Source organism: Ruegeria sp. Alg231-54 (assembly GCF_900143525.1).
In the GTDB taxonomy this organism is placed as follows: Bacteria; Pseudomonadota; Alphaproteobacteria; order Rhodobacterales; family Rhodobacteraceae; genus Ruegeria.
This window is the reverse complement of the sequence record NZ_FREZ01000008.1, coordinates 115,144-172,576: the sequence shown is the minus strand read 5'-3', so window position 1 is coordinate 172,576 and position 57,433 is coordinate 115,144. Positions and strand designations below refer to the sequence as shown.

The window sequence follows — 57,433 nt, the reverse complement described above, 5'->3', positions numbered from 1 at the left end:
CGGGGTGCTGGAACATGTTTGTCATCGTGATTTTCGCGCTTGAGCCCAATTTCTGGGTGATCCTGCTGCTGGTTTCACTGTTGTCGCTGGCGATGTTTCTACCGTTGAAGTTCATTCACCCGGTGCGGACGGAACGCTGGCGTAACGTGTCACTGCCGGTCGCGTTTGCCTGGACGTTCTTCGCCGGTTGGGCAGCTTGGGTCGATTTCCATCCTGAAAGCTGGGCGCATTGGGGTTTGGTAATTACAAGCCTCTATCTAGTTTCAGCAGGTATTGCGCAGCAACTTATCCCGCTGCGCAACAACTGAACGTTACAGGATTTCCTCAACCTCGAACTCGGTGCCGTTATGGGTGAACACATCACCCTCTTTCAGACCGGTCATGGTCAGGTAGATCGGGCTTTGGGTTGAGATGCCCATATATGTCTTACCGTCGACCTCAAAGCGGGTCGTTGAGACACAGACCACGAAACGGCGGTTGTTGAACTTGACAACAGCGCCCGGCTGAACCCGGTCCGTCAGGCTGAAATCCGTGTTCTCGATCACATCAATCTTGGCGTGATGCGCATGAACGGGTGCATCGAACGCCGCCGCCAGATCCGCATTCTCGCGCGAGGCGGCGATGTCATCCTTGTCATGCCCTTCGCGGTCGTCCAGCTGCGAGTCCTTGAGAAATGCGTCGTAATGCGCCTGCGCAGTTGCCAGTTCCTGTTCTTCCAGCGACATCAGGCGGTCTATGATGGCCTTTTTGCGAGCGGCCGGGTCTGTCTGGGCGGTCATGCAATACGGTCCTTCAAATTCAGTAACTGATATAGGTTGGGCCGCGAACTCTGGGATTGCAACTGGTTTTCGCAACTCAGATCAGCAGGCTCGCCGCGCGTTCATGGCGCAGCAGGGCCACTTTGGTCTCGACCCCACCATCGCCCGAGAACCCGCCCAGACCATTGGCAGACAGTACCCGGTGGCAAGGTATGATCACCGGAATGGGGTTCGCGCCGCAGGCCTGACCCACCGGTTGCGGTGGTTGCCCAAGCTCTTTCGCGATGTCACCGTACGTTCGGGTCTCGCCCAACGGAATGGCATACATCAGATCGCAGACCTTACGCTGAAAGTCTGAACCGGCAACACGATACGGCAGATCGAACCGTTCGAGACGCCCTTCGTTATACGCGGCCAACTGTGCGGCGGCTTCCTGCAACAGGGGTGTGTCCGACCCGTCGTCCTGCCCATCCCACACAAGGCGTGTGATGGCGCCATCTGTTTCTTCAATGCCAAGGCGGCCAAACTGCGTATCAACGGAAATCATCGGCATGAATACAGCGTTTCAGATCGCCGGGGCCAGCGCAAGCGCGGAAAGAAAAACCCCCGACGGGTGACGCCGGGGGTTCGAGTGTTTAGCCCAGGGCTTCGTCGCAGCGCCCACAAACGCCTGCATGGGAATGACGACCGACGTCAGGCAGAATTTTCCAGCAGCGCTGGCATTTCTCGCCATCTGCTTTTTCGAAGACGACACCTACCCCTTCGATTTCAGGCACGCGGAATGCCTCGGCTGGGGCCGGGTCGCCCGAAACGGTCAGGCCAGACGTGATGCACATGTCGTCCACGTCAAAGGTTGCCAGCAGGTCGCGGGTGTTACTGTCTTCGACATGCACGATCGGCGCGGCCTCAAGGCTGGAACCGATGACCTTGTCCTGACGCTGGATTTCCAACGCAGCGGTCACGGCACGACGCACGCGACGGATATTGGACATACCGGTTTCTAGTTCGGCGTTGCGCCAATCCGCAGGTGTATCCGGGAAATCCACCAAATGGACCGAGCTGTCATCGCCTGGGAAACGCTCCAGCCAGACCTCTTCCATGGTGAAGACCAAAACAGGAGCCAGCCAGGTGGTCAGGCGGTGGAACAGGATATCCAGCACGGTACGGGCCGAGCGACGGCGCAAGTTGTCGCCATCGCAGTACAGCGCGTCCTTACGGACGTCGAAATAGAACGACGACAGGTCAACCGTGGCAAAGGTGAAAACGGCACTGAACACGCCCTGGAAGTCGAAGGAGGCATAACCCTTGCGGACCTGCTCATCCAGATCTGCCAGACGGCTGAGAACCCAGCGTTCCAGACGCGGCATATCCTCAGGCGCGACACGGTCGGCTTCGGTGAAATCGCCCAGCGAGCCCAACATGAACCGCATGGTGTTGCGCAGGCGGCGATAGCTGTCGGCGGTGCCTTTCAGAATCTCCGGCCCGATCCGCTGGTCGGCGGTGTAGTCGGTCTGAGCCACCCACAGGCGCAGGATATCGGCACCATATTGCTCGATCACCTTCTCCGGCACGATAGTGTTGCCAAGCGACTTGGACATTTTGTTGCCCTTGGCATCCAGTGTGAAGCCATGGGTCACCACGTTGCGATACGGCGCACGACCCTTTGTACCGCAAGCCTGCAGCATGGACGAATGGAACCATCCGCGGTGCTGGTCGGTGCCCTCCATATAGACATCGGCGATGCCGTCCTCGGTCCCGTCTTCCCGGTCGCGCAGAACGAAGGCATGGGTCGAGCCCGAGTCGAACCACACATCCAACACGTCGAACACCTGATCGTAGTCATCTGGGTTGGCGATGCCGTCGAGGATCTTCTCTTTGAAGCCGTCAGTGTACCAGACATCCGCGCCGTCTTTCTCGAACGCCGCCTTGACGCGGGCGTTGAGCTCTTCGTTGCGCAGCAGGTAATCCGCGTCGGTGGGCAAGGCCCCTTTCTTGGTGAAGCAGGTCAGCGGCACACCCCAGGCGCGCTGGCGCGACAGAACCCAGTCCGGGCGCGCTTCGATCATCGAATACAGACGGTTGCGACCGGTCTGCGGTGTCCATTTCACCAGCTCGTCGATTGAGCGCAAGGCGCGTTCGCGGATGGAATCGCCCATCTGACCCATGCCATCGTCCAGCTTACGGTCAACGGATGCAAACCACTGCGGCGTGTTGCGATAGATGATCGGCGCTTTCGAGCGCCACGAATGGGGATAGCTGTGCTTGATCTTGCCACGCGCCAGTAGCCCGCCAACCTCGACCAGCTTGTCGATGACGGCCTTGTTCGCGTCACCCTCGCCACCCTTGCGGGACAGGATGTACTTGCCGCCAAAGAACGGCAGATCAGCGCGGAACGAGCCGTCGTCCATCACGTTATAGGTGATGACCTGCTCCAGCATGCCCAGATCGCGGTAGAGCTCAAATTCTTCCATACCGTGCGACGGCGCACAATGGACGAAGCCGGTTCCTTCGGTGTCGGTTACAAACTCAGCTGCGCGGAAGTCGCGGATGTCATCCCATTCGCCATTGCCACCTTCGGCACCAGCCAATGGGTGAGTCAGTTGAACACCTTCCAACTCGTCCGTGGTTACGTCACGCACGCGAGCCCACTGGTCGTCGTTCAGGCGTGCACGGCCCAGCACGTCAGCGGCCAGATTGTCGGCCAGCAGGAACTTGTCTCCGGCACTAGCCCAGCATTCTTCTGGTGCTCCGGTGACTTCGTAGAGGCCGTAAGAGATGTCCTTACCGTACACGACCGCCTTGTTCGACGGCATCGTCCATGGCGTCGTGGTCCAGATTACGACGTAGGCATCTTTCAGTTGTCCTCTACTCGTAAAATCCGCGGGCAATCCATCGCTAGCAAAATCAGTAACTTTGAACTTCACCCAGATAGTGAAGCTTTCCTTGTCGTGATACTCGACCTCAGCCTCGGCCAGCGCTGTTTTCTCAATGGGCGACCACATCACGGGTTTTGAGCCCTGATAGAGCGTGCCGTTCATCAGGAACTTCATGAACTCATCGGCGATCACAGCCTCGGCGTGATAGTCCATGGTGATGTAGGGATCGGGCCAGTTGCCGGTGATGCCAAGACGTTTGAACTCTTCGCGCTGGACGTCGATCCAGCCTTCGGCGAACTTGCGGCATTCCTGACGGAAGTCGACAATATTTACCTCGTCCTTGTTCTTGCCCTTCTTGCGGTACTGTTCCTCGATCTTCCATTCGATCGGCAGGCCGTGGCAGTCCCAGCCGGGAACATAGCGGGCGTCATGACCCATCATCTGATGGGACCGCACGATCATGTCCTTGATGGTCTTGTTCAGTGCGTGGCCGATATGCAAGTGACCATTGGCGTAGGGGGGGCCGTCATGCAGGGTAAAGGGCGTGCGGCCCTCTTTCTCGCGCAGGCGGTCATACACGCCGATCTCTTCCCATCGATCCAGCCATGCGGGTTCGCGCTTGGGCAGACCAGCGCGCATGGGGAAATCGGTTTTTGGCAGGTTCAGCGTGTCTTTGTAGTCAGGTGTTTGGGTCGTGTCGGCGCACATTGGGGGCGTCCTCAGGATGATCTTGACGTGTGTGGATCGAAGCGGTCAGTGCGAATTCTCAAGCACCTTTGCCCGGCGTCTCGCGATATCAGAGCGCCGGGGATATAATTCGAATAATGATGGCCATCCGGTCATACATGCCGGGCTTATAGGACGCCCACGCCTAATGGTCCAGAGGTTCCGCCCCATGCGGCGAATGGCGCAGCGTGGCCCACCTGTTCAGCCAAGCCAAACCGGCCAGCGCGAGGCCCAGCGCCAGCAGTGAGAACACCCGGATAAGGCCACCCAAACCAGCGATATCGACCAGGAACACCTTGGCCACGGCAAGCCCAATGACGGCCAACCCCGCCTTGCGCATCATGTCCGACCGGCGGGCGAGTGACTGATAAAACAGCCCCGCACCGATCAGCAGTAGGGCCATAGTGTAAGTATAAAGCTCGGGCTGGGTGACACCGTTGCCTTCATACATACCGCTGGCCCCCTGCCAGACATGGCGAATGGTCAGGCCCAGCCAAATCGCACCCAATGCCGCCGCCAGACCGAAGCACCCCTGTTTCCATCGCGGATGCAGTGCGGGAAGCCAAGCAGCCGACAGGGCCAAAACAATGGCGGGCAACAGGTAAGCCACGGCGAGGGTATTCAATATTGGCACCCCAAGAACCGGATCAGCTTGGGCATTCAGCAATGGGTTCGCCTCGGTCAGCGCCTGCGCCAGGCGAACAACACCATGTCCCGCAAAGAACAACGCCAGCGCGTAGCGCGCATAATTCAGTTTTCCGCCCAGTTCGAACCGCCGCACCTGCGCGCAGGCCAACAGCAGCCAGATCAAGGACAAAAGCCCCTGCCCCCAGTGGCTGTCATGGGCGCCGCCGTTGCCAAACCCTTCGAGCCAGCGCAGCAACAGCAAGGACAACAAGATGCCCGCCGTCGCCCAGGTCGCACTTTCCAGAAGCAGCGCAATGACCGGACGCTTCAATGGGCGCAGGATGGCCCAGGCCGCCAGAAATCCGACGGCAGCTGTGGCATAGACAAGCGCCATTTCCGCGATAGGTGCCGAATTTGCCCAATCCAGACCGGGGTTCAGTACAAGTCTGAGCGTGACAGTGAACACGCCAGCCCAGATGAACCAACCCATAGGTGGAAGATCAAAGCGCCGATCCAGCACCGCCGCGGCTACGATCAGGGCCACAAAAGCAATTGTCAGGGCAGCCGAACTTAGGACAATCACGCAGGCAAAGGTCAGGCAGGATAAAGCGGACAAGGTCACCAAAGCCGCCCGCAGTCGGTTTTCGCCATCAATCCGTGCGAAGCGCCCGGCCAGAACGACCATCATCACCGCCAATGCAACCGCATGCAGCGCCCACGGATAGGCTCCGATGACCTCAGCGGGATGCCATCCAAGCTCCAGCGCGATTGCCAATACCGGTGCAAATACTGCAGCACCGCCCGCCCAAACGGCCCGGTACTCGGTTGCGCGAAACGATCGCCAGGCTGCAAGGCCTGAGATCAATGCACCCAGTGCCACCAACAGGGTGAACGCCCACGGGAAATCCGCCTCGGCGGTTTCGGTATAGGTTTCGGCGAACCAGCGCGCGACAGAGCCGTTGTCCCACCCATGGATCAGTACGAACCAAGTTAGACCAGCGGCTGGCAGTATGGTCAGGTCTTGCAGGGCCCGCGCCTGGCTTGCCCAAGTCAGCAAACCCAGTGTCAGGCCAGCCAACAGCATGACACCCAGCCAGAATTCTGCCGCCGAGTCCGGCCAGTGTATCGCCAAGATTACCGTGGTGACTGTCACCGAACCAAAAGCAAGGCGGGTGGGAAACTCTGGCCACTGGAAGCCTTTTTGGATCGCAATGATTTCGCTGATCATGCGCCCCTCATGATCCGGCCAGATCCGCCGCACGGGGATCGCGATCGCGATGACCGCCAATGCAATTACGCCGACAAGATACCCCGACTCGGTCGCGGGTGCCGAAAGCACCAGCAGCAGGCACGCGGAATAAGCCCCGACTAGCGTCAGAACGGATATCCACGCCCAGCGTCGTACGGTGTCGATCCCCAACCCAAGGACGGCAATCACAAAGAAGTAACCGTACAACCAGCCGGGATCGGTCGAGGTCCCGCCCACCACGAAGGGTGACGTAAACGCACCAATCAAACCGACGGCCGCCAGCAAGGGGCCGTGGAACCAGCCTAAAACAAGCCCCACAAGCGCAACAGCGATCATGGCAACTAAGGCCGCTTCGGGACCAATCAGATCGTATAGCTGCCTTGCAGCCAGCAAGCCGCCGAACAGCGTCACCAGCCCGGCTCCGGAAAAGACCGATGGCAGGTAAGCCGTGGCTGAAGCCTCGTCATCGCCATACTTCCGGCGGATCACCTCGCCCGCGCCGATCAGCGTTGCGCCGAATATCAGGGCCGCGATGACGCGCATCGTTGGCGACAACAGCCCGCTTTCGACCCCGTATTGGACCAGAAAAACACCCGCCAGCGCCAAAGACAGGGCGGAAACCGCGTAGAACCAGTTCTCGCGCAGCCAGGCGCTCAGTGCAGCGATACGATCATCCTTCGCCGTTTCGGGGAGGGGTATCTTCTGTGGCTCAGGTGCTGAGGTCCCCTCTTTCGTTTCGGCCTCGGGTGGTTCTGTTTTGATTGCCGGCCACGGAGAGCCCTTTTTGTCCCTCGCTTGCGTCGATTCAGGTACTGTTTCTGGCGCTGGCAGGTCGCCACCAAGTGTGCGAATCTGCTGTTCAAGCTGCTCCACCCGGCGGCGCAGTCGAACCTGGGATACCAACAGAACAAGGATGGCCACCGGGACGGCCAGAACGATCAATCCAACGAGTACGAGCAGCGATTCCAACTGAGGCCTCCGGGCATATGTGCCGACAACCTAGCCGGGTGTCGATCTACGCAACAGTCCGAAAAACCGTGTTTTTGCGGGCTACGTCGTTCAGAGCGCCTTATCCCCAGCCAAGGCACAGTCTGGCCATCATCAACCAGATGATGGCCAACACAGCGGCAATCGAACCAAATGCGAAACAGGCGTCGACAATATGTAACCGTCGCCGGATCAGATCAGGGTCCATCATCGACTTTGAAATACTGACAATCTACACCGCGCGCCCAGCGGTACTTCTTATCACTAGGGATGGAACAACGAGCCAACAAAATACGCCATCAGTGCGGCCGCGCCGCCGATCGCAAAAGTCTCTAGACCCGACCGCCACCACGGAGCCAGTGACCATCTGCTTTTCAAAGCTCCGATGACAAAGAAGACCGCCATGGTCATGATAACCGAGAGCTGAAAGGCCCGATCGAACGACAGTAGAAACGGCAGCAGCGGGACCATGCCGGCCACAAGAAACGCCAAAAACGTTGCCATCGCGGCCTTGAACGGGTTCGGATCGACGCTGCCCAATCCGTATTCACCCTCGATCATCAGATTTATCCAATTGTCGCGGTTGGCTGTGATGGCATCCGTCGCCTCATCCAAAACGCGCCCCGACAAACCCTTTTGCGACAAGATCGCATGTACTTCATCTCGCTCGCCTTCCGGGTACAGCCTGATGTGACGTTCTTCGATGGACCGGATGCGGCGGATATTGTCCAGCTCGGCCTTGGTGCCCGAGTAATTACCCGCCGCCATGGAAAACCCGTCCGCCAGTACATTGGCTAGTCCCAGCGCAACGATAATAAAGGGTGACAGGCCCGCCCCGGCTACACCCGCCACAATGGCAAAGGTGGTTACCGACCCATCGATCCCACCATAGACCACATCCCGCAAAACACCGCGCCCCGGTGGCGCGTTGATGCGTTCTGCAATCTCTTGCTGGCTGTGTCCGTGATCGGTCATGGCTGGCTCTGACACCCTTATGCACGACAGCCAACCACTGTACCTTGCGTCAGGTCAAGTTTTGGAAAACAAGCCAGCCAGAGCACGTTTGATGATGCCGCGGGTCGATGGCTTGTGCCGATCCGAAAAAGGCAGCGGACGGCAGACCTCCATCGCGGCGACCCCGACCCGCGCACTTAGCGCGCCGTTGACCAGCCCTTCGCCAAACCGGCGCGACAGCTTGCTAAGGATAGATCCCCCAAGCACAGGTTCCAGCAGGTCGTCCCCGACGGCCACGGCCCCGGTGGCCACAAGGTGCACGAACACAGCCCGCGTCAATCGCCAACTGCCCAAAAAACCTGCGCGCCCGCCATAGATTTCAGCGATGCGCCGGATCATCCGCAACGAAGCGGCCAGCGCGGTTGCAACATCCGCAAGCGCTAAGGGCACCAACGCCGTCACCGTTGCAACCTGCCGCGCTGCAGCCTCGACTTCGCGACTGGCAGCGACATCCAGCGGGGCCAGCAGCTCGTCCTCGGTCAGGGTCAGCAGACCAGACGCGTCAAATTGTTCGTCGATCCGTTCGGACAGCCGATCGCGCCCCCAACGGGTTTCGTCTCGGCCTTTGTAAAACGAGATCAATCGGTTCGTGACTGCGCGTGCCTGCGCCAGATTATCTTCGGCCAAGGCAGTATCGGCGGCGCGCCGCATCCCGTCCACACGGGACAACCGCCCGATTGCGGCCAGCTCGCGCACAGCGATGATCAACGCGACCAGCACCAGTGCTGCAAACAAACCCGTAATCACCCATCCCATGATCGGCGCGCGGAGAATCAGGGAATTCACAAAGTCCCAAGCCGCCACGGAAACAACAGCCCCAAGGGCGGCAAGCGCCAAACCCCAGAACCACCGCGACAGGGCCGAAGGTTTGCGCGCCGCCAAACGCGCCGCACCTTGCATCGCCTGACCCTGAGGTTGTGCGATATCCGGGACCGGAGGTGCTTGCGACACATCAGCCGCGGGTTCATCACCCTCCAGATCAATCAGAACCGGCCCCTTAGGCATTGGCTGCTCCTTCACTGTTCCAGACGTACTTTATGTCCGGAAGGTTCTCGTCATTGTCAGCGCCGCTGCTGCGTGCAACCTCGGTAAAGCCGTTGCGCTCATAGAACTGGCGCGCTGGATGGTTGGCCTGAAACGCAAACAATGACAATTCGGACCGGCACGATTTGGCATGTTCAAGCAATTGCTGACCGATCCCCTGCCTCCGCACCCCAGGTGCCAGGTACAGTGAGTGGATTTCGGCACCGTTGAGCGCCAAAAACCCGATCACACCGTCACCGGTTTCGGCCACGGTCACCCAATCCAATTCAATCATACGGCCACAAAACGCGATGGTTTCCGCCTGCGAGTGCAGTTCCGGCATCCAATCGTTTTCACGGGCGAAGCCATGCAAAATCTCTCCGGTGGCACCGGCATCCGTGCTGCGGGCGGGGCGAAGAATGACATTCATAGCCGGTCTCCGACCAGGAACTGGGCTGCGCGGTCCAGCCGTATGTGTGGCGGGCCATCCCCTGGCCGCAGTGTCAGGTGTGCCGGCGCGAATGCCATGAACTCATAATCCTCGCCCAGCCAGCCTTCGGACCCGTTGCGCGCCGGGCCAAGCAAATGCGTCGGATCTTCGGGCAGATCACCGGGATAGAAAGCGGCCTGCTTGCCGCTGTTCAGCAAGGTACCACGCACGCAGGGCAGCTCGGCCCCGTTATGGGTGCGGATTTCCTCGGTCGTTGCCCTTAACGAGGCCAGCGACAGCGCCGCCGTCTCGGCCCCGGCGAAGCTGGCGCGATCGCGCGCCTCGCGGGTCAGGGCCTCCATGATATTGGTCAGGCGGTGGTGTTGAAGATGGTGCAAATGGTCCGCCTTGGTGGCCGCAAACAGGATGCGCTCGACCCGTTTGCCGAGCAACAGCTGGCTAAGCCACGCATTTCGTCCGGGCCGAAACGCCGACAGGATATCGGCCATCGCGCGACGCATATCCTCGACCGCCTGTGGCCCGTTATGGATCGCCCCCAGTGCGTCCACCAAAACCACCTGACGGTCGATCCGGGAAAAATGATCGCGGAAAAACGGTTTCACGACCTGAGATTTATAGGCCTCGTATCGCCGGGCCATCTCGCGGTGCAGACTGCGTCGCGGGCCGTGACCCTCGACCGGCAAGGGTGCAAATGTTAGCACCGGCGAGCCTGCCAGATCGCCCGGCAGCAAGAACCGCCCTGGCGTGCAGTCGTAAAACCCGGCATCGCGGGCTGCGTTCAGATAAGAGGCGAATTCTTTGGCCAGTGATTGGGCCTTTGGTTCGTCGTGGCTGTCAGAAGAGTCAACCGCCTTTGCCTGCGCCAGAAAGGTCGTCGCCTCATTGCGATTGGCGATGCGCTCCAGTGTTTCCTGCGACCAGACCTCATAGGTTTTGTCCAGCAACGCAAGATCCAGCAGCCATTCGCCGGGGTAATCCACGATATCCAGATGGATAGTGCGTGGTCCCTGCAACCCTGACAAAAGCCCCGCGGGACGGGCTTTGAATGATAAACGCAGTTCTGACACTGCGCGCGTACTTTCGGGCCAGTGCGGCTGAAGCCCGGTCAGCGCGGCCAGGTGATTTTCGTAGTCGAACCGGGGCACGGTGTCGTCTGGTTGCGGCTGCAGGTAAGCCGCGTTGATCCGCCCTTCTTGCTGTGCCACGAGGCCCGGCATCCGCCCCCGGTCCAGCAAGTTCGCGACCAGAGACGTGATGAATACTGTCTTTCCTGAACGCGCCAGCCCGGTGACACCCAGTCGGATCACCGGCTCAAACAATGCCTCAGACACGCGGTCACCCACGGATTCGACGCCGCGCGTCAGACTGTCTGCCAGAGATGAGATGACCAAACCGTCGCCCCGCTTTTTTCGTTTTTCCCAAGATAGGTAGCGGCTGTCGGACATACCAGCGCTTTCCCACTCTTGCCCGTTGCGGCGCGGCGCGTTACCAGCAGCCCATGCCTAGATACGCGCTGAAAGTCGAATACCAGGGGGAACCGTTTGCCGGATGGCAGCGGCAAAAGGAATTGCCGTCTGTTCAAGGGGCAATCGAACAGGCCTTGTCATGTATTCAACCCGGCGATCACACAATTGCCGCGGCCGGGCGTACAGACGCGGGTGTGCACGCACTAGGACAGGTTGCGCATTGTGATCTGATCAAGGACTGGGATCCGTTCCGCCTGTCTGAGGCGCTGAACTATCACCTTAAACCGCAGCCTGTTGCCATCGTTAAAGCAGCACGGGTAGACGATGACTGGCATGCGCGGTTTTCAGCTCTCGAACGGCAATACCTGTTCCGTATCCTGATGCGCCGCGCACCTGCTACGCATGACGCTGGGCAGGTCTGGCGGATCAACCATCAACTGGATGTGGACGCAATGCAGGCAGGCGCGGATATGCTGATCGGGCGGCATGATTTCACCACGTTCCGGTCTTCGATTTGTCAGGCTGCAAGCCCGGTCAAAACCTTGGATGAGCTGCGGGTCGAACAGGTTGAAGGCTTTTCCGGACCAGAGGTTCATTTTCACGTTCGCGCCCGGTCTTTCCTGCACAACCAAGTGCGCAGCTTTGTTGGAACGCTTGAACGTGTCGGTGCCGGAACATGGTCGCCCGAAGATGTACGGGATGCTTTGGAGGCCACAGACCGCGCCGCTTGCGGGCCGGTATGTCCACCGCAAGGGCTGTATCTGGCGCGGGTTGGGTACCCGGAGCCCGTGTTCGATTAAATCGCGCGCAACAGCAGACCGCTTGCAATCACGGCGATCAGCAGCCCCGCCACCAGTTCAATCGTCGGAGCCAGGACCGAAGCAAATCGCGTCGCCGAGGCTGAGGCCAGCAGCCCTCCGCGCAAACCAAATGAGGTCCAACCGACAAGCGTTGTAACGGTCGCTGTCCCCAACGCCATGGCGAAAGCACCGGCAATGCCAACCATTGCGATGCCCATCTGCCAGGTCAGGATCAGCACAAACAGCGCTCCGGTACAGGGACGTGCGGCAATCCCAGCGATCAGTACCGCGGCTTCGCGCAGGCTGCCAACTTGGGCCACTTCGTCGGCGGTGGGACCGTGGCGATGCCCGCAATCTGCGCAGACGCCATGGTCATGGTCGTGATGTTTGTGGTCCTCGTCGTGCGGGTGATGATGGTCGTGCTTGTGCTCATGATGATGGGCTTTTTCGCTGCGATGACGTCGCGCGAAACTGCGAATGGATCGAAAGATCAGCCACAATCCAATCGCCGCGATAGCACCATAGCTGATCGGAGCCATGACCCGTTCGGTGGTATCGACAAGGCTTGCCCGGGACATCTGGAACACCAGTACCCCGGCATAGACAAGAACAACCGCAGTGACTGCCTGCCCCAGGCTGGACAACAAGCTGATTGCAGACAAACGCAGGAACGCCACGTTGCGTCCCAACCCATAGCCACCAATCAAAACTTTGCCGTGGCCGGGGCCGATGGCGTGAAAAAAGCCGTAGGCAAAACAGACCGTCAGCAGCGTCGCTACAGCCTCGGGCTGTTCCGCGCGGGCTGCGCGTAGGGAACGCGCGATCTGATTTTGGAACTCGCGCTGCTCACCCGCAGCCCATGCGGCCAAGTGGTCAAAGCCACCACTGCCCCAGAACCACAGCAGCAAACCAATGGAGATGGCGACAGGAATAATCAGGTACTTGGACATGAAAGGCGGATCTCGGACGCAAAGTTTTCCCCAACCAGCGGGATATCGTTTTCTTCAAGGTCATAGTCGGCATCCAGGGTCTGCAGGAACGCCTGCATCTGCGCCAGTTGCCCGTCAATATCCGCGTCAATCCGGCTGATCTGACAAGCGGCGGGCCCGGACACCGTCACCGGGCGGGTCACTTCATAAGCCGTGTAATAGGATTCATCATATGCTTTGGCGACGACGGCGGTTGCCGGCACTCCGCCGCCTTCCACCGCGCGCAGGTGGGTTGTCACGATACGGCCATCTTCGGTGGTGGCTTTGGCCTCCATCGGCCCCGACAAGACGACAGGCGCGCCATCGGCCAACACCACAAGATCGCCGTTATATCCTTCGACCCACTGGGCATCAAAGCCGGACAGAAACTTTTCTTCGCTCTCGGTCAGAATGCCATCGGAATCCTGATCCAGCTTCATATCTTCAAGCTGAAACAAAGAGAAAAGCTCATCATACACCCAAGTCACCCTGACATGAGTCAACTGGCCGCTGTCGTCCACAATGAATTCCAACCCGGTGTCGATAAAGACATGCGGGTGGGCCAATGCCGGAACCGGCAAGCAACAGGAGAAAAGGGTTATTAGCCATCGCATAGGCGAAAGATAGGGGCTTGGCCCGTGCCCGGCAACGTGTTTCGGCGGGCCTGTGCAGGATCCGCCCAAACCAGTCACTTCGGCGGGAACAAAACCAGTGTCTGCAACGCTGTTCCAACCGGGCCTTCGGTGTCGAATAGAACCGATTGCGACATCCCTATTCCTGACGGTTGCCAATGGGATACGGACTGCGAGGCCAACCAGTCCGATTTGGGTTCACGATGAATCTGGACCGTCAGGTCGGTGTTCATGAACCCCATCTCGGACGTCGGTGCATTCCATGAAATCCCGTTGCCACAATCCGCCAGCGGACATAGCGCCTGAATCGGCGATTGCACCTCGTCTTCCAACAGCGTCGGGGTGCGCATCCAGATTGTCTTTGGACCGGCTTTCTGGTTGCCACCCTTGGGGTAGAGAATCTCCGAATGGTTTGCGAACCCCGGCAGGTCATGACGGATTTCGCCAATCGGAAACGGCCCGGTCACCGCATCGTCGAGTTCGGGCGTCGGCAACGTGATGTTCGGAACCGACCCCAAATCGCGGCGCACCATATGCATCGTGGTGGCCGTGGCACACAGCGTATCGTCCAGATCGTGCACCGTGACACGGGTTGTAGCCAGCGTTTTGGTGTGGCGCGTGGTTTCCGCCGCCACCCGCAGACCTGTCAGCGGCAGAGGGCGCAGCAAGTCCACGGTCAGCCGTGTCAGCATCTTTTCCGGCCCAACCTCTGTTTCGGCCGCGCGGACGATCAGCCCCGCGACCGGGCCCGCATGGCAATGACCCGCAGACCACGGCCCGCGTGCGGGATCATTGCCGACAAAAACGCCGTCAGCCCGAGCGTGGAAATAGGCTTGTTCCTTCAGATCTGGTTTCAGCACCATCTAGAACCTCAGACTTTTTCCTGGGTATGCTTCTTCAACTCGGCCCGCGCCACCTGACGGCGGTGTACAGCATCAGGCCCATCCGCCAGCCGCAATGTACGCACATGGGTCCAGGCCGTCGCCAGCGGCGTGTCCTGACTAACCCCCTGCCCGCCGAACATCTGAACGGCCTCATCGATGACTTTGAGTGCGACACGCGGGGCGACGACCTTGATCTGGCTGATCCAGGGAGCCGCCGCGCGGGCATCGCCCTGATCCATGTACCAGGCAGCTTTCAGGCACAGCAGGCGCGCCATTTCAATCTCCATCCGGCATTCGGCGATGATATCGAAATTCGCCCCGAGTTGCGCCAATTTCTTGCCGAAGGCTTCGCGCAGCAGCGACCGTTTGCACATCTGCTCCAGCGCCGTTTCAGCCTGACCAATTGCGCGCATGCAGTGGTGGATACGGCCGGGCCCAAGACGGCCTTGCGCGATCTCGAACCCGCGGCCTTCGCCCAACAGGATGCTCTCTGCTGGCACGCGAACGTTGGTAAAGCGAATATGCATGTGGCCGTGCGGGGCATCATCGTGGCCGTAAACCTGCATCGGTCGCAGAATCTCAATCCCCGGCGCATCAGCAGGCACAACAATCATCGACTGCCGCTTGTGTTTGGGTTGCTCGTCGCCCGCCGTCTTGACCATGACGATATAGACCTTGCACCGTGGATCACCCGCCCCCGATGACCACCATTTTTCCCCTTTCAGAACAAAGTCATCCCCGTCTCGCACACAGGACATCGACACGTTCGTGGCATCCGATGACGCCACATCCGGTTCCGTCATCAAATACGCGGACCGGATATCGCCGTTCAGCAGGGGCTTCAGCCACTGCTCTTTCATCTCGTCCGTGCCATAACGCTCGAACACTTCCATATTACCGGTATCGGGGGCTGAGCAGTTGAATACTTCGGCCCCAAGGGGCGTCTTGCCCATCTCTTCGGCGAAATAAGCATACTCGACCGTCGTCAAACCAAAGCCCTTGTCGCTGTCGGTCAGCCAGAAGTTCCATAATCCGGCAGCCTTGGCCTTGGCTTTCAGCCCTTCCAGGATTTCCGCCTGACGTTCGGTGTATTGCCAGCGGTCGCCCTTATCGATTTCGGCCTGGTATTCTTCTTCCAGCGGCATGATCTCATCCCGGATCATATCTGCCACACGTTGCAGCAGCGCGCGATTTTCTTCGCGCAGACCGAATGACATGTTCATGAGCTTTCCTCCTCAGGCCCAAAGAGCGGGCTTTACCTTTGAACAGAGAATGACTTAGCTGCCGATAGAATGTCTAGCTGTGTGACGGAACGTCAACTCAATCAAAATGAAATTGCGAGGGTGATTCATGGCGCTATTGATCGAAACCGGGCTGACCGACTGGATAAGCGATGATGACATCGCCAAAACGATCCGAAACATACACCCCGGCACGGATGTGCGCACCCGGGAAACGATTGGAGATGCAAGCGAAATCACCATGGTCGCTGTTGTCGGCCTGAACAACGACCACCCCAAACGGCTGCCGAACCTGCAACTGGTCCAGAAACTGGGCGCGGGCGTCGAAACGATTGTTGGCAACCCGAGCCTGCCCGAACACGTCCGTATCGCGCGACTCAAACCCGATGCGCCGGCGCAGGGCATTGCCGAGTGGTTCGTCGCCTATGTCCTTCACCACCAACGGAACATGGCTTTTCACGAAGCTGCCCAGCGCAAAGCAGAATGGGTGCCCAAAGCGCCGGTATTCACGCCGGACACCGTAGTGGGCGTTCTGGGCCTGGGCCATATCGGCGCCCGCAGCGCCAGGATGCTGCGCGCCATCGGATTTCAGGTCATGGGATGGAGCAGATCCCGGAAAGAGATTGAGGGTGTCACCTGCCTGCACGGCGAGGATGCGCTGCCGACGTTGCTAGGCCAATGCGACCACGTTTGCGCAATTCTGCCGTCCACGCCGCAAACCGTTGGCTTGTTCGATGCGCAGATGCTGGCCGCCATGAAACCCGGCAGTCAACTGTTGAACGCAGGGCGTGGTGATCTGATTGACGAAAATGCGCTGATCAAGGCCTTGGACCGGGGAACGCCCGGCCACGCCGTTCTGGACGTAACCAGTACAGAACCCTTACCGTCAGACAGTCCGCTCTGGGCACACCCGGGCGTCACAATCACTCCGCATGTTTCTGGCTGGCACTTAGGTGAAGCACTGGCGGACGTTGCCGAGAATTTCCAACGGTTGTCCGCAGGAATGCCCTTACTGCACGAGGTCGACCGCACACGCGGCTACTGAGTCGAAATCAAGGTGTCAGAACCCAGTTCCCGCCGGCGTCCCGGCAATTGCGGGTTCTGACCTCGCGTGATTGTTCGGCCCCGGCGGGCACGATGAAATGCTGGAGATGCACGCAATTTTCCCGGACCTCGCGCACTCGGACAGTGCCTTTTGATCCGGTGTCGTCGTTCGACCAAGTGCGTTCGGTTCCGACCTGAGGCATTCCATCTGTCAACATCGCGTTAGTCGTGGCGTTGACGACACTATAGTCCTCAGGGCTCAATCCCATTTCTGCGATGATTCTCGAAAGTGGCTTGGCCTGTGCCAGTGAAACCGCGCCGATCACAATGGCTGCTGCAAAAAAAGGTGGAATCCAAGCTTTCATGATCTTCTCGCCTCATTGAAATAAGTTTGGTCACAAGACTATACCGCTGGGGAACGGGGGCCAAGCCCCGCTGGCCGACCTTCAAATAATACCGAAATAACCTATCGCGACTCGGGTGCTAGGACCATCGGCCCAATCCCCGCATAGTGCCCCAAACACGAACCAGAGGCATGAAATGGCACAGCCCACCTATTATGCGCCCACAGGCGGACACCCCGGACAAGACCAGCTGTTGACCGACCGCGCCATGTTTACCGAAGCCTATGCGGTTATCCCCAAAGGCACCATGCGCGACATCGTCACCAGCAACCTGCCGTTCTGGGAAGGCACACGGCTTTGGGTCCTGTCCCGCCCCCTAAGCGGATTCGCCGAGACGTTTTCGCAATACATCATGGAAGTTCAGCCCGACGGCGGCAGCGACCACCCTGAAACAGACGCCAAGGCGCAGGGTGTTCTCTTTGTGGTCGAGGGTAAAGTGACCCTGACATTGGGTGGCACTGAGCATGTCCTCGATACCGGCGGATACGCCTATATCCCGTCGGGATCGGACTGGACCCTGCACAACCGCGCCGAAAAAACCGCCCGATTCCACTGGGTTCGCAAAGCGTATGAAGCCGTTCCCGGCCTGCCTGCTCCAGATCCGATCATCACAAATGAGCGCGATGTATCGCCCGTTGAGATGCCCGGCACTGAGGGGAGCTGGTCCACGACCCGCTTCACCGATCCGCAGGATTTGCGTCATGACATGCACGTCAACATCGTAAATTTCGAACCCGGCGGCGTGATTCCCTTTGCCGAAACCCATGTCATGGAACACGGTTTGTACGTTCTGGAAGGCAAGGCGGTCTATCGGCTTAACCAGGATTGGGTCGAGGTAGAGGCCGGCGATTACATGTGGTTGCGCGCCTTCTGCCCGCAGGCCTGCTACGCGGGCGGACCTGGTCGCTTTCGCTATCTGCTTTACAAGGATGTGAACCGGCACATGCCGCTGATGTTGTCCAAACGCTAGGCTTTTAAACGCTTTTTTCGGTCAGGGGTTCACAGAAGCGCGTGAATCTGGTGAAATGACAGCGAATTTTAGCACTGGAGATTGTTCAATGGTACTGCGTGTAACGATGCTGGCACTGGCTGCTGCGATTGGTTTGACGGCATTTGATGCAACGCCTGTCGCCGCAAAGGAAGAAACCAAGCAGGTTTTTGTCATGAGCCGCACCTGGGCGGTGACACAGGTCTCGGACGCTCCGGTCGTATACCGTGCGACGCGCGACAACAACAACCTGAACCCCTTTGGCCCACCGCCGCGCTTGCGCACCATTCAGGCCATAGCCGCCTTTCAGCAAGCGACCGGGTGCAGACCGATCGTGGCCAGCATGTACCAGAACATTTCGGGTCAGTTCTTTTCGCAGGTCAGCTGCAACTGACCATAGGTCACAACGGGCATTGAGCTATCGGCAGAGCACTGCCATAGCTTGCGCATGAAACTTGCAATCAACGGATTCGGCCGTATCGGCCGCACAATCCTGCGGCAGCTGCTGGCTTTGCCGCAGGACACGGATATTGAGCCGGTTCTGATCAACGACATCGCCCCGCTTGAGACCTGCGCCTACCTGTTCAAATATGACAGCACCTTTGGCCCCTACGCTGGAGCAGTAGAACAGGGCGACGCGGCGATCGTCGTCGATGGGCGCACAATCCCAATGACGCACAGTCCCAATCTGATGCATGTCGACCTGTCTGATGTTGACGTTCTTATGGATTGCACCGGTGTTGCCCGCACCTCGGATGTGGCCAGTCAGGGCCTGACCGCCGGGGCCCGCAAGGTGCTGATCTCTGGCCCCTCGCCCGCGACCGAAATCACCATCGTTCTGGGGGCCAACGAAGATCAGTTGGGCAATGCTCGCATTGTGTCCAACGCGTCATGCACAACTAACGGGCTTGCGCCCTTGGTCAAAGTGCTGGACCAAATTGGCGGGATCGCGTCAGCCCATATGACAACGATACACTGCTATACGAACAGCCAACCTATGGTGGACGCACCACGCGGCGATCTCGCCCGTTCGCGCGCGGGCGCGCTGTCGATGGTGCCAACCACGTCAAGCGCCACTCATCTGATCGACGAAGTCATGCCGCATTTGGCTGGCCGCATCTCGGGCGCTGCTGTTCGGGTCCCGACGGCCAGTGTATCCGCCATTGATCTGGTGGTGACGCTGGACCGCGGAATGTCACCCGAGATGTTCGAAGCCGAACTGCGCGCGGCCGTCCAGACATCGCCCGTGCTGGGTTGGACAGATCACCCTCTGGTCTCGTCAGACCTGCGTACACGCCCAGAGTCACTGGTTATCGCGGGACCCGAAACACGCATGGTCGGCGAACATCAGGTCCGTGTTTTCGGCTGGTATGACAATGAGTGGGGATTTTCAGCTCGCATGATGGATGTTGCCCGTCTTATGACAGATAGCTGAATTTGCGGGGGCGCAGCGGGCGGGCTTGCCCGCGCGCTGCTTGGCCCAACAGGTCACAAGCATCTGTGATGCGCATTGACCGGGCGGGAGAACCCTATCCGCTTATGACCTCAAACGGGGTGTCAAACCAAAACTCCTCCAGATTTGAACCCCCACCAATCCGATCAATCACAGCGAATAAGCCGGGCCCGTGCAATGGGGTCAGCACCCCATGCCAAGTGCCGCGAAAATAGTTCACACCCTGTCCGGGCTTGGTCACAAATGCCTGCGGATGTCCGGGCCGCCCGCCCTCATCCGGGGCCACGACAACCAGAAAAGGCTGATGTGTCATTGGGATGAACGCCTGACTGCCCTCGGGGTGACGTTCAACCATATCCAGTTGATAGGGCAAGGATCGCGGGTTGGCGTTGAACAGGCTGATCCCGGCGCGTCCGTCTGTGAAATCCAGTCGTGCCAGATCATGGAACCGGCCACATTGCCCCTGATTGATGATCTTGTCCGGATCACCGGTCACTTCGATGACATCACCAAACGGGGCAAATGCCTTGGCCGTCAATGGCGCAGTCCTGACTTGCGCACTCATGAGGGTAAAACGTCCCGCAACCGGAATTCGGCGATCCGCTCGACCTGACGGCAAGCCTCGGCGAATTCGATGTCCTTATCCTGATCGATCCGCCGTTGAAACGCCTGAAGGATAGACGTTTTGTCGTGATCACGTACGGCGATGATAAACGGAAAGCCGAATTTCTCAGTGTATTTCTGGTTCAACTCGGTGAACGTCGCACGCTCTTCATCTGTCAGGGCATCCAATCCGGCCGAAGCCTGCTCGGACGTGCTTTCGTGAGTCAGCCGTTTGGCCTGCGCCAGCTTTCCGGCCAGATCCGGGTGCGCGGTCAGGACACCCATCCTTTCGTCCGCAGAGGCGGAACGGAACGTGCGTGTCAATGCGCTGTGCAGCCCTCCGGCTGTGTCATGCGCCGGTCCCAATTCCAGCTCATACGCCCGTTCAGCGATCCAGGCGGAATGCTCGAAGATGCCGCCATATGTGGAGACAAACACGTCCCGATCCATCTGAGTAGGTTTCGGATACGGCACCGCCGGATGGTTTTCCGCCCAGTGTTCGGCGATCTGCAACCGTGTTGCAAACCAGACATCAGAAAAGCCGCGCGCGTATTCCAGAAACCGTTTCAACGCCATCACCCGGCCAGGTCGTCCGATCAGGCGGCAATGCAAACCGATCGACAGCATCTTGGGCGCTCCGGCCTCGCCCTCGGCGTAGAGCGCATCAAAGCTGTCCTTGAGGTAGGAATAGAACTGGTCGCCCGAGTTGAAGCCCTGCGGCGTGGCAAAGCGCATGTCGTTGCAATCCAGTGTATAGGGCACGATCAACTGATCCCGCCCACCAGTCTGCATCCAGTACGGCAAGTCGTCCGCATATGTGTCGGCCACATAGGCAAAGCCACCTTCTTCTGCCACCAGACGAGCGGTGTTTTCCGAACATCGCCCCGTGTACCAACCACGTGGTCGTTCACCGACGACTTCGGTGTGAAGGCGGATCGCTTCGGCGATCTGTGCGCGCTCTTCATCTTCGGGCATGTCTTTGTGCTCGACCCATTTCAAGCCATGGCTGGCAATCTCCCACCCCGCTGCCTTCATCGCGGCCATCTGATCCGGCGAGCGAGCCAAAGCTGTTGCAACGCCATAGACTGTTATTGGCAAGTCCTGCATCAACCGGTGCAGTCGCCAGAACCCAGCGCGAGAGCCGTACTCATAGATCGACTCCATGTTCCAATGGCGCTGGTCCGGCCATTGGGCGGCCCCCACGATTTCGGACAGAAACGCCTCGGACGCCGCATCGCCGTGCAGCACGCAATTCTCGCCGCCCTCTTCGTAGTTCAACACGATCTGAACGGCCAGCTTTGCACCGCCTGGCCATTGGGCGTTCGGCGTGTTGGCACCGTAGCCAATCATGTCACGAGGATAGCGAGGGGGCTGCATGGCATCTTCCATTCTTAATCTTTTGAATAGCCTTACCCCAGAAACACGCCGATGATTATCAAATCAATCCAAACGCTGTTTCCGGTTCTTTCGGCATTTCCACTGTTTCAAACTTTGCGTCAGACTGTAACAAAGCAAAAGACAAATCAAAGGAGAGACCCGTGGCTGGCTATCTGACGACCCATGTTCTGGACACTGCACGCGGCTGCCCGGCTGAAGGATTGAAAATCGCACTCTACCGGGTGTCGGGGAACTCCCATCGCAAAATCGCCGAGATGGAGACCAATTCGGACGGTCGCACTGACAGCCCAATCTTGCCACAAGACTCTTTCAAAACTGGTACTTACGAGCTGGTTTTCTTCGCAGGAGACTATCTGCGCGCATCGGGCCAGGCTGCTGATGACCCGCTGTTTCTGGATCAGGTGCCGCTCCGGTTTGGCATGTCTGATGCCGAGGCACATTATCACGTGCCTCTGTTGCTGTCCCCTTACGGCTATTCGACCTACCGAGGCAGTTGAACTGCGAGATGGGGCTGCCGCTAAGCGGCAGCTTTATTTGTCAGCAGATTCCGACCCACGCACGACCTTACCGATCCGTGCAATCATGAAATCCATAAACAAACGCGCCTTGGGGTCCTGATGGCGGCGATGCGTGTAAAGGCAAGCCATTTGCACCGAAACCGGTGGTGTTTCGACCGCAACAGGCACCAAATGCCCAGCGCTGAGGTGCTCAGCCACCTCAAAAACCGGTTTCATCGCGATCCCCTGCCCTGACAGCGCCCAGTCTGTCAGCACATCCCCATCGTCACATTCAAACCGGCCAGAGACTGCGAACCGTTTGGGACCGTCAGGTGTCTCTAGCTGCCACTGAAACTCGGTCGCGCCGGGAAACCTCAGGTTCAGGCATTCATGGCGCTGCAACACCAGGTCCGCGCCCGTTGCTGGCATGCCCCTGCGTTCAACATAGGCCGGAGCGGCACACAGCACGCGCTGACAGTCGGCGATCTTGCGAATGCGCAAAGTACTGTCTTCAGGTTGGCCGATGAAAAAGGCTAAATCCAAACCTTCGGTCGTCAGATCAACGGATCTGTCCGTCAACCGCAGGCGCACATCGATCTCGGGATATTCCGCAAGGAAATCAGGTACGTGTGGCGCCAAGACCCTGCGCCCGACCCCTAGTGGAGCAGCCACAAACAGCGATCCGCGCGGTGCCTCAGTCAGGTGGACAACCTGCGCTTCGGCATCGTCTACCGCATCCAGAACAGCCACAGCACCGGGATAGAATGCCCGCCCCTGCTCTGTCGGGCTCAGGTTGCGCGTCGTTCTTTGAAACAGGCGCACGCCCAGATGATCTTCAAGCTGAGATATCCGCGCCGACGTCACCGCAGGCGAGATTCGCAGGTCTCGCCCTGCAGCGGACATGCTGCCAAGGTCATAAACCCTGACAAAGGTACGGATGTTGTCGAGATAAGACATTTTTTCGTTTTTTTTGATACAGTTTGACAATATCAGGGAATACCGAAGAAAGTGCCCTTTGCCTAGTGTGTCGGCAACCAATCGGAGAGCTTTCTCATGTACGACTTCGCCGTGTTCTGGGACTGGATGGCTTTTGCCGTGCGCTGGCTGCACGTTATTACCGCCATTGCCTGGATCGGATCCTCATTTTATTTCATCGCACTGGACCTTGGTCTGAACCGCGACATCCCCGGCCCGGCGGATGGCGAGGAATGGCAGGTTCATGGCGGCGGTTTCTACCACATCCAGAAATACCTGGTCGCGCCCGAACGGATGCCGGAACACCTAGTTTGGTTCAAATGGGAAAGCTACGCGACCTGGCTCAGCGGGGCTGGGTTGCTGATGATCGTGTATTGGGTTGGCGGAGAACTGTATCTGATCGACGCACAAAAAGCCGATCTGGCCCTGTGGCAAGGCATTCTGATCTCGGCCGCCTCGCTGACAGTTGGTTGGCTGATCTATGACTTCTTGTGCAAATCAGGTCTGGGTGAACGTCCGACCCTTCTGATGGTGCTTCTGTTTGTGCTGCTGGTTGTTATGGGCTGGGGGTACAATCAGGTTTTCACCGGTCGCGCGATGATGCTGCATCTGGGTGCATTCACGGCTACGATCATGACAGCCAACGTGTTTTTCATCATCATGCCGAACCAACGCATCGTGGTAGACGATCTGAAGAACGGGCGTACACCTGACCCAAAGTATGGCAAGATCGCCAAGCTGCGCTCGACGCATAATAACTACCTGACGTTGCCGGTGGTGTTCCTGATGTTGTCGAACCACTACCCACTGGCCTTTGCGACAGAATACAACTGGATCATCGCGGCTCTGGTCTTCCTGATGGGTGTGACCATCCGACACTACTTCAACACGCGCCACGCAAGGGCAGGCGATCCGACCTGGACATGGCTGGTCACCGCGTTGCTGTTCATCGCCATCATGTGGCTGTCTACCGCCCCTATGTACAAACCCCTGGAAGAGGCCGAAGCACAGCCGCTGACCCCTTTTGAACAGAAATACGCTGCTGCCGATGGCTTTGAAGAGGCCCATGACGTCGTTTTGGGACGCTGCTCGATGTGCCACGCACGCGAACCGGTGTGGGAAGGCATTTTGTGGGCGCCAAAAGGCGTATTGCTGGAAACCGAGGGCGACATTGCCCGCAACGCCCAGCAAATCTATCTGCAGGCAGGGGTCAGCCATGCGATGCCCCCCGCAAACGTCACTTACATGGAGCCCGCGGACCGCGAGGCAATTATCCGCTGGTTCCGCAACGCAGGTTCCTGATCCCGAGACCGATCAATCACACAGGTTGCAAAATTCAGGCGACGCTGGATTTAGTCTTTTCCTGCAAGGACTCTGATGCTCTAACATGAATGCAATCAGCCGTTGCTTTGCACAAAACGGCAAATGTGATTTCGAGTTGGGGCAGTTGGAGCTATCAGATGCCGGGGAGCAGGCCGCGCGGCTTTTTCAAGAGATGCCTTCTCGGCGCTATCATAGTGACCCTGCCGACCTCATTGGCTGCTTTGGAAACCACCCTGACGGCCCCGGGTGCCTCGAAAGAGCTTGTAGAGCGGATGGAGGAAACCTCCTCTGTTACGACGGCCGAATCCCGCGGGCTGGACACGCCGCTTGAGATCTTGTCGGCCGCGCTTTCGGATTATCGCACACTCGTCCAGATTCTTTATGACGAAGGGTATTTCAGCCCAGTCGTAAGCATCAAACTGGACGGAAAAGAAGCAGCTGAGATCAGCTCGCTCAGCGTACCGGCGCAGATCAATAGCGCGGTAATCACGGTCAACACCGGCCCCAAGTTCACCTTTGGCGAAGCCATCGTACAACCGATTACGCCCGAAACAGTTCTGCCCGAGGAGTTTGCGGTCGGCAAACTCGCGACCACCGGCGCGATCCAACAAGCCGCGTCCGCCGGGGTGCAGGGTTGGCGCAACGCGGGTCATGCCAAGGCCGAAGTTGAAGGCCAGAAAGTCATTGCCCGCCACGCCGAGGCCAAGTTGGATGCCGAGATCGACCTTACCCCCGGCCCGCGCCTGAGATTTGGCAAAATGATCATCAAGGGCGACACCGATGTGCGACACCGGTCAATCGAAAAGATCGCCGGATTTCCGGCAGGCGAGGTATACTCGCCCGAGAAAATCCAGAAGGTCGGCACACGGTTGCGGCGGACCGGGACCTTCAACGTTGTTTCGATTGAAGAGAGGGACACTCCGAACCCGGACGGCACATTGGATTTCGACGCGACGTTTGAAGATCTGCCAAAACGCCAGCTAACCTTTGGCGCCGAGATCGCGTCGCGCGACGGGGTAGACGTGACCGCGACCTGGACGCATCGCAACGTATTCCGGCGTGCCGAACGCCTGCGGTTCGAGGCGGCAGTCCGTAATATCGGCGGTGCCGAGGACATCGACGGCCGGATCGGCTTGCGTCTGGACCAGCCCGACCGGCTTGGTCCCGATGACAACACTTTCTGGAACGCGCTTCTCGAACGGCGCAACACAGAAAACTACAATGTCACCGTTGCGTCGCTGGCCTACGGTGCCCGGCGCACGTTCTCTGATCGGCTATATGCCGAAGCCTCAGCCGGGTTTCAGTGGTCCAGCGCGGACGACGCCTATGGCGATGACCGCAGGTTCCGATATTTCATCCTTCCCTTGCGTTCGGAATGGGACGAGCGCGACAGTAAGGTCAGCGCAACGCGCGGCTTTTATCTGGACGCGCAGATCACGCCCTTTGCTGGTCTGTCCGAAACCGAAAGCGGCATACGCATGTTTTTTGACGGGCGTGGCTATACCAGCCTCGGAACCGGTGGACGGCTGGTTTTGGCCGGTCGCGTACAACTGGGATCAGTGCTCGGGCCGTCGCCGGACGGTGTAACACCAGACTTCCTGTTCTTCTCGGGCGGCGCCGGAACGGTTCGGGGCCAACCTTACGAGAGTCTTGGCATCCCTGTCGGCACTGGTATTGCAGGCGGCAAATCGTTCCTTGGTCTTTCTGCCGAGGTGCGCGGGAAAGTCACCGAAGCCATATCTCTGGTCGGGTTTTATGACTACGGTACGGTGGACACGTCCTCATTCATCGGCAGCGGCGCAGAATATCACGCAGGTGCCGGGCTTGGGGTTCGGTATGATCTGGGCGGATTTGGTCCGTTGCGGCTGGATCTGGCCGTTCCAGTGCAGGGTGACACCGGCGACGGGCTGCAATTCTACATCGGGATCGGACAGGCATTTTGATTGGACGTCGCGCATATCCGTTATTGATCTCGGGGCTGATGCTGTCTGCCCCTTTGCCACTTGCCGCGCAGGATGAAGGCGGCAGCATGCTGGAAAACTTCCTGCAAGATACGCTTTCTGGCGACGACCAAAACGTGACCGTTAAGGGCCTGCAAGGCGCGTTGAGCGCCCGCGCGACAATTGAAGAGATCACAGTTGCCGATGATGAAGGTGTTTGGCTGACCATCAAGGACGCCGAACTTGATTGGAACCGTCTGGCGCTGATCCGCGGTCGATTTTCGGTCAACTCTCTGACCGCGCAGGAAATCGATATTGCCCGTGCACCGGGCACAACGACCAAGGAAGAACCACCTGCTTCGGCGGAAACGCAACCGTTTCAACTGCCCGAACTGCCGGTTTCCATCGAAATCGGTGAAATTCGAGTGGATGAGCTATCTCTTGGTGAGCCGCTGATCGGTGTCGCCGCTGATCTGAGCGTGACAGGCAATCTGACGCTGGCGGATGGGGCGCTGGACACCAATCTGGACGTGATCCGACTGGACCGCGCAGGTGATGAGATCAAGCTGGCCGCTGGTTTCCAGAACTCAACAAGTGAGATCAATCTGGATTTGCAAGTGAACGAGGCCTCTGGCGGTCTGATTTCAACCGCGCTGAAGATCCCTGACAGCCCACCGATCGGCCTGACAGCCAAGGGCGCGGGCCCGCTGTCGGATTTCACCGCTGATATTGGGCTGAGCAGCGACAACCAGATGCGCGTCACTGGGCAGGTTCAGCTGCAGGCGGCCGAGGGCGGCGCAGCGAAAGGCATTGCGTTCACCGCGGATCTGAATGGCGATCTGACCCCCTTCCTGGGGGAGGACGTCGATCCGTTCTTCGGCCCAAAATCACGGCTTTATGTCGATGGCCAGACCAAGCCCGATGGCGCGCTGGACATCTCGGATCTGGAACTCACCACGCAGGCGCTGGATCTGAAGGGTGAATTGCAACTGGCTGAAGGCGGCACTTTGCAACTGGCCGCGCTGCAAGGGCGCATTGCCCCGCCGGATGGGGAAGTCGTCGTGCTGCCGGTGGCAGGAGGCGACACATCGCTCAAGGCGGCACAGATTTCGGCGCTGTTTGACCGCCAGAACGGCAACCTTTGGGATCTGAGCCTGACGGCCAACGAATTTGCATCCCCGCAGGCCAAGCTGGGTGATACCCGGATCACAGCACAAGGCACCCTGGATCAGGGCGAGGTTCTGACCGTCGATGGCGACGTTCAAATCGCGGTCGGCGGAATAGAGATGGCCGATGACGCGCTTACCACGGCTTTGGGCGATCGCATCACGCTTGATGGCCAGTTCGACTATAGCAGCGACCAGTCACTGAACCTGTCTGGTTTCGAGCTTGTGGGCTCTGACTACACGCTGGCGCTGGACGCGCTGATTGCCGGGCTGACCAGCGGCTTGACGGTCGACGGAACGGCCAAGCTGGACGCAACAGACCTGTCGCGCTTTTCGGAACTCGCCAAGCTGGATCTTGGCGGGCAGGTCTCGGCCAGTGTGACCGGAAAAGGTTCACCGCTGGAACGCAGCTTTGACGGCAAAGTCATGGTTCAGGGCCGCGACTTGTCTACTGGCCGTGATGATATCGACCCCGTGATTGCCGGAGAGACCACAATCACTCTGGACGCCAGCCGCGACACAGACGGCATAACTATCCGTGAGTTCGATCTGGACAGCGAGGCCGCCAAAGCTGTGGCCAGCGGTGTTGTGACCACCCCGGACGGCAACCTGACAATTGATGGGCAAGCGCGGGTCAACGCATCGGATTTGTCGGTCTTCTCTGGCTTGGCAAAACGCGACCTTGGCGGTTCACTACAGGCGACCGTGAACGGCACAGGCACGGTACAAACGCTGGAATTTGACGGCACGGCCAGCGTGACAGGTCAGAACGTCAAGACCGGCATGGCCGATATTGACCCGCTACTGACCGGCAGAACCGAGATCGAATGGGACGGTGCCAGAACCGCAGACAGTATCGACATCCGCAGCGCCTCGGTGAATGGCCGCGCCCTTAGCGCACAGGTTCAGGCGACCGTAGACGACCCCACCGGAGATCTGTCGGCAGATGGCCAAGCGAAATTGAATGTGCCGAACCTGTCCCTGTTTTCCGGTTTGGCCGGGCGTGATCTGGCCGGTTCAATCGCGGCAAACGTGCAAGGCAACGGTACCTTGTCTACCCGAGCCTTCGATGTTCAAGGTAACCTCGATGCCAACGACATTCAGACCGGCATCGAGGCCGTGGACAAACTGATTCAGGGCCAGACGACCCTGTCCGTAGATGCACAGAATGGGGAAGAAGGCCTTAGCATTCAAAACTTCCGCCTGAACGGAACGGCCATAACCGCGACGGCTTCGGGCAAGCTGGACCGTCAAGCGGGCGGGCTGGATTTCTCGGTCAAATTGGACGATCTGGCGCGGGTGTTGAACACGATGTCCGGTCCACTGACGTTGGATGGAAACATTGCCCCGACATCCAAGGGCGTGGAAGGCACGGTCAACCTGAATGGCCCCGACAGCTCATACGCCAATCTTGCCGGGACGGTAGACAGCGATGGGTCAGCAGATCTGGACTTTGACGCCAAATTCAACCGGATCGAGCGTTTTGTACCTGAGTTTCCGGGTACAGTGGCCGCCAAAGGCAGCGCCAAACGCAACAAGGGTGTCTGGACAATCGACGCCCAGGCCGACGGCCCTGCGGAGATTAGCGGCAAAGTCTCTGGTACCTTCGACGAAAGCACCGGAGAAGCGGACATGAAGGCCGTTGGCGGCGTCAATCTTGGCATTGCCAATATCTTTATCACGCCCAACAAGATCGACGGCAGCGCTCGCTATGACCTTACCCTGTCGGGCAAACCCGCACTGGAATCCCTATCCGGTTCGATCACCACTTCCGGTACGTCGCTGGCAATTCCCGGCGCGGGACAGACGATCACAGGCATCAGCGGATCGGTCCAACTTGCAAATAGCCGCGCCACGATTTCCCTGAGCGGCGGCCCACGGGCCGGCGGTAATTTTACCGTCAGCGGGCCTGTAGACCTTTCACCACCATTCAATGCCAATATCACGACTGCCCTTAACAGCCTCATATTGACCGATCAGTTGCTGTATGAAACCACGCTGAACGGGCAAATTGCGATGACCGGGGCGCTGGCGGGTAACAGCTCGATCTCTGGACAGATCACGTTTGGCGAAACCAATATCAACCTAGCGGCCGCATCAGGTGCCGTGGGGACGGCTCCTATCCCAGACATCGTGCATGTGAATGAAAGCGGGTCAGGCTATGTGACCCGTGAACGCGCGGGCCTCGTCCAGAAGGAAGACGGCAATAAAAGCAATTCTCGTATCGCCCTGGATGTCAGTCTTTTGGCACCCAAGGCCGTGTTTGTCCGCGGGCGTGGCGTCAACGCAGAGCTGGGGGGAAGAATAAACATCGGCGGCACCACGTCCTCGGTCATCCCATCGGGTCAGATCGAACTGATCCGTGGTAACTTTGACATTCTGGGGCGCAGGCTGGCCCTGACCAAGGGCATTGTGACGCTGCAAGGGGACCTGACGCCCTATATCGAGTTCGAATCCTCGACCAGCACCTCTGACGGCACCGCAACGATCGAGATCGCCGGGCCACTGGACTCTCCTGAGGTTAACGTCTTTTCCGACCCTGAGCGTCCGGCCGAGGAAGCGCTGGCAATGCTGTTGTTCGGCAATCGCTTCTCAGAGTTGTCACCGTTCGTTATCGCTCAGATGGCGGCCTCGCTGGCACAACTCAGCGGCGCTGGCGGAGACGCGACCAAAGGCCTGCGCGAGTCTACGGGCGTCGACACCGTGGACATCGGCGTGTCCGACGGTGGCGCGGGTCGGCTCGGCGCCGGGGCGTATCTGAGCGACAACCTCTACACCGATTTCACCGTCAACACCGAAGGCGACACCGAGGTTAACCTGAACCTGGACGTTACCGACAGTTTCACCGTGAAAGGCACTGTAGATGGACGGGGTGAGACCGGTGTTGGGGTCTTTTTTTCGCGCGACTACTAAGCAGGCCTCAGTTCACTTTCTGCGGATGCCGATCGGGTGTCCGACCTCTGGGGCCGGGTCGATCGCCGCATGATCCCTCACCATGCTCTGAAGACGCGCGACGGCCCAGTCCGGATAGGGAGCTGACCGGCCGGTCGTATGGTTGACATTCATGAACAACGCTTCCTGCGTGGCGCAGACAGCACCGTCTTTTTCAGACACCATCTGTGCGAAATAGTGGCCGCGTTTGTGATCTGCGTCCAGCATCCGAAACCGGATGCTGAAGGCCTCACCTTCCAGTACTTCGCGTAGGAAATTCATGTGGGATTGCAAAATGTAAGGTCCCTGCCCCATCGCATTTACCTGCGCCTCACCCAGCCCAAGATGATCCACCATCAACAGCTCCAGCGCATTGTCGAAAGCAACGCCGTAGTAGCCCACGTTCATGTGACCGTTATAGTCAATCCACTCGGGGCGCGCCTTGAACCCGCGGAATACAAGCGGGGCATCATAGGGTCCGTCATGTCCGGCCAGCGCTTCAGGCGTCAGTTGCATCAAGTGCTCCTTCTTGGGTCTCAAAGATCGCGACCGCGCGGATGAATCCAGCTGAGGCCCCTTTGATCTTGAACGGGAAACAGGAAATCTCGAACCCGGTGGGCGGCAAGGTTTCAAGGTTCGTCAGTTTTTCCATGTGACAATAGCCGACCTCCATCGAGGCCCGGTGCCCTTCCCATATAATTGATGCGTCTTGCGTTTCAGCATATTCCTGCGCGGTCAATGGAAACGGTGCGTCCCAACTCCAGGCGTCGGTTCCTGTCACGCGCACCCCGCGTTTGGTCAGGTACAGCGTTGCCTCGCGCCCTATGCCGCATCCTTTGGCCAGATAGTCCGGATGCCCATAACGCGTGCCAGCCGAGGTATTCACGACCACGATATCCAGTGGCTGCAATTCGTGGCCAATCCGTTTCAACTCGGCTTCGACGTCGGCGGCGGTCGCCACATAGCCATCGTCGAAATGGCGAAAATCCAGTTTCACTCCGGGGTTCATGCACCATTCCAGCGGTACTTCGTCGATGGTGATCGCCCTCTCACCATTGTTCATGGTCGAATGGTGATGGTAAGGCGCGTCCAGATGGGTGCCATTGTGCGTCGCGATCTGAAGGCGTTCGATGGCCCAGCCCTCGCCGCCGGGCAGGTCATCTTTCTGCAGGCCCGGAAAAAAGGACATGACTTGTTCGGCGGTCTGGTCATGGGCCAAATATTCGATTTCGGGTAACATGATCGGCGGGTCCGACACGATGCCGATTTCCAACGGAACTGACAGATCGACGAAGCGGCGTGCCATGTAAAACTCCTCCACCAAGAACGGTGATAGGGTTGGCCACAGGTAAGCTGCTGTCAAGGAAAGAAAAAGGCGACCCAATGGGCCGCCTTTTTAATGGTGCACGTGGCGGATTTACTCCGCCGCGATGGCGTCTTCGATCTTTTCGACGCGAATGGCCGAGAACTTGAACTCGGGGATCTTACCGTACGGGTCGATGGCCGAGTTGGTCAGAATGTTCGCCGCCGCCTCGACATAGGCGAACGGAATGAACACCATATCTTCGGCGATCGCCCGGTCGGCTCGAACCATAATTTCGATCGAACCGCGCCGCGTGGTGAGACGGATCATTTCGCCTGGCTCGATCCCCATCAGTTTCAGCTGGCGCGGGTTCATCGAACAGTTTGCTTCCGGTTCCACAGCATCCAGAACGTTGGACCGGCGAGTCATCGACCCGGTGTGCCAGTGTTCCAGCTGACGGCCGGTTGTGGCAATCATCGGGTATTCCTCATCCGGCGCTTCATCCGGCGGGATGACACTGGCCGGGGTGAACTTGGCTCGTCCGTCTGTCCGCGGGAAGCCATCACCGAACACGATCGCTTGTCCCGGATCGGTTTCACTGAGCGACGGATAGGTGATCGTCTCGGTCTCAAGCCGCTCCCAGGTGATGTTGTCGAGTGACGCCATGGTCAGCTTCATCTCATCAAACACCTGGCTTACATCGGTGTAATCCCAGTTCAGCCCGATGCGCTGCGCAAGCTCGACGGTGATTTTCCAGTCCTCACGCGCCTCACCCGGAGGTGCCACAGCCGGACGCACACGCTGAACCTGACGGTTGGTGTTCGACACGGTGCCGTTCTTTTCATACAGCGCCGAGGCAGGCAGGATGATGTCGGCATAGTTGGCCGTTTCGGTCAGGAAGATATCCTGCACGATCATCAGCTCCAACCTGGCCAAAGCTTCCCGTGCGTGACCAACATCAGGGTCGGACATGGCCGGGTTTTCGCCCTGAATATACATGCCCTTGATGTTGCCCGCATACGCCTGATCGATGATCTCGGTCACAGTCAGGCCCTTCTCGGAAGAGAAGTCGTCCGAGTTCCAGACGTTGTTGAACTTGGCTCGAATGCCGTCATCCGTAACCGACTGATAATCCGGCAGGAACATCGGGATCAGACCCGCGTCAGACGCGCCCTGCACGTTGTTCTGGCCACGCAGCGGGTGCAGACCCGCGCCGGGTTTACCAACATTGCCGGTCATCAATGCCAGCGAGATCAGGCATCGCGAGTTATCCGTGCCGTGGATGTGCTGACTGACGCCCATACCCCAGAAGATCAGACCAGCCTTGGCCTGCGCGAAGGTACGCGCGACACGGCGCAGCTGATCTGGCTCAATGCCGCAGATCGGTGCCATCGCCTCGGGTGTGAAGGCGCGCAGATGCTCTTTTTCGGCTTCCCAGTTCTCGGTCCAGCGGTGGATGTACTGGCTGTCGTACAGCTCTTCCTCGACGATCACGTTCATGATCGCGTTGAGCATCGAGACATCAGCACCCGGACGGAATTGCAGCATTTCATCCGCAAACTTGCGCATACCAACGCCACGCGGATCCATAACGATCAGCTTGCCACCGCGCTTGGTGAACTGCTTGAAGTAGGTCGCCGCCACGGGGTGGTTTTCAATCGGGTTGGCGCCGATGATGATAACCACATCCGAGTTCTCGACCTCGTTAAAGGTGGCTGTCACCGCGCCCGAGCCCACGTTCTCGATCAGCGCCGCCACGGATGAGGCATGGCACAGACGGGTGCAGTGGTCGACATTGTTGTGCTTGAAGCCCTGGCGAATGAACTTCTGGAACAGATAGGCTTCTTCGTTGGTACATTTGGCCGAACCAAAGCCAGCGACGTTGCGCGGATCTTCATCACGCAGCGCCTTCAGCTTGGTGGCCGCCAGATCCATGGCCTCTTCCCAAGTCGCCTCGCGGAAATGAGTGCCCAGATTGCCCGGATCGACATTCAGCCCCTTCGCAGGCGCATCCTCACGCCGGATCAACGGCTTGGTCAGGCGGTGCGGGTGATGGATATAGTCAAAGCCAAAGCGGCCTTTGACACACAAGCGGCCTTCGTTTGCCGGGCCGTTAATACCTTCGACATACTTGACCTTGCCGTCCTTGACCTTCAGCGAGACTTTGCAGCCGACGCCGCAGAACGGGCAGACACTTTCGGTTTCGCTATCGTAATCCTTGCTGTCGCCCTGCTGCTTTTCGTCCAACACAGTAGCTGGCATCAATGCACCGGTCGGGCAGGCTTGAACACATTCACCACAGGCGACACAGGTCGAATCCCCCATCGGGTCGTTCTGGTCAAACACCACCTGTGCGGTGTGTCCGCGACCGGCCATGCCGATCACGTCATTCACCTGCACGTCGCGACAAGCACGGACACAGAGGTTGCAGTTGATGCAAGCGTCCAGATTGACGCGCATCGCAACGTGGCTGTCATCCAGCAGCGGGATCTTCTCGGCCTCCTTCGCCGGGAAGCGACTGTCGCTGACATCGTTCAGCTTGGCCATATCCCAGAAGTGGCTGGCTTTATCGTGCGCCTCTTCGGGTTGGTCGGCGACCAGCAATTCCATGACCATGGCGCGCGATTTCTCGGCCCGGTCGCTATCGGTTATTACCACCATTCCGTCCGCAGCCGGACGGACGCATGAGGCGACCAGAGTGCGCTCGCCTTCCACTTCGACCATACAGGCGCGGCAGTTACCGTCGGGTTTATAGCCCGGCTGCGGCTTGTGGCAGAGGTGCGGAATGGTAAATCCCTGCCCCTTGGCGGCTTCCCAGATGGTCCAGCCCTCGGGCACGGTGACATCATCGCCGTTCAGGTTGAAGGTGACGGTCTTGGTTGGGCTTGCATCAAGCATGGCTCTGTCTCCCTCAGATTTCGTCAGCGAAGTGTTTCATGACCAGACGGATCGGGTTCGGGGCCGCCTGCCCCAGACCGCAGATCGAGGCATCGCCCATGACCTGGCACAGATCTTCCAGAAGATCCTGATCCCACTTGTCAGCCTGCATCAGCTTCACAGCCTTTTCGCAGCCCGCCCGGCAAGGCGTGCACTGGCCACAGCTTTCATCTTCGAAGAAGCGCAGCATGTTCAGCGCGGCATCGCGTGCGGTGTCCTGATCGGACAGAACCACCACAGCGGCGGATCCGATAAAGGTGCCATGTGGCTGCAGCGTGTCAAAATCCAATGGGATATCGTCCATCGACGCAGGCAGCAGACCCGAGGACGGACCGCCCGGCTGATACGCTTTGAAGGTCTGACCTTCGATCATGCCGCCAGCGGCCTCAATCACGTCCAATATGGTCGAACCCGCAGGCAGCAGGTAAACACCCGGCTTGGCCAACCGCCCCGAGATTGAGTAGCTGCGCAGACCCTTGCGACCATTTTTTTCGACAGAGTTCAGAATCTGCGGCCCTTCGCGGCAGATCTTTGAGACCCAATACAGCGTCTCGACATTGTGCACCAAGGTCGGACGATTAAAGACCCCAACCTGCGCCACAAACGGAGGACGGTGGCGCGGTAGGCCCTTCTTACCCTCGATCGACTCGATCATCGCGGATTCTTCACCGCAGATGTAAGCACCAGCGCCTCGGCGCAGGTCAATGTAACCCTTTTCGACGATCCCGGCCTCTTCCAACGCGGCAATCTCGCGGGCGAGGATTTCAAGCACCGCAGGGTATTCATCACGCATGTAGATGAAGCACGTCTCTGCCTCGACCGCCCATGCAGCGATCAGCATACCCTCAAGGAAAACATGAGGCGCACGCTCCAGATAATAGCGGTCTTTGAAGGTACCGGGCTCGCCCTCGTCACCGTTCACGGCCAGATAGCGGGTGCCTTCGTTCATGCGAACAAAGCCCCATTTCTTGCCGGACGGGAAACCAGCACCACCCAGACCGCGCAGGCCTGAGGACAGAACGTCTTCTTGTACTTTCTCCCAGTCACCTCTCTCGCGCAGCTCTTTCAGCTTGGCGTAGCCACCGTTTGCCTCATAGGCGGCAAAGGTTTCGTAATCGGGCAGATGGGCGTGAGTATCACCGGCGGCAATTGCGGCCTGCACCTTTTCAGGAGTCGCATGGTCGATGTGGTTGTGACCAATCTCTAGCACCGGGGCGGTATCGCAACGCCCCATGCAGGGCGCGCGCACCACACGCACTTCGGATGCGTCCAACCCGTCTTCCAGAGCTTTTTGCAACTGCTGGGCACCGGCCATTTCGCAGGACAGAGAGTCACAGACTCGGATCGTCAGCGCGGGCGGAGGCACCTCGCCTTCTTTCAACACGTCGAAATGGGCGTAAAACGTCGCGGTCTCATAGATCTCGGCCTGACCGATCCGCATCTCAACCGCCAACGCGGCGATATGGTCGGCGCTGATATGGCCGTGTTCATCCTGGATCAAATGCAGAAATTCGATCAGCAGATCGCGGCGGCGCGGGCGGTCGCCCAGCAGGCGCGCAATCTCGGCCTGCGCCTCATCCGTGAACTGACGGCCTTTGGGCGAATGCCGCCCTTTGCCTTTACCTGACTTCCAGACGCCCTTGGGTGCGCCTGATGGCTTGGTATCTAATGGTGCCATGATGCCCTCCGATTAAGGCTCCGTGTCTCATCAGAATAGCATATCGTCAAATCGCTTATCGCTATCGCACGATAACGACACCTTATCACCGCAAAGACGTCACCACAGCGCGCAAAGCCCCAACCGTTGGCAATTCCGGGTCTCGGCTTAAGGTGGCCAGACAAATCGGTTTACTTACAACAGGATCGACCAGAGGCAGCACTTTCGTACCCTTAAGATCACCCAGCGCCCGAACCAGAACGCGGGGCACAACGGTGGCTGCCAGCCCTTCACGCGCCATGACCATTGAGGCGGTAAAGCCACTGGTTTCGGCGACCACTTGGGGATGGAGCCCCTGCTCAGCGAAGATGCGGTCCAGAATGCGACGGTTCTGCATCTGCGGCTCAAGCAGGCTGAGTGGAAACTCGGCGACTTGTGTCCATGGGATCGGTCCGGTTTCATCGGTCATATGTGACGGGATCAACAGCACGTAAGTCTCTTCGTACAACGGCTGCACCTGCCGCAGATCGGTGCCAATGCTGTCGCCATAGGTAATCCCCGCATCCAGACTACCCTCGTCCAACCGGTGCTGAATGGACGAGGCCGACATGGTTTCGATCCGTGTGACAACGCGCGGATGCGCCTGATGCAGCCGCTTGATCAGCCGTCCGGTAAAGGCAATCGCGGTTGGGATCACACCCAGTTTGAGTGTTCCGGTAATCTCACCCTTCGAGGCCAGAACCTGCTGTTCCAACGCCTTTGTCTCATCCAGAATGCGTCGCGCACGTTGGACGATCATCTCGCCTTCTTCGGTCAAGCCCTGAAACCTGTTGGCGCGGCGCACGATGGAGACACCCAGCCGGTCCTCGAGATTCCGAATGCGCATGGAAAACGCTGGCTGAGAAATACCGCATTCTTCGGCCGCTTTGGCAAAATGACGATGCCGCGCCAGAGCGTTGAGCAGTTGGAGGTCACGGATTTCGATCATTTGGAGTTTTCTCGGATGGCATGTTGCAAATTACACTATCGAGGTTTGGGCCAAAGAGAAAAGCGTGAGTATGTGGAGGGCGCACGGTCAGCGTACACTTAGTCAACCGGAGTTCAGAGCCTGCTGTTCAGGGAAAAGGCTACCCGCCTTGCAAGCATTTCAACCGGCTTGAGACTTGATCCTCTTTCGAAAGCGCCATCCTTTTGCGCCCAAATATCAGACCCACACAGATGAAGTACCATCGAAAGAACCATGGGGCGACAATCGCCAGTCCACCAACCCCCAGAACCGTTGAGGTTATTGCGCCAATCACGCCAGCGTTCTCAAGTAGCCAGACGCAGAAAATACCAATAGGGATCATGGGTAAAAAGAACCAAACCCATAACGTTCCAAATGTAAAAAAGCCCATAACAGGCACTTTCTTCGCAACTTTCAGTGCCCAAGCTTCATGGCGTGTGAAACGCAACTTCAGAGAGTGGGCCATCCTTCCAACAATAGTGGAACAGTGAAGCGCAGTCTCATCAATCTCTGTCATGAAGTCGAGGTGTCCTCAGGTGTTGAACAAGAAGTGCATCACATCGCCGTCTTTGACGATATAGCCCTTACCTTCGGCCCGCATCTTACCCGCCTCTTTCGCGCCCTGTTCGCCATTCGCGGCGATGTAGTCGTCATAGGCGATGGTCTCAGCGCGGATGAAGCCTTTTTCGAAATCTCCATGGATCACACCAGCGGCCTGGGGCGCAGCGGTGCCGGTGCGGATGGTCCAGGCGCGGGCCTCTTTCGGGCCAACGGTGAAATAGGTTTCCAATTTCAGCAGGTCGTAACCCGCGCGGATCAGACGGTCGAGGCCGGGTTCTTCCAGACCCATTTCTTCCAGGAACATCTGGGCTTCGTCTTCTTCCAGCAGGCTGATCTCTTCTTCGATCTTGGCGCTGATGATGACGTGGGAATTGCCCTGAGCCGCAGCCATTTCAGCCACGCGGGCGGAATATTCGTTACCCTCGGCGGCTTCTTCCTCGGATACGTTGCAGACATAGAGAACCGGTTTTGTGGTCAGCAGCTGCAGCATCGTCCATGCCTTGGCGTCTTCGTCGGAGACTTCGACCAGACGCGCGGGTTTGCCGTCTTCCAGCATCGCCTGCGCTTCAGCCAGTAAACGTTCCTGCTGCTGCGCCTCTTTGTCATTGCCTTTCAGCTTTCGCACCAGATTGGCGCGGCGCTTTTCGATGCTTTCCAGATCGGCCAGCATCAGTTCGGTCTCGATGGTATCAGCATCGGCCACAGGATCGACGCGGCCGTCCACGTGGGTCACATCGCCATCTTCGAAACAGCGCAGCACATGTGCAATCGCATCAGTCTCGCGGATGTTGGCCAGAAACTGGTTGCCCAGCCCCTCGCCCTTCGAGGCGCCCTTCACCAGACCAGCGATATCAACAAAGGTCATCCGCGTGGGAATGATCTGTTTCGAGCTTGCGATCGCCGCCAACTTGTCGAGCCGATCATCGGGCACGGCAACATCACCCACATTGGGTTCGATTGTGCAAAACGGGAAATTCGCCGCCTGAGCAGCTGCGGTCTTGGTCAGCGCGTTGAAGAGGGTCGACTTACCCACATTCGGCAGACCCACGATTCCCATTTTAAAGCCCATGACGGCCTCCTGCATACCATTCGAGCGCTGCTTCTATGCAGGTCCGAGGCAATGCGCAAGCCGGACTGCAAAAGGCGCCGCTGATCCGAATTACAACATCACGACCCAGTTGCGCATTCGTGATCTTGCCCGGATTGAAACCAACACACTAAGCTCACCATGTAAGACTTTGTGAACAAACAAATAGTGAATATGAGATATGAAGTATTTAACTGCTACCGTTGCGCTGTTTTTAGCTGCCCAAGCGGCGCACGCTCAATCCGTTGTCTTTGGCGCCGGGTTCTCGGATTTTTCTGACAGCCTTTCTGACGATGAAGCCGTAATCTCGCTCGAATACCATCACCGTCCCTTTCACGAGGCCACGCGTTTTTCCGCCACATGGGGTGGTGCCCTGACCATAGATACCGCCGCCGACGTTCATATCGGGATTGGCCTGATCGGGACATACACCTTTGCCGACCGTTGGTTCGTCGAAGGAAGCGTTATGCCCGGGTATTTTTCAGAAGGTGACGCACTCAACGATCTGGGTGGTGAATTCCAGATTCGTAGCTTGCTGGGCCTCGGTTACACATTGAACAACGGCAACAGCGTGTCCCTGGCAATTACTCACAAATCGAACGCAAGCACACAGGACGATAACCCGGGCGTCAACTCCGTTTTGCTGCGGTATCATTACGCGTTCTGAAGCAATCTGCCCCGGCGGGATTGATTTCCCCTCAAAGTTTCTGCACATCAGGCCTGAACCTGATTGCAAGGACAGCTTATGACCCGTATCGACGCCAAGTTCGCCGCTCTGAAAGAACAGGGAAAGAAGGCGTTCGTCGCCTACATCATGGCCGGTGACCCGGATTTCGAAACCTCGCTTGAAATCGTAAAGGGCCTGCCCGGCGCAGGTGTCGATGTCATCGAACTGGGTCTGCCCTTTACCGATCCGATGGCAGACGGCCCGACGATCCAAGCCGCCGGTCAACGCGCACTGGACAGCGGCATGACTTTGCAGCGGACTTTGGATCTGGCCCGCGCGTTCCGCGAGACCGACGACACCACTCCGATTGTGCTGATGGGCTACTACAATCCGATCTACAGCCGCGGCGTCGATAAGTTCCTTGCAGATGCCAAAGAGGTCGGAATTGACGGTCTGATCGTCGTCGACCTGCCGCCCGAGGAAGACGAAGAACTGTGCTTGCCTGCGCAGGCTGCTGGATTGAACTTCATTCGTCTGGCCACGCCAACCACCGATGACAAACGCCTGCCCCGCGTTCTGCAGAACACGTCGGGTTTTGTGTATTACGTGTCAATCACCGGCATTACCGGTGCGGCCGAAGCCCAAGCTACAAATGTTGGCCCCGAGGTCGCCCGCATCAAATCCGCAACCGATTTACCAGTGATCGTCGGGTTCGGGATCAATACACCTGAAAAATCACAGGCAATCGCAACTGTTGCTGATGGTGCAGTGGTCGGCTCCGCTATCGTCAGCCAGATCGCTGCGGGCAAGCCCACCGGTGAAGTTTTGGATTTCGTGAAATCTCTGGCTGACGGCGCCCACTCGGCCTGAGCGAGGCCTGATCAAATTTCAACGTGGTCGGCCCTGTCCGGCCGCGTTTTTTTTCTTGCCCGGAATTCGTGGCGTCGCATCGCAAAGTCCCGACGTTGCGAGGGCCTCAAATGGTTGGTAACAAAAAGAACCAATTCCGCGAAGGCCGAAACAAATGCCCGTTATTACCAATATCGACGACCTGAAACGCATCTACGAACGCCGCGTGCCGCGCATGTTTTTCGACTATGCCGAAAGCGGCAGTTGGACCGAACAAACCTTCCGCGAGAACAGCTCGGATTTCGAAGATATCAGGCTGCGCCAGCGGGTCGCCGTGGACATGGACGGACGCTCGACTGCAACGCAGATGATCGGGCAGGATGTTGCGATGCCGGTGGCTCTGGCCCCAGTTGGCTTGACAGGCATGCAGCACGCGGACGGTGAGATGAAGGCCGCAAAGGCTGCCGAGGAGTTCGGCGTGCCCTTCACCCTGTCGACCATGTCGATCAACTCGATCGAGGATGTCGCAGGGCATACAAGCAAACCCTTTTGGTTCCAGCTTTATGCAATGAAGGATCAGGATTACGTCGGTCGCCTGATCCAGCGCGCCAAGGATGCTAAATGTTCCGCATTGGTGATCACCCTGGACCTGCAAATTCTGGGGCAGCGCCACAAAGATCTGAAAAATGGCTTGTCCGCGCCTCCGAAACTGACAGCCAAGACAATCGCAAACCTCATGACCAAATGGGCTTGGGGGATAGAAATGCTGGGCGCACATCGGCGCGAATTTGGCAATATCGTTGGTCATGCCGAAGGCGTTTCTGATGCCTCATCGCTGGGCGCGTGGACGGCCGAGCAATTCGACCCCAGCCTCGATTGGAAAAAGGTCGAAAAGCTGATGGAACAATGGGGCGGCAAGGTGATCCTGAAAGGCATTCTGGATGCCGAAGACGCGAAGATGGCGGCTAAGCTGGGCGCAGATGCCATCGTTGTTTCAAACCACGGCGGGCGACAGTTGGACGGGGCGCTCACTTCGATCCGCGTTTTGCCTGAAATCATGGACGCAGTTGGTGATGACGTCGAAGTCCATCTGGACAGCGGCATCCGGTCCGGGCAGGACGTTCTCAAAGCGCTGGCACTTGGGGCCAAGGGTACTTACATCGGTCGCGCTTTTGTCTATGGACTGGGTGCGATGGGCCAACAAGGTGTCACCACCGCTCTGGATATCATCCACAAAGAGCTGGATACCACGATGGCCCTGTGCGGCGAGCGGGATGTGAGCGGCCTGGGTCGCCACAACCTGCTGATCCCCGAGGATTTCGGCGGCCGATGGCAAGCCTGATCTCGCAAAACCTTTCAGCAAGCCATGTTAAATGGGGCTCTACACCTACCGCAGCAAGCTGCGAATCCCCCGGGATATTTTCTGCCAGATGAAGCAGGGGATCCGCTCTTCATCTGGCCCCAAATATCCCGGAGCACGAGGCAGATCCTCGCAAAATATGAAGACCGCTAAAAACCCCTTTCCAAACCTGACAATTCAAGCTAAGGACGCGGCTTCACGCGGGCATACAGCCTTGGAGGATGCCCGCCCTAACATTGGAGAATTATCATGGCTGGAGAGATTCCTGATCTCGTAGCTCTGGAACGGACGGGGACAGGCAAGGGCGCCGCTCGTCAGGCACGCCGCGACGGCATGGTTCCGGGCATTGTATTTGGTGGCGACAAAGAACCGCTGCCGATTCAGATCCCGTTCAACGAACTGTTCAAGCGCCTGAAAGCTGGCCGGTTCAAGTCGACCCTGTGGAACCTGAAGGTTGAAGGCCAGGAAGACGTCCGCGTCATCTGCCGCGACGTTCAGCGTGACGTCGTCAAAGACCTGCCGACCCACCTGGATCTGATGCGCCTGCGTCGCACCACCAAGATCGCGCTGTTCATCCCGGTTGAGTTCATCAACGAGGAAGAAGCACCCGGCATCAAAAAGGGCGGCGTTTTGACGGTTGTCCGTCCGGAAGTCGAACTGCTGTGCACCGCAGGTGATATTCCTGAGAAGATCACTGTTGACGTGACCGGAATGAACATCAACGACGTTGCCACCATTTCATCGGTCGAACTGCCCGAAGGCACCAAGCCGACCATCGATCGTGACTTCGTGATCGCGAACATCTCGGCACCGACCGGTCTGGTAACGGATGATGACGAAGAGGGTGAAGAGGGCGAAGTGGCCGTAGACGAAGTTGAAGTCGTCGGTCAGGAAGCCGAAGAATAAGTTCAGGTTTCAGTACCTTGAAATTGAAACGGGGTTCCTTTGGAGCCCCGTTTTTTTGTCGAATGCGGATCTTCGCACTTGCTTGCCGCCGGCACCGTCATTCGCTCAGGCAGGTTGAAATCACGGCCCTACTGGCCAGGCGCGCCTCACTTGCTGCTGTTAGCGACAGGCAATGGCAGACGAAGTCTCACTGGAATTCCGATCCAATTCGGGGCATGAGGAAGCAAGTCGTACAATGACGCGCGGAGCAGAACCATGAAACTTTTTGTCGGGCTGGGCAATCCGGGGCAGAAATATGCCCGGAACCGGCACAATATCGGCTTTATGGCACTGGACAGGATTGCCGACGATCACGGTTTCGGCCCGTGGAAATCAAAGTTTCAGGCAGAAATCGCCGAAGGGCGACTAGGTTCGGAAAAGGTGCTGCTGATCAAGCCACAAACCTTCATGAACCGCTCGGGTCAATCCGTGGGTGAGGCGATGCGCTTTTATAAGCTGGACTCAACCGATGTGACCGTTTTTCACGACGAGCTGGATCTTGCGCCCGGTAAGGTGCGTGCGAAAGCAGGTGGAGGTCACGCCGGGCATAACGGTCTGCGGTCGATCCATGACCATATCAGCCCGGCCTATGATCGAGTTCGTCTGGGCATTGGGCATCCGGGCCGTAAGGAACTGGTCTCACCATATGTCCTGGGTGACTTTGCCAAGGCAGATTCGGATTGGCTGGAAGACGTCTTGCGGGGGGTTTCCGACGGTGCCGGTCATTTGGCAGATGGCGATGGTGGCAAATTCATGAACGCGGTCGCATTGCGCACCGCGCCTCCACGGTCATCGAAAACCGCTGCGGCCTCCTCGAAATCGGTCCCTGCAGCGGCGCCTGAACCCGAGGCGGACACCAGGTCCGCCATGCAAAAACTGATGGACAAGTTCAAGTAAGGCCAACGATGTTGCCGCTACGTCTCAATTGCGAACTGCGCCAGTCCGCGCTCCAATGCACACCAAAAGCGGGAGGTAACATATGCGAACCCTGATGAAATGGGTGCTGCGCATCGTTTTGATGTTGGTGCTGGCAGCGGTAGTCGTTGGCGTTTGGAAGCGCGAAGAGATTCAGCGCCTGATGGCCGTGAACTCTTTGTTTTCCGAAGAAAAGATCATTCACAACTTCTCTCACATGGATGACGCCTTTCTGACTGTCGACATGCCAAGAGGGGAAGGCGCGACATTCGAACTGCCCTACGGCCCCGGTTTTGACCTGCCCGAGGGCACGGACAAATGGGTCGAAGACCGGGTCGTAACCTCTTTGCTGGTGATGCAGGACGGGCAGATCAGGTTCGAAGAATACTATTTGGGAACCGCCCCCGAGGATCGCCGGATATCCTGGTCGGTCGCCAAAAGTTATCTGTCCGCCCTGTTCGGCATCCTGATGGCCGAAGGCGCCATCGACTCGCTGGACGATCCGGTGGTCAAATACGCCCCGAAACTGCAGGGGACGGCCTATGACGGCGCAACGATCCGCAATGTTCTGAACATGGCCAGCGGTGTGACCTTCGACGAGGACTATCTGGACTACAACTCCGACATCAACCGAATGGGTCGCGTCGTCGCCCTGGGTGGGGAGCTGGATGACTTTGCCGCCTCGCTGAACGAAACGTTCGTCGAGCCCGGCGAGACATGGCAATATGTCTCGATCGACACCCACGTTATCGGCATGATTGTTCGCGGTGCGACGGACCGGTCTGTGGCTGACTTGCTGACCGAAAAGATCATTGAACCTCTGGGCCTTGAACGCGACGGCTACTACGTAACCGACGGCGCTGGCGTGGCTTTCGTCTTGGGCGGGTTGAACTTCACAACTCGCGACTTTGCCCGGTTTGGACAGATGATCCTGCAAAACGGCGAGCATAATGGCCAGCAGATCGTGCCCGCCGAATGGATTGCGGAATCCGTTTTTCCCAGCGCGCCCACCAAAGCCGGAGAGATCGGGTATGGCTACCAGTGGTGGATCCCCGTCGGCGCGCATGAAGGCGAGTTTCTGGCCCGTGGCGTTTATGGTCAGTACATCTATTTCGACCAACCGCGCGGTGTTGTTATCGTCGCAACCGGGGCTGATCGCAAATTCCGTGACGATGGCGTCAACGAAACAAACATAGAAATGTTCCGCACAATCGCCCAAAGCCTGTAAGGTGTGCCCATGCAAAAACTGGACAGCATAAACGTTCTGGGGGGCGTCCTTGCGCCCTGCTCCCGCGATCCACAGACCGGGTTTTTTCGGGACGGGGCTTGTAACACCTGCGCCGAAGATCAGGGCAGTCACACGGTCTGCGCGGTCATGACGGCCGAGTTTCTGGCCTATTCCAAATATGTCGGCAATGACCTCAGCACACCGCGCCCCGAGTTCGATTTTCCCGGTCTCAAGCCCGGCGACAACTGGTGCCTGTGTGCCGGTCGGTTCCTGCAGGCCCATAACGAAGGCTGCGCGCCCAAGGTTGATCTGGAGGCCACGCATCAGCGGGCGCTGGACATCGTCCCTATTGGAATCTTACGCGAAAATGCCGTCGAACCTGATTGACCTCAGGGGCAAAAAGACATCAAAGAAACCCGCCAGCCGACACTTTGTTTAGCAAGCGCGAAACCGTCAAAAAACGAGGTAGGCTATGAGCTTTATCGCCATGAACCGCTTCAAAGTCCGTTTGGGCAGCGAAGCCGATTTCGAATCCGTTTGGAAAGACCGCGAAAGCCGGTTGAAAGAACTGCAAAGATTTCAGGAGTTCCGCCTTCTGAAGGGCCCCGAGGGCGACGGGTATCGGCTGTATTCCAGTCATGTGATCTGGGACAATCGCAGCGATTTCGAGGCCTGGACCAAATCCCAACAATTCCGGGATGCGCACAAAAACGCTGGCAACGGCAATACCCAGTCGGCTCTGATGGGACCACCTCAGTTCGAGGGGTTCGAAACGGTTTTGCATCAGAACTGATCAATCCATGTCGCCAACACCGGATTGATGTTTACACGGCGCGCGCCAGATAGCCGCGCGATGTGCGCGAGGGCGGACCAGTTGGAAAACTGTGCTCCGCCTCCAACAACCACCCCGCTTCCTTAAGCATCTTGGCCACCTGTTGCGGTCTGTACGACCGGTGACGCCATTGAAGCCAGATAATCGCGTTGCACCAGTGTGGTTTGCTGACGACCAGCCACAGCTTTGCCGCTGGCGTGGCCTGCCTACGCATGTGGCGCAGGGCATCGGTAGGGTTATCGCAATGTTCAAGGACATGGGCTGCCAGAACGCAATCAAAAGGCTGGGCTGGTGGAAAATCCTCCAACCGGGATCGCGCGGTATGGGTTGTAACGCCCCTTAGGCCCAGCGCACCCTCGGCCTGGTTCAGCATTTTCCCGGATGGCTCGAGCAGAGTGACCCGAGCTTCGGGCTGAATGACCGCGCGTGCCTCGGCAAAAGCGCCTGTCCCGCACCCCACATCCAGCCCGTTCCGGCCTAGATCATCTGCTGAACCGATCGACAGAAACCCCAGATAGGCGTCAAAATAGCCCAGCAGACGCATCTTATCCGCCCAGCCGGGGGCCGCGGCATCGTATTTTTGAGCGATTTTATCTGAACTGGACGCGTCCTGCATACCACGCAGCGTGGCATGAAAGACCCGGGACGCAAAGCCCCGGGTAATTGTTAGCCAGCCGTACGACCTTCGGTGTCGGACATATCAAAGTTCAGGTACTTGGCGACCGTCTGTACGTCCTTGTCCCCGCGACCGCACATGTTCATGCAAATCAGGTGATCCTTGGGCAGTTCGGGCGCAATCTTCATGACATGCGCCAACGCGTGGCTGGGCTCCAACGCAGGGATGATACCTTCGGTTGCACAGCACAGCTGGAACGCTTCCAGCGCCTCTTTATCGGTGATCGAGACATAGTTCGCGCGACCGATGTCATTCAGCCAGGAATGCTCGGGTCCAATGCCAGGGTAATCCAAACCGGCCGAGATCGAATAGCCTTCAAGGATCTGGCCGTCATCATCCTGCAGCAGGTAGGTACGGTTTCCGTGCAGCACACCCGGACGACCGCCGGTCAGCGAGGCACAATGTTCCATCTTTTCGTTCACGCCTTTGCCGCCAGCCTCGACACCGATGATGTTGACGCTCTTGTCGTCAAGGAACGGGTAGAACAGGCCCATCGCATTCGACCCACCGCCGATGGCGGCGATAAGCGTGTCGGGCAAACGGCCTTCGGCCTTTTGCATCTGTTCCTTGGCTTCCTTGCCGATGATCGACTGGAAATCACGCACCATCGCCGGATACGGGTGCGGGCCCGCCACGGTACCGATGCAATAGAACGTATCACGTACATTGGTCACCCAGTCACGCAGCGCGTCGTTCATCGCGTCTTTAAGAGTTCCACGGCCTGAAGTGACCGGAATAACTTCGGCACCCAACAGGCGCATACGGAAGACGTTCGGTGCCTGACGCTGCACGTCATGCGCGCCCATGTAGACCACGCACTTAAGGCCAAACTTGGCGCAGACGGTGGCGGTGGCCACGCCGTGTTGCCCTGCCCCGGTTTCCGCAATAATTCGGGTCTTGCCCATGCGCCGCGCCAAAATGATCTGGCCCAGAACATTGTTAATCTTGTGGGCGCCGGTGTGGTTCAGTTCGTCGCGTTTCAGATAGATTTTCGCGCCGCCCAGATGCTCAGTCAGGCGCTCTGCGTAATACAGCGGCGAAGGTCGACCAACATAGTTCGCCCACAGATCGTCCATCTCGGCCCAGAAGGTCGGATCATCCTTGGCCTTCTCATATTCCTCTTCCAGCGACAGGATCAGCGGCATCAGCGTTTCGCTGACAAACCGTCCGCCGAAGATGCCAAACCGGCCTTGCTCGTCGGGACCGGACATGAAGGAATTGAAAAGATCGTTGGCCATGGGTGTCTCCCTCGTCGTACCCGTTGTTCATAGGAGGTGCTGCCAGGTTTTGCCATGGCAAAACGTATCATTTCGCGGGCCTGTATCGATGCTTCCAGATCCGCAGGGCCTGTTCTTCGGTCGGCACCGCGATGCATGAGAAATGATGGAACTCATGCGTGATGGACAACCGGTCCGATGCCTCAAGAACGCGCCTGTGTGGTCCCGAATGGGCAAATGTCAGCATGGCCTCGGCGTCTTGCCAAACACTGAGTGAAAAGTAGAGCCCACCGTGAGGGAACATCTGCGCATGCTCGCATAATAGATCCCCTCGCGCCTGCTTCAACGCTTGCCCGGCCCGCCAAAAGAACTCTGGCGAGTTGTACCAATGTTGCAGGGAAACCCCACCAATCGCTGCAATCATCTTTGTTCCTCCCCAGCGTTATATACGGGGGAGGTCAGCATGCAGATCAATGAGTGGCGGATACGAATTCGGAAATCTTAAGGGTATCTTTAACTCCCGGCGCGCTTTCGACACCCGAAGACACATCGACTTGTTTTGCACCGGTCATCCGGATCGCCTCGGCAACGTTGTCCGGGGTAAGTCCCCCGGCCAGCATCCACGGCTTTCGCCAGTATTTCCGGCCTGCGAGCAATCTCCAGTCAAAGGCAAGCCCATTGCCGCCCGGCAGTTCGGAGGTGCGCGGCGGCTTCGCGTCGATCAGCAATTGATCAGCCACTTCAGAATACAAATCAATCGCGCTCAGATCCTCAGCCTCGGCGATGCCGATTGCTTTCATCACCGGCAAGCCAAACCTGTCGCGAACCTCAGAAACACGCTGCGGTGTTTCTTTGCCGTGCAGTTGCAACATGTCCAAGGGCACGCTTGCGACGACGCGGTCCAGTTCAGCGTCCGTCGCATTCACGGTTAGGGCAACCTTTGCCACGCCTGCCGGCACCAGCTGTGCCAATGACGCGGCTTCATCAATGCCCAGATGCCGTGGCGATTTTTGGAAGAAGACAAACCCGACATATCGCGCGCCAGCGTCAGCCGCAGCGCGCACATGATCAGGTGCGGTCAGCCCGCAGATTTTAACAGCTACGTTCGTCATAAAAGTGCCTTAGCTGGCTTCGTCCAGCAGAGCCAGAACGTCGTCCTTGCCCTCGTTCTGCTTTTTCTTGAGCTTCTTGACCTCACGCTCAAGCTTGCGCACTTCTCCGGTCTTGGTCGAGGCATCGCGGCGGTGTTTGTGCTCGCGCAGCCATTCCCACAGGAAGCCGATGATCAAACCGGCCACGACGCCGCCCAGCACCACGATGAACAATGGCAAAGACGTTGAGAAATTGAGCCCCAGCAACTCGGCCAGGGCATCCGGCATCAGTTTCAACTCGACCATCTGGCGATTGGCCAGCGAGATTGACACAAGAACGATCCCGAGGATCGCCAGGAAAGCATATCGAAGGTAACGCATCATGGTGTCAGGCTTTACCGTTCAATCGGTCCCTTAGCAACTTGCCAGTTTTGAAGAATGGAACACATTTTTCTTCGACCTGCACGGTCTCACCCGTACGAGGATTGCGGCCAACACGCGCATCCCGTTGTTTGACCGAGAACGCACCGAAGCCGCGCAGTTCAACACGGTCGCCACGCGCCATGGCATCTGTCACTTCTTCGAACACGGTATTCACAATCCGCTCGACATCACGCTGATAGAGATGCGGGTTTTCGTCGGCGATTTTCTGAATCAGTTCTGAACGGATCATGAGTGTTACCCTCCCAGGCGACCGGTTAGCCATGTCTATACTTCTGGACAGTATAGGAAAAAACCGTGATCGGGGGAACGTAAACTCTGTGTGCAAAGCATTCATTTTACAGCAAAGTCGCGCGATTTTTTGCTTGTTCAGGCAAAATCCGCTCTTAAAGCGTGAACGACGGCCGTAATAAGCCCAAATTTTGGAACATATTGATTCGCAACAAAAACGGCCCCGCGCGTCTGCACGGGGCCGTAAATTCGGCTGAAAATCCAGCCTGAGCTTAGTCGCCGGATTTCAGCGCTGCACCCAGGATATCGCCCAGCGATGCGCCCGAGTCGGAAGAACCGTACTGTTCCACGGCCTCTTTCTCTTCGGCGATCTCACGTGCCTTGATCGACAGACCCAGACGGCGAGTCTTGCTGTCGACATTGGTGACGCGGACGTCGATCTTGTCGTTAACCGAGAAACGCTCGGGGCGCTGCTCTGCACGGTCACGCGACAGGTCGGAACGACGGATGAAGGACTTCATGCCTTCGTATTCCACCTCGATGCCGCCATCTTCGATCGCAGTGACTTCGACAGTGATGATCGAACCGCGCTTCACGCCGCCAACGGCTTCTGCGAACTTGTCACCACCCAGGGCTTTGATCGACAGCGAGATACGCTCTTTTTCCACGTCAACTTCCGAGACAACGGCCGAAACCATGTCGCCTTTGCGGTAGTTCTGGATCGCATCTTCGCCACGTTCGTCCCACGACAGGTCGGACAGGTGAACCATGCCGTCGATGTCGCCTTCGAGGCCAATGAACAGACCAAATTCGGTGATGTTCTTGACTTCGCCTTCGACTTCGGTGCCCTCGGGGTGTGTTTCTGCAAACACTTCCCACGGGTTGCGCATGGTCTGCTTCAGGCCCAGAGACACGCGACGCTTGGCGCCGTCGATTTCCAGAACCATGACGTCGACTTCCTGGCTGGTCGAAACGATCTTGCCGGGGTGGACGTTTTTCTTGGTCCAGGACATCTCGGACACGTGCACCAGACCTTCGACACCGGCTTCCAGCTCGACGAACGCGCCGTAGTCGGTGATGTTGGTGACGCGACCCTGATGGACCGAGCTCAGCGGATACTTGGCAGCAACCAGATCCCATGGATCTTCCTGCAGCTGCTTCATGCCCAAGCTGATGCGGTGGGTCTCTTTGTTGATCTTGATGACCTGAACCTTAATGGTTTCGCCGATCGTCAGGATCTCGGACGGGTGATTCACACGACGCCATGCCATGTCGGTGACGTGCAGCAGGCCATCAACGCCGCCCAGGTCAACAAACGCACCGTATTCGGTGATGTTCTTGACCACGCCTTCGACGGTCTGACCTTCGGTCAAGTTGCCAATGACTTCGGCACGCTGTTCGGCACGCGATTCTTCCAAGATTGCACGGCGCGAAACAACGATGTTGCCACGACGGCGGTCCATTTTCAGAATCTGGAACGGCTGCTTCAGGCCCATCAGCGGGCCAGCGTCGCGTACGGGGCGGACGTCAACCTGCGAACCGGGCAGGAACGCAACTGCGCCACCCAGATCGACGGTGAAGCCACCCTTGACGCGGCCAAAGATTGCACCTTCGACGCGTTGGTCGTCGGCATATGCTTTTTCCAGACGGTCCCATGCCTCTTCACGGCGGGCCATCTCGCGCGAGATAACGGCTTCGCCACGGGCGTTTTCTGCGGCGCGCAGGTAGACTTCTACCTCGTCACCAACAGCGATTTCAGGAGCTTCGCCGGGATTCGCGAATTCTTTCAGATCAACGCGGCCTTCCATTTTGTAGCCAACGTCGATGATGGCTTGGCCGGCTTCGATCGCCAGTACCTTGCCTTTGACAACAGAACCCTCTTCGGGCGTGTCCATTTCGAAGCTTTCGTTCAGGAGGGCTTCGAATTCCTCCATGGTTGTATCAGCCATCTGGCAGTGTTTTCCTTTACATACGTTTTTACTGGCCGAGCGGTTGTCTCCGCCGGTCTTGTTTCATGGTGTCATCGGACGTGACCCGGTGCGCCGCTGAGCAAACAAACACAAAGGGCCGAGGTTACCCGGCCCTGCTCAGTAACGTCATCCAGACGTTGACCGCCCTTGTGTTGACAGCGCGCGTATATGCGGAATTCCCGACATGTGCAAGAGGAAAGCCTTAATATACAGGGCATCGAACCCCGTCACACCCGCAGCGCCTTGTCCCAGACGCATCCGTCCCGTTGCAGCATGGATTGCTCAAACGCATTCAATTGCGAATAGGCATCATCGGGATCATGCGCGCCGCCTACTTTATGCCAAATGCGCAGCGCCGAGGCCGGGCTCCACGGCAAACAAGCCGAGGCAAGCCACAATCGCAATTCGGCAGGCAACGCGTCATAGGCCTGCATTGGCGATCCCGTCCGCCGGCGGCGTTTGATCCGGCTGCGCGGGTTTCGGTTCTTTCGGCGGTCAGTCATTTTGCGCTCCTTTCATCGGCGCGCGCGAACCTAGGCTTTCAGGCGTCAGTGGATATCGCCATGCTCGCTCGATCATTTTGCTATGTTATTACATTATTGATATCCGAATGCAACCGCTCTCGTTAGGCGCATTTCCCGAATCCTGCGAAGAATGTCGCGTTTCGAACAGCAAAGTCAGCGCCAATTGCAAAGCTTTGAAAAAGTCGGAGGATCTCATGCGTCAAGACCTGAACTTTCTCGTCATCATTTCAGACGAACACCGCAAAGACGCGATGGGATGCGCTGGCCATCCGATTGTCAAAACGCCCAATCTGGATGCACTGGCCGCGCGCGGCACGATGTTTCAGTCCGCCTACACGCCCTCACCCATGTGCGTACCCACACGGGCGGCGCTTGCGACCGGAGACTGGGTTCACACAACAGGAAACTGGGACAGCGCAACACCCTATGACGGGCAACCGCGCAGCTGGATGCGGCAGGTGCGCGATGCCGGGGGCGAAGTCGTCTCTATTGGAAAACTGCATTTCAGGTCCAACGAAGACGACAATGGCTTCTCGCAGGAAGTCTTGCCGATGCACGTGGTCGGAGGTGTCGGCTGGGCCGTTGGGCTTTTGCGCGAAAACCCACCAGACTATGATTCGGCATCCGAGCTCGCGGGCGATGTGGGCGTCGGGCCCAGCACCTACACCGATTACGATCGGGACATTACCGCAGCAGCCGAGACCTGGCTGGCCGATCCCACCCGCCAGGGAAAACCCTGGGTAGCATTTGTGTCGCTGGTCAGCCCACACTATCCCCTGACCTGCCCCAAGGAATGGTACGACCTTTACGATCCAGCTCATATGGATTTGCCGGTCGGGTATGGCAAAGGGCTGCCCGATCATGAAGAGCTGCGCAACATCGCCGCGTTCTTCAACTATGAGGACTATTTCGACGAACAGAAAATGCGTGAGGCGAAAGCGGCTTATTATGGTCTGACCTCATTGATGGACGATTGCGTGGGGCGCATCCTGAAAGCCTTGTCCGACAGTGGTCAGGCCGAGAATACGGTCGTGATCTATGTCTCGGACCACGGTGACATGATGGGGGATCAGGGGTTTTGGACCAAACAGGTGATGTATGAGGCCAGTGCAGGAATTCCGATGATCGCGGCCGGCCCGGGTATCCCGTCGGGGCGACGCGTCACCACATGTACCAATCTGATCGATATCGCCGCAACCGCCCGGGACGTCTGCGGCGTCGAAGCCGACGACGGCAACGCGGGTCAACCCGGCTTGTCTCTGATCGAGTTGGCAAATGCGCCGGACGACCCCGACCGAACCGGCTTCAGCGAATACCACGATGGTGGGTCAAAAACCGGCAGTTTCATGGTGCGATGGGGCGAATGGAAATACGTCTATTATGTCGGACAGCCCCCGCAATTGTTCGACCTGTCAACCGATCCTCAAGAACAGACCAACCGCGCGCTGGATCGGGTAAATGACCCGCAGGTTCAGACTGCGCTGGTCGAAGGGGAACGCCGTCTGCGCGAAATCTGCGACCCCGAAGAGGTCAACTCCCGCGCCTTTGCCGATCAACGCAAGAAAATCGAAGACCTAGGCGGAGAAGAAGCCTGCCGCACGGCCTTTGTCTTCAATCACACGCCGACCCCGTCCGAGCAGGAAAAGCTGCGTGAAGGACCCGCGCTTTAACGCAGGTATTTTGCATTTCTCCAGTGGGTCCTCGGTCCGCGCAGCGCAGTTCAATGCTGCCACCACCGCAAAGCTGCGCGGAGCGCTAGGACCTTCTAGAACAGTTGCAGGTCCTTCTTGCCGCTTTGGATTTCGGCAAGGTTCGGCATGTTCTGGATTGCCACGGGTGCAAGTTGTTCGCCCGGCATCGCGACGGTCGGTTGCATCGCAGCCGCCATACCAAAGGCTGGGGGTTGCTCCAGCTCTCCTCGGATATCGCGCAGCAGTGTTTTGTGATCCGGCATCGCCTTGAGGATCTGCGCAAGATCCACCTTCGCGCCCTTCCACCACTGGAACCAAATCGGTTTCTTCAACGGCCGCAGACGATCACGGATGCCAGCCCCATAGCCGGTGTCATAGACCTGCTTGCCCAAAAGAACCGTCTGATAAACGCGGAAATTAAACAGTGTGGCGAACTCGATATCGTGTTCCATGGGCAGGCGGTGCTGCCACAATTCCAGGTTTTCGGCCAAACGATCCGGTATCTTCATCTCTGTCCGCGCATCGATCCAATATTGATCATCCGTGCGGTTGCCCAGGCGATAGTGCAGACAGATGAAATCCAGGACCTCGTCATACATCTTGTTCATTTGCCGGTTATATCTTGCCCGCAGCGATGGTTCGATGTCGCGTGTAGGCAGGTGTTCTGCGAACCAGCGTACCGCATGATCAACCATATGGATTGCGGTACTTTCCAACGGTTCAATGAACCCGCCAGACAAACCGATTGCCAGACAGTTCTTGACCCAGGCATTGCGCACGCGCCCGATGCGCATCGGGATCACGCGCGGTGTCAAACCTTTGCCGCTGTCGCCTAGCCATTCGAGATATTCATCTGCCGCCTGATCATCCGTGCGATGCGCCGATGAATAAACGTAGCCCGTGCCCACACGATTGTAGAGCGGCACCCGCCATGTCCAACCGGCACCCAGCGCGGTAGACCGGGTGACGCTTTCGATTTTCTCTGGGTCGGGATGTTCAATCTGCAACGCCATGGCGCGGTCGTTGGGCAGGTAATCCGAGTAATCCATAAACGGCTCACCCAGTGCTTTGTTGATGATCAAACCGCGGAACCCGGTGCAATCTATGACCATCTCGATGTCGTGGCGGCCCTTACGCTCTAACATCAGATGGCTGACATTGCCCTTTTCATCCAGCTCAACTGCCTGCACCTCATCCTGAATGTGCTCCACCCCGCGCTTGGTGCAGACCTTGGTCAGCATGCCCGCAAATTTCACAGCGTCCAGATGATATGCATAGCCAAACCGTTGCTCGAACTCGGGCTGACCCAGCGGTCGCCCGCCCTTGCACAGGCGGGCCAGATCGTCATGCGGCGAGATGGATTGCGTAAAGTCCCGATCGCCATTGCCAAAGCGCAAGAAGTATTCGGCGGCTTCCAATCCTTCCAACAACTGACCGTGGGCAAAAGGGTTCACGTAGTCGATGCGATTGCCCTTTGCGTCCTTGTTCCAATTGCAGAACTTCACGCCCAGCTTGAACGACGCATTGGTCTCGCGGAAAAAATCCCGCTCGGAAATGCCCGCCTGACGCAGCGTGACCGGCATGCGCGGCACCGTGGCCTCACCTACGCCAACGGTGGCGATATTGGGGCTTTCGATCAGGCAGATGCGCGGGCGATCCTTGGGGGCTGAAGTGCGTGACAACACCATGTCCAAGATCAGCGCGGTCATCCAACCCGCCGTGCCACCACCCACGATAGTGATTTTACGCAAACGATTATTCATATTGTTCTGTCCCTGTTGGCTTGAGGGATTTTTTGGCTGCTTCCCCTTTTTGTTTTTGAGGATTGTATGGCAGCCTTCCCTTCTGGCATGGGCAAAGCATAGCAGGTTTCCTGCATCCAGCTAGGGTCTTGGAGGCTCTGAACTGAATGCACGATCCTTCTTCGGGCAAAGCGACGCACGGTCACCCACCCCGACGCACGGTCACTCGCCCCCTGGCCCAGGGCAGCACACATAACCGCAAAGCGTTCAAGGCAAACCGGGCCGCCGATACACCGCAGCTTCTGCGCGGCAACTTGAAATCAGAGCAAACGCAATTCCCGGGCGCGTGTCAGATTTCCTCACCTTTTTTCAAAAGTTCTTCGATCAGATCGCGCTGCAGATCCTGGCTGTCGCCCCCTTCGAACTCCGCCGCACCACCGGTGTACAGGGTGCCATAGGTCTTGGCGATGTTCACTGTCTGGGCCAGCCCCGAGATCAGCTGGTTCTTGTCCAGCCGCGATAGCGGATGGATGTACGCAGCCCACAAGATACCGTTCGCAAGAGCGTAACGCGCGTCCAGCGTACTGTCAAAATTCGCCTGCATCACGCGTTCAAGGTCAGCGGGCGACAAATCTTCGGCGCTGCCAATCGCGACCATGGCCCGCATCCGGTCCGCATTGATATCCGTAACGACCAGCACCGTTACGTCCCCAACCTTCAGCTCAAACCCCGGTCCAAACGGTTTCGCGTCAGGATCGAGCGCAAAGATGATCTTTCCCAACCGCTCATACGTCATTGGGGGTTCCGGCTCAGCCGTCTCTTGAGCCAATGCACCTCCGGCAAGGAAAATCATCAATAAGGCTAGTCGGATCATGGCATCGCTCCTGCAGGCTATAGACCGACAATAGGGTCGAGGCGCAGACCTGACCAAACAAAGCTTGGTGAACAGTATTTCGAAGGCACCGACAGCTTTGAACGATCTGCAAGATACTCAGGGCTTTCTGCGATAGCTCGTTCAGAACCGAGTTCCTAGCTTTGGTTCAGCGGCTGGCAGACCTGCTGGCCGGATACTGAACCGAAAGGAAACACAAATGAAGTCTCTCGTTCTTGCCACCCTGATCGCCACATTGCCCCTGATCGCAGCCCCGGCCTTTGCTGCGGATGAGATCAACGTATCAAACGGTATTTCTGCCGCCGGTGCGCCGCTTGCCGCGCATGGGGTCGATCTGGTGACTCTCGTTAACGACGGCAACCCGGTCGATGGCTTTGCCACCCACTCGGCCACTTATGACGGTGCATCTTATTACTTCACCAGCGCCGCCAACCGCGAAGCGTTCGAGGCCAACCCGGCGGCCTACCTGCCACAACATGGCGGGTTCTGTTCGTTCGGCGTTTCTGTCGGCAAAAAATTCGACGGCGATCCGGATCAATACCTGGTGGCTGACGGAAAGCTTTATCTGTTCCTGAACGCAGATACTCGCGCGGCGTTCCTTGAAGATGTTTCTGCCACATCCGAAACCGCTGACAATCAGTGGTCCAAGATCAAAAGCATCGCGGTCGGAGAACTGTAATCTGGCCAAAAAGACCAAGGCCTGCACGGTTACGACCGTGCGGGCTTTTTTGCTTCAATGACCTTGATAGCTTTTTCCAACGCGGCTTCGACGCTCAAATCTGACGTGTCCAGCAGGACTGCATCCTCTGCTGGCTTCATCGGCGCAGTGCTGCGTTCCGTGTCCCGCGCGTCGCGCTCTTTTACGTCCGACAGCACCTGTTCACGCGAGATATCATTCCCCTTCGCGATGAGCTCAAGGAACCGACGCTCGGCCCGAACTTCAGGGCTGGCGGTGACGAACAGTTTCACCTCGGCCTCGGGGCAAATCACAGTACCGATGTCGCGACCATCCAGCACCGCGCCCCCGCTGCGGCGCGCAAACGCCCGCTGGAAGTCAACCAACGCGGCCCGAACCTCGGGGATCACGGCAACTTTTGAGGCTGCTTGCGCAATCTCGGCCGTGCGCAAATCGCCCTGCTCCAACTCTTCGGCGGTCAGGGCGTGCGCTGCCGCAATCGGCTCCAGTC

The 57,433-nt window shown here is 58.1% G+C and carries 55 protein-coding genes (2 of these 55 running past the window's edge); 20 read left to right on the top strand and 35 right to left on the bottom strand.

The features are described 5' to 3' along the window. Positions 1 to 308: the 3' portion of a phosphatidylcholine/phosphatidylserine synthase gene (locus DHN12_RS15375; RefSeq protein ID WP_108861002.1), read on the top strand. It extends 388 nt beyond the left edge of the window; the window shows 308 of its 696 coding nt (coding positions 389-696); the start codon falls outside the window, past its left edge; it ends in the stop codon at positions 306 to 308. A gap of 3 nt (positions 309 to 311) precedes the next feature. Here DHN12_RS15375 and DHN12_RS15370 read toward each other — a convergent pair whose 3' ends face one another. The 9 genes from DHN12_RS15370 to DHN12_RS15335 all read right to left on the bottom strand — a co-directional run bounded on the left by DHN12_RS15370 (position 312) and on the right by DHN12_RS15335 (position 11,102). Further along, positions 312 to 779: a hypothetical protein gene (locus tag DHN12_RS15370; protein WP_108861001.1), complete on the bottom strand. Its 468-nt coding sequence runs from the start codon at positions 777 to 779 to the stop codon at positions 312 to 314. 76 nt (positions 780 to 855) lie between these two features. After that, positions 856 to 1,311, bottom strand: a complete 456-nt coding sequence (locus tag DHN12_RS15365; protein ID WP_108861000.1) for a methylated-DNA--[protein]-cysteine S-methyltransferase — start codon at positions 1,309 to 1,311, stop codon at positions 856 to 858. An 82-nt stretch (positions 1,312 to 1,393) separates the two neighbouring features. Then, complete coding sequence (ileS, locus tag DHN12_RS15360) at positions 1,394 to 4,342, bottom strand: isoleucine--tRNA ligase (protein ID WP_108860999.1); 2,949 nt, start codon at positions 4,340 to 4,342, stop codon at positions 1,394 to 1,396. A gap of 163 nt (positions 4,343 to 4,505) precedes the next feature. Next, on the bottom strand, positions 4,506 to 7,205 hold the full coding sequence (locus DHN12_RS15355) for a DUF2339 domain-containing protein (RefSeq protein WP_108860998.1): 2,700 nt from the start codon (positions 7,203 to 7,205) through the stop codon (positions 4,506 to 4,508). A 100-nt stretch (positions 7,206 to 7,305) separates the two neighbouring features. After that, positions 7,306 to 7,434: a hypothetical protein gene (locus DHN12_RS25100; protein ID WP_255415468.1), complete on the bottom strand. Its 129-nt coding sequence runs from the start codon at positions 7,432 to 7,434 to the stop codon at positions 7,306 to 7,308. A gap of 53 nt (positions 7,435 to 7,487) precedes the next feature. Beyond that, on the bottom strand, positions 7,488 to 8,198 hold the full coding sequence (locus tag DHN12_RS15350; RefSeq protein WP_108860997.1) for a VIT1/CCC1 transporter family protein: 711 nt from the start codon (positions 8,196 to 8,198) through the stop codon (positions 7,488 to 7,490). A gap of 54 nt (positions 8,199 to 8,252) precedes the next feature. Further along, positions 8,253 to 9,242, bottom strand: a complete 990-nt coding sequence (locus DHN12_RS15345) for a YcjF family protein (protein ID WP_108860996.1) — start codon at positions 9,240 to 9,242, stop codon at positions 8,253 to 8,255. Next, positions 9,235 to 9,690 carry a GNAT family N-acetyltransferase gene (locus tag DHN12_RS15340; protein ID WP_108860995.1) on the bottom strand — a complete coding sequence of 152 codons (456 nt, stop codon included), beginning with the start codon at positions 9,688 to 9,690 and terminating at the stop codon, positions 9,235 to 9,237. The genes DHN12_RS15345 and DHN12_RS15340 overlap by 8 nt, the downstream gene beginning before the upstream one ends. Next, on the bottom strand, positions 9,687 to 11,102 hold the full coding sequence (locus tag DHN12_RS15335; RefSeq protein WP_108861047.1) for a YcjX family protein: 1,416 nt from the start codon (positions 11,100 to 11,102) through the stop codon (positions 9,687 to 9,689). Before DHN12_RS15335 ends, DHN12_RS15340 begins: the two co-directional genes overlap by 4 nt. A gap of 107 nt (positions 11,103 to 11,209) precedes the next feature. Here DHN12_RS15335 and truA point away from each other — a divergent pair, with 107 nt between their 5' ends. Next, positions 11,210 to 11,977 (top strand): tRNA pseudouridine(38-40) synthase TruA, encoded by a 768-nt coding sequence (truA, locus tag DHN12_RS15330; protein WP_108860994.1) that lies wholly within the window; start codon positions 11,210 to 11,212, stop codon positions 11,975 to 11,977. On the opposite strand, the gene DHN12_RS15325 is transcribed toward truA, so the two are convergent. The 4 genes from DHN12_RS15325 to DHN12_RS15310 all read right to left on the bottom strand — a co-directional run bounded on the left by DHN12_RS15325 (position 11,974) and on the right by DHN12_RS15310 (position 15,684). Beyond that, complete coding sequence (locus DHN12_RS15325; RefSeq protein ID WP_108860993.1) at positions 11,974 to 12,927, bottom strand: nickel/cobalt transporter; 954 nt, start codon at positions 12,925 to 12,927, stop codon at positions 11,974 to 11,976. The genes truA and DHN12_RS15325 overlap by 4 nt on opposite strands. Then, on the bottom strand, positions 12,912 to 13,559 hold the full coding sequence (locus DHN12_RS15320) for a DUF1007 family protein (protein ID WP_108860992.1): 648 nt from the start codon (positions 13,557 to 13,559) through the stop codon (positions 12,912 to 12,914). The genes DHN12_RS15325 and DHN12_RS15320 overlap by 16 nt, the downstream gene beginning before the upstream one ends. A 74-nt stretch (positions 13,560 to 13,633) precedes the next feature. Further along, positions 13,634 to 14,440, bottom strand: coding sequence for a thioesterase family protein (locus DHN12_RS15315; RefSeq protein WP_108860991.1), 807 nt, complete (start codon positions 14,438 to 14,440; stop codon positions 13,634 to 13,636). A gap of 8 nt (positions 14,441 to 14,448) precedes the next feature. Continuing rightward, on the bottom strand, positions 14,449 to 15,684 hold the full coding sequence (locus DHN12_RS15310) for an acyl-CoA dehydrogenase family protein (RefSeq protein WP_108860990.1): 1,236 nt from the start codon (positions 15,682 to 15,684) through the stop codon (positions 14,449 to 14,451). A gap of 127 nt (positions 15,685 to 15,811) precedes the next feature. Between DHN12_RS15310 and DHN12_RS15305 the strand changes: the two genes are divergently transcribed. After that, entirely contained in the window at positions 15,812 to 16,747 is a 936-nt protein-coding gene (locus DHN12_RS15305) for a glyoxylate/hydroxypyruvate reductase A (RefSeq protein ID WP_108860989.1), read from the top strand. Positions 16,748 to 16,754: 7 nt separating this feature from the next. On the opposite strand, the gene DHN12_RS15300 is transcribed toward DHN12_RS15305, so the two are convergent. Further along, entirely contained in the window at positions 16,755 to 17,111 is a 357-nt protein-coding gene (locus DHN12_RS15300; protein WP_108860988.1) for a hypothetical protein, read from the bottom strand. 175 nt (positions 17,112 to 17,286) lie between these two features. On the opposite strand from DHN12_RS15300, the gene DHN12_RS15295 reads away from it, so the two are divergent. The 3 genes from DHN12_RS15295 (at position 17,287) to DHN12_RS15285 (ending at position 19,573) form a co-directional block, all read left to right on the top strand. Beyond that, positions 17,287 to 18,120: a bifunctional allantoicase/(S)-ureidoglycine aminohydrolase gene (locus DHN12_RS15295; protein ID WP_108860987.1), complete on the top strand. Its 834-nt coding sequence runs from the start codon at positions 17,287 to 17,289 to the stop codon at positions 18,118 to 18,120. Positions 18,121 to 18,208: 88 nt separating this feature from the next. Continuing rightward, positions 18,209 to 18,532 carry a hypothetical protein gene (locus DHN12_RS15290; protein ID WP_108860986.1) on the top strand — a complete coding sequence of 108 codons (324 nt, stop codon included), beginning with the start codon at positions 18,209 to 18,211 and terminating at the stop codon, positions 18,530 to 18,532. 54 nt (positions 18,533 to 18,586) lie between these two features. Then, a complete protein-coding gene (locus DHN12_RS15285) occupies positions 18,587 to 19,573 on the top strand; it encodes a type I glyceraldehyde-3-phosphate dehydrogenase (RefSeq protein WP_108860985.1) in 987 nt (328 codons plus the stop codon). 94 nt (positions 19,574 to 19,667) lie between these two features. On the opposite strand, the gene DHN12_RS15280 is transcribed toward DHN12_RS15285, so the two are convergent. Beyond that, on the bottom strand, positions 19,668 to 20,156 hold the full coding sequence (locus DHN12_RS15280; protein ID WP_108860984.1) for an ureidoglycolate lyase: 489 nt from the start codon (positions 20,154 to 20,156) through the stop codon (positions 19,668 to 19,670). Further along, the gene (gene puuE / locus DHN12_RS15275) at positions 20,153 to 21,571 is read right to left on the bottom strand and encodes an allantoinase PuuE (RefSeq protein WP_108861046.1); all 1,419 of its coding nucleotides are present in this window, start codon (positions 21,569 to 21,571) and stop codon (positions 20,153 to 20,155) included. The genes DHN12_RS15280 and puuE overlap by 4 nt, the downstream gene beginning before the upstream one ends. Positions 21,572 to 21,732: 161 nt before the next feature. On the opposite strand from puuE, the gene uraH reads away from it, so the two are divergent. Continuing rightward, entirely contained in the window at positions 21,733 to 22,089 is a 357-nt protein-coding gene (uraH, locus tag DHN12_RS15270; RefSeq protein WP_058273190.1) for a hydroxyisourate hydrolase, read from the top strand. A gap of 33 nt (positions 22,090 to 22,122) precedes the next feature. Here the strand turns inward: uraH and DHN12_RS15265 are convergent, their stop codons facing one another. Continuing rightward, a complete protein-coding gene (locus DHN12_RS15265) occupies positions 22,123 to 23,046 on the bottom strand; it encodes a LysR family transcriptional regulator (RefSeq protein ID WP_108861045.1) in 924 nt (307 codons plus the stop codon). A gap of 96 nt (positions 23,047 to 23,142) precedes the next feature. Between DHN12_RS15265 and DHN12_RS15260 the strand changes: the two genes are divergently transcribed. The 3 genes from DHN12_RS15260 to DHN12_RS15250 all read left to right on the top strand — a co-directional run bounded on the left by DHN12_RS15260 (position 23,143) and on the right by DHN12_RS15250 (position 30,406). Next, positions 23,143 to 24,366, top strand: a complete 1,224-nt coding sequence (locus tag DHN12_RS15260) for a urate hydroxylase PuuD (protein ID WP_108860983.1) — start codon at positions 23,143 to 23,145, stop codon at positions 24,364 to 24,366. Positions 24,367 to 24,581: 215 nt separating this feature from the next. After that, positions 24,582 to 26,330, top strand: a complete 1,749-nt coding sequence (locus tag DHN12_RS15255; RefSeq protein ID WP_234416656.1) for an autotransporter assembly complex family protein — start codon at positions 24,582 to 24,584, stop codon at positions 26,328 to 26,330. Continuing rightward, positions 26,327 to 30,406, top strand: a complete 4,080-nt coding sequence (locus DHN12_RS15250; protein ID WP_234416655.1) for a translocation/assembly module TamB domain-containing protein — start codon at positions 26,327 to 26,329, stop codon at positions 30,404 to 30,406. The genes DHN12_RS15255 and DHN12_RS15250 overlap by 4 nt, the downstream gene beginning before the upstream one ends. A gap of 12 nt (positions 30,407 to 30,418) precedes the next feature. Here DHN12_RS15250 and DHN12_RS15245 read toward each other — a convergent pair whose 3' ends face one another. The 7 genes from DHN12_RS15245 to ychF form a co-directional block, all read right to left on the bottom strand. After that, the gene (locus tag DHN12_RS15245) at positions 30,419 to 30,940 is read right to left on the bottom strand and encodes a thioesterase family protein (RefSeq protein WP_234416654.1); all 522 of its coding nucleotides are present in this window, start codon (positions 30,938 to 30,940) and stop codon (positions 30,419 to 30,421) included. Next, positions 30,924 to 31,730: a cyclase family protein gene (locus DHN12_RS15240; protein ID WP_108860982.1), complete on the bottom strand. Its 807-nt coding sequence runs from the start codon at positions 31,728 to 31,730 to the stop codon at positions 30,924 to 30,926. The genes DHN12_RS15245 and DHN12_RS15240 overlap by 17 nt, the downstream gene beginning before the upstream one ends. 111 nt (positions 31,731 to 31,841) lie before the next feature. Further along, positions 31,842 to 34,625 (bottom strand): formate dehydrogenase subunit alpha, encoded by a 2,784-nt coding sequence (gene fdhF, locus DHN12_RS15235; protein WP_108860981.1) that lies wholly within the window; start codon positions 34,623 to 34,625, stop codon positions 31,842 to 31,844. Positions 34,626 to 34,638: 13 nt separating this feature from the next. After that, entirely contained in the window at positions 34,639 to 36,342 is a 1,704-nt protein-coding gene (locus DHN12_RS15230; protein ID WP_108860980.1) for an NAD(P)H-dependent oxidoreductase subunit E, read from the bottom strand. 85 nt (positions 36,343 to 36,427) lie between these two features. Next, complete coding sequence (locus DHN12_RS15225) at positions 36,428 to 37,309, bottom strand: LysR family transcriptional regulator (RefSeq protein ID WP_108860979.1); 882 nt, start codon at positions 37,307 to 37,309, stop codon at positions 36,428 to 36,430. Positions 37,310 to 37,448: 139 nt separating this feature from the next. Further along, on the bottom strand, positions 37,449 to 37,844 hold the full coding sequence (locus tag DHN12_RS15220; protein ID WP_108860978.1) for a hypothetical protein: 396 nt from the start codon (positions 37,842 to 37,844) through the stop codon (positions 37,449 to 37,451). A gap of 15 nt (positions 37,845 to 37,859) precedes the next feature. After that, positions 37,860 to 38,957: a redox-regulated ATPase YchF gene (gene ychF, locus DHN12_RS15215; RefSeq protein WP_108860977.1), complete on the bottom strand. Its 1,098-nt coding sequence runs from the start codon at positions 38,955 to 38,957 to the stop codon at positions 37,860 to 37,862. 199 nt (positions 38,958 to 39,156) lie between these two features. Here ychF and DHN12_RS15210 point away from each other — a divergent pair, with 199 nt between their 5' ends. The 8 genes from DHN12_RS15210 to DHN12_RS15175 all read left to right on the top strand — a co-directional run bounded on the left by DHN12_RS15210 (position 39,157) and on the right by DHN12_RS15175 (position 45,732). Beyond that, positions 39,157 to 39,642, top strand: a complete 486-nt coding sequence (locus DHN12_RS15210) for an acyloxyacyl hydrolase (RefSeq protein ID WP_108860976.1) — start codon at positions 39,157 to 39,159, stop codon at positions 39,640 to 39,642. Positions 39,643 to 39,720: 78 nt separating this feature from the next. After that, entirely contained in the window at positions 39,721 to 40,512 is a 792-nt protein-coding gene (gene trpA / locus DHN12_RS15205; RefSeq protein WP_058279481.1) for a tryptophan synthase subunit alpha, read from the top strand. A gap of 154 nt (positions 40,513 to 40,666) precedes the next feature. After that, positions 40,667 to 41,833 carry an alpha-hydroxy acid oxidase gene (locus DHN12_RS15200; RefSeq protein ID WP_108860975.1) on the top strand — a complete coding sequence of 389 codons (1,167 nt, stop codon included), beginning with the start codon at positions 40,667 to 40,669 and terminating at the stop codon, positions 41,831 to 41,833. A 267-nt stretch (positions 41,834 to 42,100) separates the two neighbouring features. Then, complete coding sequence (locus DHN12_RS15195; RefSeq protein WP_108860974.1) at positions 42,101 to 42,757, top strand: 50S ribosomal protein L25/general stress protein Ctc; 657 nt, start codon at positions 42,101 to 42,103, stop codon at positions 42,755 to 42,757. Between the two features lie 255 nt (positions 42,758 to 43,012). Beyond that, a complete protein-coding gene (gene pth, locus DHN12_RS15190) occupies positions 43,013 to 43,693 on the top strand; it encodes an aminoacyl-tRNA hydrolase (RefSeq protein WP_108860973.1) in 681 nt (226 codons plus the stop codon). 82 nt (positions 43,694 to 43,775) lie between these two features. After that, positions 43,776 to 44,939 (top strand): serine hydrolase, encoded by a 1,164-nt coding sequence (locus tag DHN12_RS15185; protein ID WP_108860972.1) that lies wholly within the window; start codon positions 43,776 to 43,778, stop codon positions 44,937 to 44,939. Positions 44,940 to 44,948: 9 nt separating this feature from the next. After that, positions 44,949 to 45,326 (top strand): DUF2237 family protein, encoded by a 378-nt coding sequence (locus DHN12_RS15180; RefSeq protein ID WP_108860971.1) that lies wholly within the window; start codon positions 44,949 to 44,951, stop codon positions 45,324 to 45,326. A gap of 85 nt (positions 45,327 to 45,411) precedes the next feature. Beyond that, positions 45,412 to 45,732, top strand: coding sequence for an antibiotic biosynthesis monooxygenase (locus DHN12_RS15175; RefSeq protein ID WP_108860970.1), 321 nt, complete (start codon positions 45,412 to 45,414; stop codon positions 45,730 to 45,732). Positions 45,733 to 45,763: 31 nt separating this feature from the next. On the opposite strand, the gene DHN12_RS15170 is transcribed toward DHN12_RS15175, so the two are convergent. The 8 genes from DHN12_RS15170 to DHN12_RS15135 form a co-directional block, all read right to left on the bottom strand. Beyond that, positions 45,764 to 46,387, bottom strand: a complete 624-nt coding sequence (locus DHN12_RS15170; protein WP_108860969.1) for a class I SAM-dependent methyltransferase — start codon at positions 46,385 to 46,387, stop codon at positions 45,764 to 45,766. Positions 46,388 to 46,437: 50 nt separating this feature from the next. Further along, on the bottom strand, positions 46,438 to 47,685 hold the full coding sequence (trpB, locus tag DHN12_RS15165) for a tryptophan synthase subunit beta (protein ID WP_108860968.1): 1,248 nt from the start codon (positions 47,683 to 47,685) through the stop codon (positions 46,438 to 46,440). Between the two features lie 67 nt (positions 47,686 to 47,752). Next, positions 47,753 to 48,088, bottom strand: coding sequence for a DUF3291 domain-containing protein (locus DHN12_RS15160; protein WP_108860967.1), 336 nt, complete (start codon positions 48,086 to 48,088; stop codon positions 47,753 to 47,755). Between the two features lie 46 nt (positions 48,089 to 48,134). Then, positions 48,135 to 48,776 (bottom strand): phosphoribosylanthranilate isomerase, encoded by a 642-nt coding sequence (locus DHN12_RS15155; protein ID WP_108860966.1) that lies wholly within the window; start codon positions 48,774 to 48,776, stop codon positions 48,135 to 48,137. Between the two features lie 9 nt (positions 48,777 to 48,785). After that, complete coding sequence (locus DHN12_RS15150) at positions 48,786 to 49,136, bottom strand: lipopolysaccharide assembly protein LapA domain-containing protein (RefSeq protein ID WP_058279540.1); 351 nt, start codon at positions 49,134 to 49,136, stop codon at positions 48,786 to 48,788. 7 nt (positions 49,137 to 49,143) lie between these two features. Next, positions 49,144 to 49,428, bottom strand: a complete 285-nt coding sequence (gene ihfB, locus DHN12_RS15145) for an integration host factor subunit beta (protein WP_037310872.1) — start codon at positions 49,426 to 49,428, stop codon at positions 49,144 to 49,146. Between the two features lie 271 nt (positions 49,429 to 49,699). Then, positions 49,700 to 51,376, bottom strand: coding sequence for a 30S ribosomal protein S1 (gene rpsA / locus DHN12_RS15140; RefSeq protein ID WP_058279471.1), 1,677 nt, complete (start codon positions 51,374 to 51,376; stop codon positions 49,700 to 49,702). A 248-nt stretch (positions 51,377 to 51,624) separates the two neighbouring features. Then, positions 51,625 to 51,900 (bottom strand): DUF6525 family protein, encoded by a 276-nt coding sequence (locus tag DHN12_RS15135; RefSeq protein ID WP_234416653.1) that lies wholly within the window; start codon positions 51,898 to 51,900, stop codon positions 51,625 to 51,627. A 215-nt stretch (positions 51,901 to 52,115) separates the two neighbouring features. On the opposite strand from DHN12_RS15135, the gene DHN12_RS15130 reads away from it, so the two are divergent. After that, positions 52,116 to 53,591 (top strand): sulfatase-like hydrolase/transferase, encoded by a 1,476-nt coding sequence (locus DHN12_RS15130; protein WP_108860965.1) that lies wholly within the window; start codon positions 52,116 to 52,118, stop codon positions 53,589 to 53,591. Between the two features lie 95 nt (positions 53,592 to 53,686). Here the strand turns inward: DHN12_RS15130 and DHN12_RS15125 are convergent, their stop codons facing one another. Together DHN12_RS15125 and DHN12_RS15120 are read right to left on the bottom strand one after the other, a co-directional pair. Further along, the gene (locus tag DHN12_RS15125) at positions 53,687 to 55,375 is read right to left on the bottom strand and encodes a tryptophan halogenase family protein (protein WP_108860964.1); all 1,689 of its coding nucleotides are present in this window, start codon (positions 55,373 to 55,375) and stop codon (positions 53,687 to 53,689) included. 328 nt (positions 55,376 to 55,703) lie between these two features. Next, complete coding sequence (locus DHN12_RS15120; protein WP_108860963.1) at positions 55,704 to 56,228, bottom strand: hypothetical protein; 525 nt, start codon at positions 56,226 to 56,228, stop codon at positions 55,704 to 55,706. A gap of 217 nt (positions 56,229 to 56,445) precedes the next feature. Here DHN12_RS15120 and DHN12_RS15115 point away from each other — a divergent pair, with 217 nt between their 5' ends. After that, a complete protein-coding gene (locus DHN12_RS15115) occupies positions 56,446 to 56,925 on the top strand; it encodes a YHS domain-containing (seleno)protein (protein WP_108860962.1) in 480 nt (159 codons plus the stop codon). A 29-nt stretch (positions 56,926 to 56,954) separates the two neighbouring features. On the opposite strand, the gene cmk is transcribed toward DHN12_RS15115, so the two are convergent. Further along, on the bottom strand, positions 56,955 to 57,433 hold the 3' portion of the coding sequence (gene cmk, locus DHN12_RS15110) for a (d)CMP kinase (RefSeq protein ID WP_108860961.1). 148 nt of this gene lie beyond the right edge of the window; 479 of the gene's 627 nt are visible here — the last part of the coding sequence; its start codon lies beyond the right edge, outside the window; its stop codon occupies positions 56,955 to 56,957.

Coding starts and splice junctions, on each gene's coding strand:
- DHN12_RS15370 (WP_108861001.1), bottom strand. CDS start 779: ATGACCGCCCAGACAGACCCGGCCGCTCGCAAAAAGGCCATCATAGAC.
- DHN12_RS15365 (WP_108861000.1), bottom strand. CDS start 1,311: ATGCCGATGATTTCCGTTGATACGCAGTTTGGCCGCCTTGGCATTGAA.
- ileS (WP_108860999.1), bottom strand. CDS start 4,342: ATGTGCGCCGACACGACCCAAACACCTGACTACAAAGACACGCTGAAC.
- DHN12_RS25100 (WP_255415468.1), bottom strand. CDS start 7,434: ATGATGGACCCTGATCTGATCCGGCGACGGTTACATATTGTCGACGCC.
- DHN12_RS15350 (WP_108860997.1), bottom strand. CDS start 8,198: ATGACCGATCACGGACACAGCCAGCAAGAGATTGCAGAACGCATCAAC.
- DHN12_RS15345 (WP_108860996.1), bottom strand. CDS start 9,242: ATGCCTAAGGGGCCGGTTCTGATTGATCTGGAGGGTGATGAACCCGCG.
- DHN12_RS15340 (WP_108860995.1), bottom strand. CDS start 9,690: ATGAATGTCATTCTTCGCCCCGCCCGCAGCACGGATGCCGGTGCCACC.
- truA (WP_108860994.1), top strand. CDS start 11,210: ATGCCTAGATACGCGCTGAAAGTCGAATACCAGGGGGAACCGTTTGCC.
- DHN12_RS15325 (WP_108860993.1), bottom strand. CDS start 12,927: ATGTCCAAGTACCTGATTATTCCTGTCGCCATCTCCATTGGTTTGCTG.
- DHN12_RS15320 (WP_108860992.1), bottom strand. CDS start 13,559: ATGCGATGGCTAATAACCCTTTTCTCCTGTTGCTTGCCGGTTCCGGCA.
- DHN12_RS15315 (WP_108860991.1), bottom strand. CDS start 14,440: ATGGTGCTGAAACCAGATCTGAAGGAACAAGCCTATTTCCACGCTCGG.
- DHN12_RS15310 (WP_108860990.1), bottom strand. CDS start 15,684: ATGAACATGTCATTCGGTCTGCGCGAAGAAAATCGCGCGCTGCTGCAA.
- DHN12_RS15305 (WP_108860989.1), top strand. CDS start 15,812: ATGGCGCTATTGATCGAAACCGGGCTGACCGACTGGATAAGCGATGAT.
- DHN12_RS15300 (WP_108860988.1), bottom strand. CDS start 17,111: ATGAAAGCTTGGATTCCACCTTTTTTTGCAGCAGCCATTGTGATCGGC.
- DHN12_RS15295 (WP_108860987.1), top strand. CDS start 17,287: ATGGCACAGCCCACCTATTATGCGCCCACAGGCGGACACCCCGGACAA.
- DHN12_RS15290 (WP_108860986.1), top strand. CDS start 18,209: ATGGTACTGCGTGTAACGATGCTGGCACTGGCTGCTGCGATTGGTTTG.
- DHN12_RS15285 (WP_108860985.1), top strand. CDS start 18,587: ATGAAACTTGCAATCAACGGATTCGGCCGTATCGGCCGCACAATCCTG.
- DHN12_RS15280 (WP_108860984.1), bottom strand. CDS start 20,156: ATGAGTGCGCAAGTCAGGACTGCGCCATTGACGGCCAAGGCATTTGCC.
- puuE (WP_108861046.1), bottom strand. CDS start 21,571: ATGCAGCCCCCTCGCTATCCTCGTGACATGATTGGCTACGGTGCCAAC.
- DHN12_RS15265 (WP_108861045.1), bottom strand. CDS start 23,046: ATGTCTTATCTCGACAACATCCGTACCTTTGTCAGGGTTTATGACCTT.
- DHN12_RS15260 (WP_108860983.1), top strand. CDS start 23,143: ATGTACGACTTCGCCGTGTTCTGGGACTGGATGGCTTTTGCCGTGCGC.
- DHN12_RS15245 (WP_234416654.1), bottom strand. CDS start 30,940: ATGCAACTGACGCCTGAAGCGCTGGCCGGACATGACGGACCCTATGAT.
- DHN12_RS15240 (WP_108860982.1), bottom strand. CDS start 31,730: ATGGCACGCCGCTTCGTCGATCTGTCAGTTCCGTTGGAAATCGGCATC.
- fdhF (WP_108860981.1), bottom strand. CDS start 34,625: ATGCTTGATGCAAGCCCAACCAAGACCGTCACCTTCAACCTGAACGGC.
- DHN12_RS15230 (WP_108860980.1), bottom strand. CDS start 36,342: ATGGCACCATTAGATACCAAGCCATCAGGCGCACCCAAGGGCGTCTGG.
- DHN12_RS15225 (WP_108860979.1), bottom strand. CDS start 37,309: ATGATCGAAATCCGTGACCTCCAACTGCTCAACGCTCTGGCGCGGCAT.
- DHN12_RS15220 (WP_108860978.1), bottom strand. CDS start 37,844: ATGACAGAGATTGATGAGACTGCGCTTCACTGTTCCACTATTGTTGGA.
- ychF (WP_108860977.1), bottom strand. CDS start 38,957: ATGGGCTTTAAAATGGGAATCGTGGGTCTGCCGAATGTGGGTAAGTCG.
- DHN12_RS15210 (WP_108860976.1), top strand. CDS start 39,157: ATGAAGTATTTAACTGCTACCGTTGCGCTGTTTTTAGCTGCCCAAGCG.
- trpA (WP_058279481.1), top strand. CDS start 39,721: ATGACCCGTATCGACGCCAAGTTCGCCGCTCTGAAAGAACAGGGAAAG.
- DHN12_RS15200 (WP_108860975.1), top strand. CDS start 40,667: ATGCCCGTTATTACCAATATCGACGACCTGAAACGCATCTACGAACGC.
- DHN12_RS15195 (WP_108860974.1), top strand. CDS start 42,101: ATGGCTGGAGAGATTCCTGATCTCGTAGCTCTGGAACGGACGGGGACA.
- pth (WP_108860973.1), top strand. CDS start 43,013: ATGAAACTTTTTGTCGGGCTGGGCAATCCGGGGCAGAAATATGCCCGG.
- DHN12_RS15185 (WP_108860972.1), top strand. CDS start 43,776: ATGCGAACCCTGATGAAATGGGTGCTGCGCATCGTTTTGATGTTGGTG.
- DHN12_RS15180 (WP_108860971.1), top strand. CDS start 44,949: ATGCAAAAACTGGACAGCATAAACGTTCTGGGGGGCGTCCTTGCGCCC.
- DHN12_RS15175 (WP_108860970.1), top strand. CDS start 45,412: ATGAGCTTTATCGCCATGAACCGCTTCAAAGTCCGTTTGGGCAGCGAA.
- DHN12_RS15170 (WP_108860969.1), bottom strand. CDS start 46,387: ATGCAGGACGCGTCCAGTTCAGATAAAATCGCTCAAAAATACGATGCC.
- trpB (WP_108860968.1), bottom strand. CDS start 47,685: ATGGCCAACGATCTTTTCAATTCCTTCATGTCCGGTCCCGACGAGCAA.
- DHN12_RS15160 (WP_108860967.1), bottom strand. CDS start 48,088: ATGATTGCAGCGATTGGTGGGGTTTCCCTGCAACATTGGTACAACTCG.
- DHN12_RS15155 (WP_108860966.1), bottom strand. CDS start 48,776: ATGACGAACGTAGCTGTTAAAATCTGCGGGCTGACCGCACCTGATCAT.
- DHN12_RS15150 (WP_058279540.1), bottom strand. CDS start 49,136: ATGCGTTACCTTCGATATGCTTTCCTGGCGATCCTCGGGATCGTTCTT.
- ihfB (WP_037310872.1), bottom strand. CDS start 49,428: ATGATCCGTTCAGAACTGATTCAGAAAATCGCCGACGAAAACCCGCAT.
- rpsA (WP_058279471.1), bottom strand. CDS start 51,376: ATGGCTGATACAACCATGGAGGAATTCGAAGCCCTCCTGAACGAAAGC.
- DHN12_RS15135 (WP_234416653.1), bottom strand. CDS start 51,900: ATGACTGACCGCCGAAAGAACCGAAACCCGCGCAGCCGGATCAAACGC.
- DHN12_RS15130 (WP_108860965.1), top strand. CDS start 52,116: ATGCGTCAAGACCTGAACTTTCTCGTCATCATTTCAGACGAACACCGC.
- DHN12_RS15125 (WP_108860964.1), bottom strand. CDS start 55,375: ATGAATAATCGTTTGCGTAAAATCACTATCGTGGGTGGTGGCACGGCG.
- DHN12_RS15120 (WP_108860963.1), bottom strand. CDS start 56,228: ATGATCCGACTAGCCTTATTGATGATTTTCCTTGCCGGAGGTGCATTG.
- DHN12_RS15115 (WP_108860962.1), top strand. CDS start 56,446: ATGAAGTCTCTCGTTCTTGCCACCCTGATCGCCACATTGCCCCTGATC.